Source organism: Paenibacillus ilasis, from assembly GCF_043195395.1.
In the GTDB taxonomy this organism is placed as follows: domain Bacteria; phylum Bacillota; class Bacilli; order Paenibacillales; family Paenibacillaceae; genus Paenibacillus_AQ; species Paenibacillus_AQ lautus.
Window position 1 is genome coordinate 634,387 of the sequence record NZ_JBHDJG010000002.1, and the last position, 57,671, is coordinate 692,057.

General features: G+C 49.8%; 52 protein-coding genes, 1 tRNA gene, 1 pseudogene and 1 riboswitch (3 of these 55 cut by a window edge). Of the genes and pseudogenes, 37 read left to right on the plus strand and 17 right to left on the minus strand.

The annotated features are described in order from the left end of the window. A protein-coding gene (locus ACETK5_RS22960; RefSeq protein ID WP_394058065.1) for a sigma-70 family RNA polymerase sigma factor crosses the window boundary here: on the plus strand, positions 1-4 show its 3' portion. Its footprint begins 524 nt before the window's first position; only the last 4 of its 528 coding nucleotides appear in the window; the start codon falls outside the window, past its left edge; the stop codon is at positions 2-4. Further along, positions 1-1,400, plus strand: the 3' portion of a protein-coding gene (locus tag ACETK5_RS22965; protein WP_394058067.1) for a DUF4179 domain-containing protein. It extends 4 nt beyond the left edge of the window; the window shows 1,400 of its 1,404 coding nt (coding positions 5-1,404); its start codon lies beyond the left edge, outside the window; its stop codon occupies positions 1,398-1,400. Before ACETK5_RS22960 ends, ACETK5_RS22965 begins: the two co-directional genes overlap by 8 nt. A 152-nt stretch (positions 1,401-1,552) precedes the next feature. On the opposite strand, the gene ACETK5_RS22970 is transcribed toward ACETK5_RS22965, so the two are convergent. From ACETK5_RS22970 to ACETK5_RS22980, 3 genes are all read right to left on the minus strand, one after another. Further along, positions 1,553-1,963 (minus strand): hypothetical protein, encoded by a 411-nt coding sequence (locus tag ACETK5_RS22970; protein ID WP_100540006.1) that lies wholly within the window; start codon positions 1,961-1,963, stop codon positions 1,553-1,555. 159 nt (positions 1,964-2,122) lie between these two features. Further along, complete coding sequence (locus ACETK5_RS22975; RefSeq protein ID WP_127593697.1) at positions 2,123-2,494, minus strand: cytochrome-c oxidase; 372 nt, start codon at positions 2,492-2,494, stop codon at positions 2,123-2,125. Between the two features lie 162 nt (positions 2,495-2,656). Continuing rightward, on the minus strand, positions 2,657-3,817 hold the full coding sequence (locus ACETK5_RS22980) for a stalk domain-containing protein (protein WP_394058070.1): 1,161 nt from the start codon (positions 3,815-3,817) through the stop codon (positions 2,657-2,659). 236 nt (positions 3,818-4,053) lie between these two features. Between ACETK5_RS22980 and ACETK5_RS22985 the strand changes: the two genes are divergently transcribed. Then, positions 4,054-5,127 carry a lactonase family protein gene (locus tag ACETK5_RS22985; protein WP_326119101.1) on the plus strand — a complete coding sequence of 358 codons (1,074 nt, stop codon included), beginning with the start codon at positions 4,054-4,056 and terminating at the stop codon, positions 5,125-5,127. A gap of 183 nt (positions 5,128-5,310) precedes the next feature. Here the strand turns inward: ACETK5_RS22985 and sleB are convergent, their stop codons facing one another. Continuing rightward, positions 5,311-5,970 carry a spore cortex-lytic enzyme gene (gene sleB / locus ACETK5_RS22990; RefSeq protein WP_394058072.1) on the minus strand — a complete coding sequence of 220 codons (660 nt, stop codon included), beginning with the start codon at positions 5,968-5,970 and terminating at the stop codon, positions 5,311-5,313. A gap of 359 nt (positions 5,971-6,329) precedes the next feature. Between sleB and ACETK5_RS22995 the strand changes: the two genes are divergently transcribed. From ACETK5_RS22995 to ACETK5_RS23010, 4 genes are all read left to right on the plus strand, one after another. Then, positions 6,330-7,406 (plus strand): sulfate ABC transporter substrate-binding protein, encoded by a 1,077-nt coding sequence (locus ACETK5_RS22995; protein ID WP_326111369.1) that lies wholly within the window; start codon positions 6,330-6,332, stop codon positions 7,404-7,406. A gap of 38 nt (positions 7,407-7,444) precedes the next feature. After that, positions 7,445-8,293, plus strand: a complete 849-nt coding sequence (gene cysT / locus ACETK5_RS23000) for a sulfate ABC transporter permease subunit CysT (RefSeq protein ID WP_326119103.1) — start codon at positions 7,445-7,447, stop codon at positions 8,291-8,293. Positions 8,294-8,305: 12 nt separating this feature from the next. Next, positions 8,306-9,172: a sulfate ABC transporter permease subunit CysW gene (cysW, locus tag ACETK5_RS23005; protein ID WP_394058075.1), complete on the plus strand. Its 867-nt coding sequence runs from the start codon at positions 8,306-8,308 to the stop codon at positions 9,170-9,172. A 146-nt stretch (positions 9,173-9,318) separates the two neighbouring features. Further along, positions 9,319-9,540: a YezD family protein gene (locus tag ACETK5_RS23010; protein ID WP_100540014.1), complete on the plus strand. Its 222-nt coding sequence runs from the start codon at positions 9,319-9,321 to the stop codon at positions 9,538-9,540. A 294-nt stretch (positions 9,541-9,834) separates the two neighbouring features. On the opposite strand, the gene ACETK5_RS23015 is transcribed toward ACETK5_RS23010, so the two are convergent. Then, on the minus strand, positions 9,835-10,746 hold the full coding sequence (locus tag ACETK5_RS23015) for a hypothetical protein (RefSeq protein WP_394058077.1): 912 nt from the start codon (positions 10,744-10,746) through the stop codon (positions 9,835-9,837). Positions 10,747-11,270: 524 nt separating this feature from the next. Further along, on the minus strand, positions 11,271-12,164 hold the full coding sequence (locus ACETK5_RS23020; RefSeq protein ID WP_394058079.1) for a hypothetical protein: 894 nt from the start codon (positions 12,162-12,164) through the stop codon (positions 11,271-11,273). Between the two features lie 361 nt (positions 12,165-12,525). Between ACETK5_RS23020 and ACETK5_RS23025 the strand changes: the two genes are divergently transcribed. Together ACETK5_RS23025 and ACETK5_RS23030 are read left to right on the plus strand one after the other, a co-directional pair. Then, positions 12,526-13,158, plus strand: a complete 633-nt coding sequence (locus ACETK5_RS23025) for an NAD(P)-dependent oxidoreductase (RefSeq protein WP_127595542.1) — start codon at positions 12,526-12,528, stop codon at positions 13,156-13,158. A 66-nt stretch (positions 13,159-13,224) separates the two neighbouring features. After that, the gene (locus ACETK5_RS23030) at positions 13,225-14,973 is read left to right on the plus strand and encodes an NAD(P)H-hydrate dehydratase (protein ID WP_394058081.1); all 1,749 of its coding nucleotides are present in this window, start codon (positions 13,225-13,227) and stop codon (positions 14,971-14,973) included. Between the two features lie 65 nt (positions 14,974-15,038). Here ACETK5_RS23030 and ACETK5_RS23035 read toward each other — a convergent pair whose 3' ends face one another. Further along, positions 15,039-15,494, minus strand: a complete 456-nt coding sequence (locus ACETK5_RS23035; protein WP_394058083.1) for a hypothetical protein — start codon at positions 15,492-15,494, stop codon at positions 15,039-15,041. 56 nt (positions 15,495-15,550) lie between these two features. Continuing rightward, complete coding sequence (locus tag ACETK5_RS23040) at positions 15,551-16,459, minus strand: SDR family oxidoreductase (RefSeq protein WP_394058084.1); 909 nt, start codon at positions 16,457-16,459, stop codon at positions 15,551-15,553. A 566-nt stretch (positions 16,460-17,025) separates the two neighbouring features. On the opposite strand from ACETK5_RS23040, the gene ssuE reads away from it, so the two are divergent. From ssuE to ACETK5_RS23080, 8 genes are all read left to right on the plus strand, one after another. Next, positions 17,026-17,571, plus strand: coding sequence for an NADPH-dependent FMN reductase (gene ssuE / locus ACETK5_RS23045; RefSeq protein ID WP_100540023.1), 546 nt, complete (start codon positions 17,026-17,028; stop codon positions 17,569-17,571). A gap of 61 nt (positions 17,572-17,632) precedes the next feature. Then, positions 17,633-18,223, plus strand: coding sequence for a P-loop nucleotide/nucleoside kinase family protein (locus ACETK5_RS23050; RefSeq protein ID WP_071222319.1), 591 nt, complete (start codon positions 17,633-17,635; stop codon positions 18,221-18,223). Positions 18,224-18,507: 284 nt separating this feature from the next. Beyond that, complete coding sequence (locus ACETK5_RS23055) at positions 18,508-19,251, plus strand: AAA family ATPase (protein WP_394058087.1); 744 nt, start codon at positions 18,508-18,510, stop codon at positions 19,249-19,251. 313 nt (positions 19,252-19,564) lie between these two features. Beyond that, positions 19,565-19,990 carry a MarR family winged helix-turn-helix transcriptional regulator gene (locus ACETK5_RS23060; protein WP_394058088.1) on the plus strand — a complete coding sequence of 142 codons (426 nt, stop codon included), beginning with the start codon at positions 19,565-19,567 and terminating at the stop codon, positions 19,988-19,990. Between the two features lie 82 nt (positions 19,991-20,072). Further along, positions 20,073-21,491 (plus strand): MDR family MFS transporter, encoded by a 1,419-nt coding sequence (locus tag ACETK5_RS23065; protein ID WP_100540029.1) that lies wholly within the window; start codon positions 20,073-20,075, stop codon positions 21,489-21,491. Positions 21,492-21,798: 307 nt separating this feature from the next. Next, complete coding sequence (locus ACETK5_RS23070; RefSeq protein WP_394058091.1) at positions 21,799-22,596, plus strand: DUF817 domain-containing protein; 798 nt, start codon at positions 21,799-21,801, stop codon at positions 22,594-22,596. A 158-nt stretch (positions 22,597-22,754) separates the two neighbouring features. Beyond that, the gene (locus ACETK5_RS23075) at positions 22,755-22,889 is read left to right on the plus strand and encodes a hypothetical protein (protein WP_326111352.1); all 135 of its coding nucleotides are present in this window, start codon (positions 22,755-22,757) and stop codon (positions 22,887-22,889) included. A gap of 133 nt (positions 22,890-23,022) precedes the next feature. Beyond that, on the plus strand, positions 23,023-23,964 hold the full coding sequence (locus ACETK5_RS23080; RefSeq protein ID WP_394058093.1) for a GNAT family N-acetyltransferase: 942 nt from the start codon (positions 23,023-23,025) through the stop codon (positions 23,962-23,964). Positions 23,965-24,081: 117 nt separating this feature from the next. Here ACETK5_RS23080 and ACETK5_RS23085 read toward each other — a convergent pair whose 3' ends face one another. Beyond that, positions 24,082-25,113: a ribonucleotide-diphosphate reductase subunit beta gene (locus ACETK5_RS23085; RefSeq protein WP_100540032.1), complete on the minus strand. Its 1,032-nt coding sequence runs from the start codon at positions 25,111-25,113 to the stop codon at positions 24,082-24,084. An 872-nt stretch (positions 25,114-25,985) separates the two neighbouring features. Further along, positions 25,986-28,319: a ribonucleoside-diphosphate reductase subunit alpha gene (locus tag ACETK5_RS23090; protein WP_394058094.1), complete on the minus strand. Its 2,334-nt coding sequence runs from the start codon at positions 28,317-28,319 to the stop codon at positions 25,986-25,988. Positions 28,320-28,514: 195 nt separating this feature from the next. Beyond that, positions 28,515-28,748: riboswitch (cobalamin riboswitch) on the minus strand. A gap of 360 nt (positions 28,749-29,108) precedes the next feature. Here ACETK5_RS23090 and ACETK5_RS23095 point away from each other — a divergent pair. The 4 genes from ACETK5_RS23095 (at position 29,109) to ACETK5_RS23110 (ending at position 31,976) form a co-directional block, all read left to right on the plus strand. Next, positions 29,109-29,414 (plus strand): MTH1187 family thiamine-binding protein, encoded by a 306-nt coding sequence (locus ACETK5_RS23095; protein WP_100540034.1) that lies wholly within the window; start codon positions 29,109-29,111, stop codon positions 29,412-29,414. 108 nt (positions 29,415-29,522) lie between these two features. Continuing rightward, positions 29,523-29,594 (plus strand) — tRNA-Thr (locus ACETK5_RS23100). A gap of 297 nt (positions 29,595-29,891) precedes the next feature. After that, entirely contained in the window at positions 29,892-31,676 is a 1,785-nt protein-coding gene (locus ACETK5_RS23105) for a GmrSD restriction endonuclease domain-containing protein (protein ID WP_394058096.1), read from the plus strand. A gap of 138 nt (positions 31,677-31,814) precedes the next feature. Next, the gene (locus ACETK5_RS23110) at positions 31,815-31,976 is read left to right on the plus strand and encodes a hypothetical protein (protein WP_394058098.1); all 162 of its coding nucleotides are present in this window, start codon (positions 31,815-31,817) and stop codon (positions 31,974-31,976) included. 1,759 nt (positions 31,977-33,735) lie between these two features. On the opposite strand, the gene ACETK5_RS23115 is transcribed toward ACETK5_RS23110, so the two are convergent. Further along, positions 33,736-35,544 (minus strand): laminin G domain-containing metallophosphoesterase family protein, encoded by a 1,809-nt coding sequence (locus ACETK5_RS23115; protein ID WP_394058100.1) that lies wholly within the window; start codon positions 35,542-35,544, stop codon positions 33,736-33,738. A gap of 901 nt (positions 35,545-36,445) precedes the next feature. Here ACETK5_RS23115 and ACETK5_RS23120 point away from each other — a divergent pair. Continuing rightward, on the plus strand, positions 36,446-37,174 hold the full coding sequence (locus tag ACETK5_RS23120) for an N-acetylmuramoyl-L-alanine amidase (protein WP_394058102.1): 729 nt from the start codon (positions 36,446-36,448) through the stop codon (positions 37,172-37,174). Positions 37,175-37,438: 264 nt separating this feature from the next. On the opposite strand, the gene ACETK5_RS23125 is transcribed toward ACETK5_RS23120, so the two are convergent. Next, complete coding sequence (locus tag ACETK5_RS23125; RefSeq protein ID WP_071222114.1) at positions 37,439-37,771, minus strand: hypothetical protein; 333 nt, start codon at positions 37,769-37,771, stop codon at positions 37,439-37,441. A gap of 246 nt (positions 37,772-38,017) precedes the next feature. Between ACETK5_RS23125 and ACETK5_RS23130 the strand changes: the two genes are divergently transcribed. The 7 genes from ACETK5_RS23130 to ACETK5_RS23160 all read left to right on the plus strand — a co-directional run bounded on the left by ACETK5_RS23130 (position 38,018) and on the right by ACETK5_RS23160 (position 44,624). After that, positions 38,018-38,680: a DUF4352 domain-containing protein gene (locus tag ACETK5_RS23130; protein ID WP_394058103.1), complete on the plus strand. Its 663-nt coding sequence runs from the start codon at positions 38,018-38,020 to the stop codon at positions 38,678-38,680. Between the two features lie 230 nt (positions 38,681-38,910). Continuing rightward, positions 38,911-40,656: an ABC transporter ATP-binding protein gene (locus ACETK5_RS23135; RefSeq protein ID WP_100540037.1), complete on the plus strand. Its 1,746-nt coding sequence runs from the start codon at positions 38,911-38,913 to the stop codon at positions 40,654-40,656. Beyond that, positions 40,653-42,458: an ABC transporter ATP-binding protein gene (locus ACETK5_RS23140; RefSeq protein ID WP_394058106.1), complete on the plus strand. Its 1,806-nt coding sequence runs from the start codon at positions 40,653-40,655 to the stop codon at positions 42,456-42,458. The genes ACETK5_RS23135 and ACETK5_RS23140 overlap by 4 nt, the downstream gene beginning before the upstream one ends. Positions 42,459-42,600: 142 nt before the next feature. Next, positions 42,601-43,158, plus strand: a complete 558-nt coding sequence (locus ACETK5_RS23145; protein WP_394058107.1) for a hypothetical protein — start codon at positions 42,601-42,603, stop codon at positions 43,156-43,158. Positions 43,159-43,369: 211 nt separating this feature from the next. Further along, the gene (locus ACETK5_RS23150; RefSeq protein WP_100540040.1) at positions 43,370-43,645 is read left to right on the plus strand and encodes a phage holin family protein; all 276 of its coding nucleotides are present in this window, start codon (positions 43,370-43,372) and stop codon (positions 43,643-43,645) included. A 113-nt stretch (positions 43,646-43,758) separates the two neighbouring features. After that, on the plus strand, positions 43,759-44,277 hold the full coding sequence (locus ACETK5_RS23155; RefSeq protein WP_394058109.1) for a DinB family protein: 519 nt from the start codon (positions 43,759-43,761) through the stop codon (positions 44,275-44,277). A gap of 191 nt (positions 44,278-44,468) precedes the next feature. Beyond that, the gene (locus ACETK5_RS23160) at positions 44,469-44,624 is read left to right on the plus strand and encodes a hypothetical protein (protein ID WP_006208027.1); all 156 of its coding nucleotides are present in this window, start codon (positions 44,469-44,471) and stop codon (positions 44,622-44,624) included. 51 nt (positions 44,625-44,675) lie between these two features. On the opposite strand, the gene ACETK5_RS23165 is transcribed toward ACETK5_RS23160, so the two are convergent. After that, positions 44,676-44,906 (minus strand): hypothetical protein, encoded by a 231-nt coding sequence (locus ACETK5_RS23165; protein WP_071222107.1) that lies wholly within the window; start codon positions 44,904-44,906, stop codon positions 44,676-44,678. Further along, positions 44,907-45,482, minus strand: a complete 576-nt coding sequence (locus ACETK5_RS23170; protein WP_071222106.1) for a 5' nucleotidase, NT5C type — start codon at positions 45,480-45,482, stop codon at positions 44,907-44,909. It abuts the gene before it with no gap. A gap of 290 nt (positions 45,483-45,772) precedes the next feature. Here ACETK5_RS23170 and ACETK5_RS23175 point away from each other — a divergent pair, with 290 nt between their 5' ends. The 3 genes and pseudogenes from ACETK5_RS23175 to ACETK5_RS23185 all read left to right on the plus strand — a co-directional run. Next, positions 45,773-48,025, plus strand: a complete 2,253-nt coding sequence (locus ACETK5_RS23175) for an ATP-binding cassette domain-containing protein (protein ID WP_394058112.1) — start codon at positions 45,773-45,775, stop codon at positions 48,023-48,025. A 291-nt stretch (positions 48,026-48,316) separates the two neighbouring features. After that, positions 48,317-49,993, plus strand: a complete 1,677-nt coding sequence (locus tag ACETK5_RS23180) for a glycoside hydrolase family 13 protein (RefSeq protein ID WP_100540043.1) — start codon at positions 48,317-48,319, stop codon at positions 49,991-49,993. Between the two features lie 29 nt (positions 49,994-50,022). Next, positions 50,023-50,562 (plus strand): annotated as a pseudogene (locus tag ACETK5_RS23185) (alcohol dehydrogenase catalytic domain-containing protein); the annotation flags it as partial. A gap of 129 nt (positions 50,563-50,691) precedes the next feature. Here the strand turns inward: ACETK5_RS23185 and ACETK5_RS23190 are convergent. Together ACETK5_RS23190 and ACETK5_RS23195 are read right to left on the minus strand one after the other, a co-directional pair. Beyond that, a complete protein-coding gene (locus ACETK5_RS23190) occupies positions 50,692-51,540 on the minus strand; it encodes a hypothetical protein (RefSeq protein ID WP_394058114.1) in 849 nt (282 codons plus the stop codon). Continuing rightward, a complete protein-coding gene (locus ACETK5_RS23195) occupies positions 51,537-52,055 on the minus strand; it encodes a sigma-70 family RNA polymerase sigma factor (RefSeq protein WP_394058116.1) in 519 nt (172 codons plus the stop codon). Before ACETK5_RS23195 ends, ACETK5_RS23190 begins: the two co-directional genes overlap by 4 nt. Positions 52,056-52,379: 324 nt before the next feature. Between ACETK5_RS23195 and ACETK5_RS23200 the strand changes: the two genes are divergently transcribed. From ACETK5_RS23200 to ACETK5_RS23220, 5 genes are all read left to right on the plus strand, one after another. After that, positions 52,380-53,633 (plus strand): MFS transporter, encoded by a 1,254-nt coding sequence (locus tag ACETK5_RS23200; RefSeq protein ID WP_100540047.1) that lies wholly within the window; start codon positions 52,380-52,382, stop codon positions 53,631-53,633. 380 nt (positions 53,634-54,013) lie between these two features. Further along, complete coding sequence (locus ACETK5_RS23205; RefSeq protein ID WP_071222099.1) at positions 54,014-54,334, plus strand: PadR family transcriptional regulator; 321 nt, start codon at positions 54,014-54,016, stop codon at positions 54,332-54,334. Positions 54,335-54,404: 70 nt separating this feature from the next. Further along, positions 54,405-54,746, plus strand: coding sequence for a DUF1048 domain-containing protein (locus ACETK5_RS23210; RefSeq protein ID WP_100540048.1), 342 nt, complete (start codon positions 54,405-54,407; stop codon positions 54,744-54,746). Positions 54,747-54,914: 168 nt separating this feature from the next. Further along, positions 54,915-55,676: an ABC transporter ATP-binding protein gene (locus ACETK5_RS23215; RefSeq protein ID WP_100540049.1), complete on the plus strand. Its 762-nt coding sequence runs from the start codon at positions 54,915-54,917 to the stop codon at positions 55,674-55,676. After that, positions 55,677-56,426: an ABC transporter permease gene (locus tag ACETK5_RS23220; protein ID WP_100540050.1), complete on the plus strand. Its 750-nt coding sequence runs from the start codon at positions 55,677-55,679 to the stop codon at positions 56,424-56,426. A 226-nt stretch (positions 56,427-56,652) separates the two neighbouring features. Here ACETK5_RS23220 and ACETK5_RS23225 read toward each other — a convergent pair whose 3' ends face one another. After that, positions 56,653-57,671, minus strand: partial view of a WIAG-tail domain gene (locus tag ACETK5_RS23225; protein WP_394058119.1) — the 3' end only. 4,543 nt of this gene lie beyond the right edge of the window; only the last 1,019 of its 5,562 coding nucleotides appear in the window; the start codon falls outside the window, past its right edge — the gene reads right to left on this strand; it ends in the stop codon at positions 56,653-56,655.

Below are 57,671 nucleotides of genomic sequence, written 5' to 3' on the forward strand. Positions count from 1 at the left end.
TTGAGAAGGAAGAGCGAATGCTGAACGAGAGGAATAAAGATACGGAGATCAGCGCAGCGGTTGTATCCGATGAAGCATTGGATGCGGCGGTTCGAAGCGGGATGCGAAGAGGTCGGCGCACGCAGCGGAGCCGGGCACGAATAGCCACCGTCTCTGCCGTGGTTGTAACCGTAGCGGCTGCGCTGCTGTTTGTAGTATGGGGCGGGAGCGAAGAGCTGGTGAATCCCAAAAAGCAAATGGCGGCTCAAGGACCGTATCCGCCATTGACCGGGTTTGATTTCGGAGAAGATATTACGCTGAATACAGCCAACAAATACGGCATGATTCAACCGGTGAATCAATCGGTAACCAAGGGGGATTATACGGTAACGGTGAACGGGATACTTGTAGGCTCCCAGCAGATGGAGGTGTTCTATACGGTCCAAAACCATGCGGAGAATCCCGCAGACTTAAAGAGAGTGGAGATGAAGCGCCGGGGATCCAGCGAACCGCTGCCTTACAGTATTGGGTCGTCGGGTGGAACCGAGATTAAGCCCGGCGCCGGCAAGCTGTTCCATTCCCGATCGTACATTCATATGGGCGAGAATCATCCTATACCTGAAGAGCTGACGTTATCTTTTAAGATTGCCCCCTATTCAACGAATACGGCTTATGAATCCTCTACAGAGAACGAGCAGGTGCTCGATCTTAACATATCCGTTGATATGGAGACAGTCCGGAAGTATATTAGCACGATTCCGCTCAACAAAATGCTGCAGATTGAGAGCCAGAGGTTCTATTTGCAAGAAGCCGTGTTGTCTCCTGCCGGAATCGTCTTGAAAGCAAACATCCCTTCCAGCAATACGATGAAGGTATCCGGTTTATGGGATGTGTATTTGGAAGCCGTGGTTAACGGAGAAAAGGTCAGATTGAACAGTGATTCCGCGTTTTTGCCCGGTGCAGGCGGTGGAGAGATGACCTACTTCTTCGACAGCAATATTTTGGAGAAGCCGGAATCCATCACGCTGAAAGCGAGTGGTTTCCAGGCCGTAGATCCCTCCAAGATGAAACTCGTGGTGGATACGGATAAAAAGGAGATCATCTATTCACCGGACGGCGACCTCCGGTTCGGAGAGTACTCGGGGCATACGCTGACATTTGAATACGAAGAGCAGGCTGACCGGCATATGGGCAGCGTATCGATTGAGCCGGAATTCGTGGACGGGGAGGGGAAAAAGCATAAAATTAATGAGGATGCGGGCGGGCTCAGTTCCTCGTCCCGTTCTTCATCGGATACCGAGGAAAGCCTCATCACGCAGTATATCCACCTTAAACCCGGGGATTACCCGCAGCCGCTTACGTTTACGTTGAGCAGCTACCCTGGTGTCATGGAGCAGGCATTCGAGGTGCCGATTCAATAAAGTTAGAGATGCTGAAGGCTCATCAGGATAACCACAACGCCGATTGCGATGGTTATTTTGCCGGCGCAAAAAAGGAATCGCCCCCGACCATGATGGCCGGAGGCGGCTCCTTTTTTTCATTTATGATATCTTGAATCATGGGCTTGATTACGCTATCCCTTATGTTCGGTAGGGGAGCTGCCTTCGGGTCCCTTGGCATCCAGGAGCTCAATTAGAGCTTTGGGCACCCCGTTGAGCATCAGCCACTCACGAAGCGTTTCGATGGCGCGGATATGTCCATTCCCCTCATCCCGCCAGGTCAGCAGCTCGACGACCTTAATGACGAGGAGCATGAGCTCCATTTTGTCATGCTCGGTTTGGTCCGCACGGATTTTTTGGAATACGGCTTCTTTCTCCCAATCCAGCAGGATCTCTTCACCAATGGTTGGTCTCATGAGTGAATAGCTGTAATCGCACTGCGGGCAGAGTACGGTGGTGAACTGTTCTGATTTGAACGTAACCCCGATATCCGCTTGACACTGACGGCAGTGAAATTGGACTTCAATTGCTGAGTTCGTTTCCATATCTATGGTGCCTCCTTCGAAGAGAAAGGTATCTACTAATACCCAATAGTCGGTAACTATGACCCATCATCCGATGAAAGAGGTGCAAGAAACCTGAAAAAAGAACCGCCTGTTAAGGGCGATTCTTTAAGGCTGGAGCATATGAGTCAATGTTAACGTCTACCGCGTGCTTTTAACATGGGTTAGCACATTATAGAGGAAAGCCAGAATGCCCAGCGTTACCAGAACGCCTCCAACGGCAATGACCGGCTCTACCGATTCCATGCCGCTTACCAGCAGTGCGAGACCAATCATCATGACAGGCAGTCCGATATTGTGCAACCAGAAATGCACTTTGCCTGCGGTGGATTCCCCGGCTGCGGGGAACTGAACATAAATAACACCTGCTAGAGCCAGGGATGCCCAGCCCAGAAGGTTGACGTGTGCATGAACTGAGGTGTAATCGTAGCTGTGGGATATCGACATGTACATGCCGAGTAAGATCCCGAGCACGAAGTAAACAGCGGCGATCTTAATTAATTTGACACCCATAAAACCCCTCCTTATGGATTACTACTATGATATATGTCTGCTATGGTGAAGTAGACCAAGAGGGAAGAAGATTTCATAAAGAACCATGCAAAAAAAGAAACCGTGAAATCCCTGGCCAGGGATTCACGGTTCATCGTTATAGACACTCATTGTGCCAATGACCTATTCAAGCTCCAGCACATCATAGATCAGCCATTTGCCTTCGGCTTTCTTGAGCCAATACAGAGAGGTCGAATGGATGATTTCACCGTCTGCATCATCGCTTTCTTCAGCATAGACGACGGCGTCTTCCCCTTGGAAAAAGACTGTCCGGAGCTCCTCTGACTTGAGGTTGAAATTCACCTCATCAAAGATGCCTTCCGCAATGCTGGTTTGGAACATTTCGTGGAAGTCCGATTCCGGATGAATAACCGACATGAGCAGCGGGCCATTCTCCTCGTTGAAGCCCTTGGACTGGGTGTCAAGGGTTGCCACTATGGCTTTTTGTTCCGCTTCCGGCACTTCCGGTCGAGCTTCGAGCAGTTCATCTCCGACCAGATATTCCGTCTCGTAATGGCCCAGATCATAGATTTTCCATGCTCCCGAAGCATCCTTCTTCAGGAGATTCTCGTAATGTAGTGTAACATCCCAAGCAAAAGGTCCACCGGTGCGGTCGAGGGTCACGCTGGTGTAGGCATGGATCGACGTTCCGGCTACCGTTACTTCCCATATGTCAGCGGATACCTGCTGATCGTTCTTGAATTGGCTCTGATAATGTTCTTGGATTTCCGCAAAAAAAGGAGATTTCGGATGGAAGGCACTCATGACAGCATCCAGTTTCTTGGCACTTCCAGCTTCTTCAATCGTATGGTAAAGCTTCTTCACCTCGTCGATGGCTTTATCGACTGCACCCTCGCGGTCGATCTTGATGGTACGTGCCTTGGAATCCCACTTCACGGGCAGTCCGGTGGCTTCAGCTACGAAACGAAGGGGAACCAGTGTGTTGCCGCCCTCGGTGAATGGGGCAATCTGAAGCGCGGTTTTTGCGCCATTGACATAAGCGGTCTTCTGTCCGATGGTCATCTGCAGCTTCTGATCGAGGTATGTACCCGTCACCTGTTTACTTCCGCTGTTCCAATTGACTTTATAATCCAATGCCTGGAACAGAGGGCGGAATTGCACGAAGGTAACCCCATTTTTCATAATAGGCGCTGCCTGAAATTTGATTTCCTGGTTATCGAGGTAGACTCGGATATTCCCTTGATTCTTTGCCGGGGCGGCTTGCGCCGCACTTGCAAACAGGAGCAGGAAAGCAAACGTGATTAGGCTGATTTTTTTCTTCAATTGGCTGTCAACTCCTTCAACGAATGATAGAATAGAGAGGTAATTGTGGTAATCGTACATGATAAAACCAATGCTAGCAATAGATTTCTTAGTGAGTAATAATTGGTAGGGCAACACGGGGACGGCTTGCCGGATCGAATTGAAAAAAAGCGGTAAGCACGAAGCCCTGATGGGTAATACATAATAAGAATCAGGCCGGGTCACCGGAGCATTCATTAGATAAAGGAGTGGATCACATGACAGCAGGACAGGAACTGATATTTTACATAGGAACCTATGGTTCGGAGGAAGAAAATCGAATTCATTGGGGGACGATGGATCGGGGTACGGGCGAGCTGCGTCTCTTAGGCGGTACGGCTGGTATAGAAAACCCTACCTATTTGGATTTCGATGATTCGATCTCCGTATTGTATGCAGCCAGCGAGAAGGGCGAAAGCGATGTGTCGGCGTATTCGGCCAATCTGGTAACCGGTGAATTAACGCTGTTGAATGTTCAGTCTACCGGCTCGTCCGGTGCATGTCATGTATCCCGTACATCGGACGGGAAGTATCTGCTTACGACAGGGTACAGCGATGGACATATATCGGTGCTGGCATTAGAACAAGATGGCCGGGTTGGAGAACTGACCTCCAAGATTAAGCACAGCGGACGCGGTCTTCGCGATGACCGTCAATCGGAAGCGCATCCGCATTCGATATTTGAAGACCCTGTCAACAAGTATATCGTGGTCAGTGACCTGGGCATGGATGATGTCAACCTGTATCGGCTGGAGGAAGGCAAGCTGGTGACCCACCGCGAGATCAGTCTGCCGCCAGGCTCGGGCCCGAGGCATGTGGCCTTTCATCCATCAGGCAAGTGGGTGTATGGCACGAACGAGCTGAACAGCACGGTAACGGCTTACGCAAACGATGGAACATTTGGGGATTTGAAAATATTGCAGCATATATCGACGCTGCCGGAGGACGTCGTGATGGATAACAACACATCCTCCCATCTGCTGGTATCTCCTTGCGGCCGTTATCTGTACGCTTCCAACCGGGGACATGACAGCATCGTTCAATATGTGATCGATCAGGAGACCGGTACGCTCCGCGCAGTCAACTGGGTGTCTTCCGGCGGTAAAACGCCGCGCCACTTCAATATCATGCCGGACGGCTTCCTGCTGACGGCGAATCAGGACAATGGTTTGATCGCAAGTTATCGGATCGATCCGGACACGGGCAACCTGGTCTCTACGGGTTATACACTAGAAGTCACGCGCCCGGTATGCATCTGTCCCGTAGAGAAGGCAAAGGCTAATCAACGTTAAACGTATATAAAGCAGAAGCAGCTCGAAGACCCGGAAATGGGACTCGAGCTGCTTCTTTTTGTTAAGGGGTCCCCCGCCCGTAGCAATGGACGAGGAACACTGTGTTCAACCTCCGCTATAGCGAGGAAGCGGGTTAACAAGGTCATAGGAATTCATTGGTTTAAAGATTCATTCGATGAATAATTAATGCGCAAAGATATGATTGCCAATCTGCAGCACTTGCGGTCTGGACCAGATCCATTGGCTGGTCGCTGTTTTGGGATTGAAATAATAAAGAGATTCATAAGTCGGATCCCAGCCGCGAACGGCATCCAATGCGGCAACATAGGCCGCCCGGTTCGGGGTCAGCCAGTATTGTCCATCATCTACGGCAGTAAAGGCCCCTTTTTGAAAAACGACGCCCCGAATATCATTCGGAAATTCGCTGGATTGAATGCGGTTCATGACAACAGCACCGACGGCAACTTGTCCTTTGTAAGGCTCACCGCGGGCTTCGCTGTAAATGACTCTGGCCATGACGTCCATTTCGGATTGATTTAACGTATATTTTTTCAGCTGTCTCCAGGTTTGCGCGCCGGTAACTCCATCGGCTGGCACACCGTATTCTTTTTGGAAACGGATAACGGCTGTTTTTGTGTTTGCGCCATATTTGCCATCCAGCGGCTGCGTGTAGAAGTCCAGCGTTTTCAGGCGGTATTGAAGCTCCCAGACATCCCCGTTTTCACTGCCCGGCTTTAACAGCGGAGCTGCCTCCGTTGTATGGGCGAATGCAGGCATGAACAGAAGAATACTCAGGAAAAGTGCAGAAATTATTTTCCGTGCGGGCTTTCTTATGATGATCATCTCCTTTGGAGTTGAATTATAAGGATGGAAGCGGGTTCATACAACCCACAGTAAATGGTAAACCGCGCTGTGACTGCGTTCGCCGTATCAAAAATGGTTCTATGGACCGAGTGGTCCCAAACTTGTAATTATTTGAAAAAAAGGTTTGACAGGAGGAGATGGGCTTATTACAATAGCAACATAACATACTAAACAGGTAGGAATTATAATGTTTTGTTCTCACCGTATCGACGGAGGAACGCTCAAGGATCAAGAGCAGGCACGGCAGCAAACCGGCTTGACTCTGTTCTGATGAGCCTTCCTCCGTCTTTTTTTGCCATACGGCCTGTTTAGTAGAGAATCTAGGGGGAGTGATCCATATGAAAAAGGTGTTGAAGCAAGGGGTTCTCATCGGATTAACCGTGATGCTGACGGCGGCGCTTACGGCTTGCGGTACAGAGAAAACAGAGACAGTCGCAACCGCCAATGGAGAAGCGCCTGCTTCGGGATCGAGCAAGCAAAGCGTGGAACTTCTCAATGTTTCTTACGATCCGACCCGGGAGTTATATGACCAGTACAACAAAGCATTCGCGGCACATTGGGAAAAGGAAGAAGGCCAGAAGGTAACGTTTAAGCAATCGCACGGGGGTTCAGGCAAGCAAAGCCGTTCGGTTATCGACGGTTTGGAGGCAGATGTGGTGACACTGGCCCTCGGATACGATATCGATGCGATCCGCCAGGCGGGATTGATCCATGAAGGTTGGGAGAGCAAGTTTGAGCATAACAGTGCGCCTTACACCTCAACGATCGTTTTCCTCGTTCGTAAAGGCAACCCGAAAGGCATCAAGGATTGGCCGGACCTGATCAAGGAGGGCGTGGAGGTTATCACGCCGAATCCTCAGACCTCCGGCGGTGCACGGTGGAACTACTTGGCGGCATGGGGCTACGCGCTTAAAGTTAACAATAATGATGAAGCGAAGGCACAGGAGTTCGTGAAAGAGCTGTTCACTCACGTACCGGTGCTGGACAGCGGTGCACGCGGCGCAACAACCACTTTTGTTGAACGTGGAATCGGGGACGTGCTGCTGGCTTGGGAGAATGAAGCTTATCTCTCGATTAACGAGCTGGGTCCTGACAAATTTGAAATCGTGAACCCGTCCGTCAGCATTTTGGCGGAACCGCCGGTTGCCGTCGTGGATAAGAACGTTGACAAGCGGGGGACCCGCGAGGTAGCGGAAGCCTATCTGTTATATCTATACAGTGAAGAGGGGCAGACGATTGCGGCGGAGAATTACTACCGTCCGACGCTTGCCAGCGTGGCTGACAAGTACAAGGAGAAGTTCCCGGCTATCGAATTGTTTACGCTCAAGGATGTGTTTGGAACATGGGAAGAGACGCAAACGAAGCATTTCAACGACGGCGGCATTTTTAATCAGATTTACGTGCCAGGCAGCTGATCGGCAGAACCGCCGAAGGCAGGAAAGGATGAGAGGATATGGCAGTACTCCCCGTACAGAAGCAACGCAGAAATCATCGCAGCGTGCTCCCGGGATTTGGAATCGGCATGGGACTGACCGTCCTTTATATGAGTTTAGTTGTGATCGTGCCGCTGTCGGCGCTGCTTCTCAATCAAACCGGACTAACCTGGGAGAAGTTCTGGTCGGTTGCAACCGATCCGAGGGTGCTGGCCTCCTACCGGGTTAGTCTGACAACAGCGGCGCTGGCCGCATTCGCGGATACGATACTGGGGCTGCTGCTGGCTTGGGTGCTGGTGCGGTATGATTTCCCCGGCAAAAAGTTGTGGGATGCCCTGATCGATCTGCCCTTCGCGCTGCCAACGGCCGTGGCGGGGGTGGCTTTAACCGCGATTTATTCCGCTAATGGCTGGATCGGGTCGCTGCTGGAGCCGCTGGGGATTAAGGCGGCGTTCTCTCCCTTAGGCATCACGCTGGCCCTCATGTTCATCGGCATACCGTTCGTCGTGCGGACGGTACAGCCGGTGCTGGAGGACGCGGAGCGGGATACGGAAGAGGCGGCTGCCACGCTAGGGGCAGGCCGATGGCGAACGTTTTGCACCATCATTCTGCCGACCCTGATTCCGCCGCTGTTGACCGGATTTGCGCTCGCTTTTGCCCGGGGGATCGGAGAATACGGCTCCGTCGTCTTCATATCGGGGAATATGCCGATGAAGACGGAGATTGCGCCGCTGCTGATCATGACGAAGCTGGAGCAGTTTGATTATGCCGGCGCGACGGCGGTTGCCCTGATCCTGCTGCTCATCTCTTTCGGACTGCTGCTCGGCATCAATATTTTACAACATTGGACGCGGAAAACCGCGCGTTAAGGAGGGGATACCATGGCTGGAACTGTACCCGCTGCCGTCCCTGCAGCGAAACGAAACACGCCGTCCTCTCCGGCTGCAGCGGAGAAGCCGTGGGTGAAATGGACATTCATTAGTTTGGCTGGGCTTGTGCTGCTGTGGCTTATAGTGCTGCCTCTGGTTACGGTGATGTCCGAAGCGCTTAAGAAGGGATGGGACGTCTATCTAGCAGCCTTATCCGATCCTGATGCTCTATCTGCGCTTCAGCTGACTTTACTGGTGGCGGCCATTGCGGTACCGCTGAATTCGATATTCGGCGTCATCGCGGCATGGACCATAACGAAGTTCCGCTTCAAAGGCAAAAATCTGCTGATTACGCTGCTGGATTTACCGTTCGCGGTATCGCCGGTCATCGGAGGTTTAATCTTCGTGCTGATCTTCGGTCGGCAGGGATGGTTTGGCCCTTGGCTTGAAAGCCATGATATCAAGATCATATTTGCCGTGCCCGGCATTGTTCTGGCTACGTTATTCGTCACGTTTCCCTTTGTGGTCAAGGAATTGATCCCACTGATGGAAGACCAAGGGACGAAGGAAGAGGAGGCGGCAGTAACACTGGGCGCCAAGGGCTGGCAAATCTTCTGGAGGGTCACCCTGCCCAATATCAAGTGGGGGCTATTGTACGGCATCATTCTGTGCAACGCCAGAGCCATGGGCGAGTTTGGGGCGGTGTCCGTCGTATCCGGCCATATCCGCGGCGAGACCAATACGCTGCCCCTTCATGTCGAAATTTTGTACAATGAATATCAGTTTTCGGCTTCGTTCGCGGTGGCCTCGTTATTGCTGTTATTAGCCGTCGTAACACTGCTTCTGAAACATTGGTTTACGCGAAAAAATGCCCATTGACAGTCGTTTCCAACCCATGCTAATGTTAATTCATACTATAAAGGTTGGAAAAGAATGAATAATGATCGTTTACCATTAGAATGTCACTTCGGCTTATGATGATGGAGTGAATATATTTGGGCTTTGCCCGGTGAGGAGGCGTATCCATGGCTAAACCATTAAAAGTGGATGAAATGTGGCTCGAACGCATAGCAAGCCTGCTGAACGACATGGAATTCGGTTCGCTGCAAATCGTAGTGCATGAGGGTCAGATCGTTCAGATGGAACGAACGGAGCGCAAGCGTTTCGAGAATACGGCCTCCGGAGCGGTCAAGACGTCAGGACCGCCCCGGGCATCCGGCCAACAGCGAAGAACGAATGCAAGATGATTCCATATGGTTATCGAGTACCGAGATAAGACTTCCGTCGATGCCATGAAGTGCACCTTATCCAGTAGACTTCGGAAAAACACCCTGGAGTGTGAACCGATGTAGACTGAGGGAGTGCGCTTCAGCATTCATGCGGGAGTTCTTTTCTTTTTGTATAAACACAGGGATACGGCATTTAAGAGCGTAATATCGGATAATGACGACCTCCCGCACAAGGATTGCGATCATAAAAAAACAGCCCGGCCGTTCAAGTCGGCACGGGCTGTATCTCGTAATATTCATGTCGCTGCTATCTTATCTGGACCGCAGAGGGCTGTTGCCGATCTCCGGCTCGCCTGTGCCTGTTGTTTCGCATAGAGGATCGTGGTCTCCCGTAGGATGAAGGAATTGTTCCATTAGCTCCGGGTGACCGGCATAGGGCCGCTCACGCCGTTGGCGGGTGGCCGTCACCCGGAAACCCGCCAGATACAACAAGCATTGGGTAGCCAAAACGTAAGGCGAGGCTTCGTTCCAAATCAGATTAAACAGGGCCGAAGCCACAATCAGCAGATGCAGCACGGTATAGATAACGCCATGCGTTCTTCTTCTGGAATCCATCAACAGTCGGTAGAAAGAGATCGTGGCAATCATGTTGGAGAGCCATAGACACCATACTTCAGGGCTTGTCCAGGTAGAGGGTTGCCTTAGTTCTTGGACGAGAAGCGTCGTCCATAGGATCGCGGCACCCAGTGAAAGGGCAGGTACGGCAGGTTTCAAGAGCAGCCACAATCCCATACCCCAACCGGGTTTCTCGAGCCGCCCGACCAGTTCGTCGCGCTCCTTCATAAGTCTGTGGATCTCGCGGTCCAGCAGCTTGTGGAGTGTTGTGAGTCTGGATTCATCGCGATCGCTTAGAAAGGTATCAATCTGTTCGTGGAGCTCCCGAGTCAACAGATCAGCGGATTTGCATTCCTGCAGAAGCCGGATCAGCAGATCCTCAGGGACAGCCGTTCGGGTCGGTCGATTGATAAGGGTTCCCAGAGGCCCAGCCAGTCTGGTGTAAATCGTCAAGGACTGACGAATGCGAGCAAGTGAATCCTTGCGTGCACCCAATAGCCGGGATGCACTGTATATGTACAGGCCCGAAAATACTGCAGTGGCAAGAAGCACGGCCACGGGCGTGTCCAGTGAGCCAAAGATATCAACCATCCATTCCGTAAGGGACAAGCGGATCCCTCCTTCAATATTCTACCTTTCACTATTGCACAACAAGGGAGGGATTTCAAGGGAATGAATGACAAGGGAGAGAGAATTGATCAAGTTTCAATCTTTCATTTGCATAACGGAAACATTTTTGTGTTTGGATAACATTTTGAAGGGAAGTACATATCCTATACAAACAAGATCATGCATTCCAGATGAAAGGGGAGAAGCCGCATGACGGAAGTACAGATAAGCAAGGCGCCATTCCGGCGGGTAAAAATTACACTCGGATATGTACTGCTCCTCGTCTTAACGGCTTGATCATATACACATGATGGACGACGGACAACCAAGGTGCTCTTGGTCGTGAATGTACCGAGTATACAGGAAACATGAGCGTAAGAAGAAACTATTCCCCCGGCAAACATAAAATCGTGAAGGGAGGCAGGGATTAAGGTTGGCACCTTTCTATAGGAAAGCAGATACAAAAAAACCAAGGCTGCCCCAGGCAGCCTTGGTTGGTAAGGAAACGAGGCTCAAAAGTTGACTCAACGCTTAGAGTCATATAATGCCTTCCAGTATCTGTAGTCATGAATGGCAAACCCGGAGAACGAAGGGTGCTTCTCCGCTTTAGTACATACCTTGGACAGTTGTTCTTCCATATAGGACGTGCCTTCCTCAAAAAAGGTAATGTAAGCTCCCTCATTGCTCGATTTGGTCTCTACGGCAATCAGAGCTTCCTTGCCAAGTTCATCGGCTTCCTTAAGCTCGGCAGCAGCAACGTTATAAATGTTATCTGCTTGATCGCGATAGGCCATAATGACGACCTGGTCGAACTGCTGGATCATCCACCGGCTGATTGACATCGACTGGTCCGGCAGCTGGTAGCCGTGCAGCCAGAATGTCATGTCGGAACCGATGGGCAGATTCAGTGTGTGCGCTTCATGGACCAGATAGCGGACGCTCGCTTGCCATTGTTTGACCAAGGAGGCCTGGTTTGTTTTCCACTCGCTCAGCACATGCGGCTCGATATCGACATGAATGCCGGTGAAGCGCTCATTCGGTGCAGCGGAAGCCTGATATTCAGCGGTCCATTGAATGAAAGTCTCCAATCGGTGACGCTCCGTTTCCAGCGCCCAGTTAGGCGCGCCGCCAAGGATATGAACCTCAATCCCCTGTTTGCCTGCTTGGCGGATAAAGCTGCGGTAATATTCGGGCCGAACATCGCGGTTCATCTGCAGATAGAGTACATTGACGCCTTGATTGGCGGCAAAATCAAGAATGTTGTCAGCCGAATCTTGAATCTGCGGCGTATCCCAGAACCAGGTTGCCTTCTGGCGGGATTCGGCTGTAGCCGCATCAGGCTGAAGGGAGAGGCTGCTTAGCAGCAGCAGACTGCCTGCGAGACAAAGGGCCAGCCAGCGGACGTATTTTTTTTTCATTGTATGGATAATCTCCTTTACATTACGATTACGTCATAGAAAAACGACAAATTCCAGCAAACACACAACCTTAGTAATGCGAATTAAGTCATTATGCAAGATATATATTCGTAAAAATGCATCTATGTATTCTATCGGTGAAAATAATTTGGTGATACATAGGTCTAAAGATCTATTATTTTGAGGAAAAATGAACGAGTGGAGTTTGAAGAGGTCTGCATGGGGATAAGTAAATAGGAGGTGCGACAGCCCGAACGGCTATAGACGGCACCAGGTGTTTATAATACTACTTAAGATTCAAGAAGAGCCATTCATCACCAGGGGTGATGTAGTATAATTTTTAAGCGAAGGAGCGATGAACATGAAGGTAGCATTAATTGGAGCAAGCGGAACGATCGGGAGACGAATTACGGAGGAAGCCCTGCGCCGGGGCCACGAAGTCACGGCGGTATTGCGAAATCCGGATCGATTGGATTCAGAGCATGAGCGTTTAAACAAAGTCAAAGCGGATGTCATGGATCCTTCATCATTAGAAGAGGCGATTCAAGGGCATGATGCCGTCATAAGCGCTTTCGGTCCAAAGTTCGGCCGGGAAGAGGAACTCGTTGCAGCCGCACGGACGATTGTAGAGGGAACGAGACGCGGCGGCGTAACCCGTCTGTTGATCGTTGGCGGCGCTGGCAGCTTGATCGCCGACAGCGGCGTACCGCTTATGGATACCCCGGAGTTTCCGGAGGAGATCAGGCCGCTTGCCCGTGCGCATGCGGATGCTTACGATCTGTACAAGGAAAGCGATCTGGATTGGACGTATGTCAGTCCGGCGGCCATCATCGAGCCAGGGAAACGTACCGGACAGTTCCGGATCGGCATGGATCGCCTGGTGACCGACGAGAGCGGAAGCAGCCGAATTTCGGTTGAGGATTTCGCGGTAGCTGTGATTGATGAGCTGGATGATCCGCAGTTTATTCAGTCCCGTTTTACCGTTGCTTATTAATCGACAGGCATCCTGAGTCGCCAGAGTGTTTGCGTAGGATATATCGAAGCAAAGGGGAGAGCTTGGATGTATGTTGTGACGTCTGAACAGATGAGGGCACTCGACAACCATACGATTCATCAAATCGGCATCCCGGCGATTGCGCTGATGGAAAATGCGGGTAAAGCGATTGCCGAGGAAGTCCTGAAGTTATGCCTTGAGCGTGATAGAACGAGCCGTTCCCTTTGCGCAGCAGCTGCTGGTACAGCAGGAAAGGCTCCGTCCTTCATGCCGGAGGACGAGCGGGGGGAACAGCGGCTATCCTTACCGGAGGATTCGGCCGCGGCGGAGGCTCGTACCTCCGGGAATGACCGTGCTCTGGAGATGAGCCGCCCGTTGCCTGTCATCGACGGAGAGGCTCGGCTGCCCACCGCGCTGGCGGCGCGTGAGCACTGGCTCATTCTGGTGGGCAAGGGCAATAACGGCGGCGACGGGGTGGTCACCGCCCGGCATTTGCGTGACGCCGGTATACGCGTCACGCTGCTCTATGCCGCTGAGCCGTCGGCGTTAGCCGGCGAGGCGGCGGTGCAGCGGGATGCCGCGGCAGCGCTCGGCATCCCGGCTCTGGTCCACGGCCGTGACGCCGTGGACTACGGCGCGTACACCGGCATCGTGGACGCGCTGCTCGGCACGGGCGCGACGGGCGCGCCCCGCGGCGCTTACGCCGCGCTGATCCAGGCCGCCAATGACAGCGGCCTGCCGATTGTGTCCGCGGATATTCCGAGCGGACTGGACGCCGATACCGGCGCGCGGCATGAGCCGTGCATCTTGGCCGCGGTGACGGTATGCCTCGCCTTCCTGAAGCGAGGCCTGGTGCAGTACCCCGGCGCCGAGGCGGCTGGCCGGGTCGTGGTCCGCTCCATCGGCATCCCGGCATCGCTGTGCCGGGAGCAGGGCGTCCGCACGCATCTGCTCACCCCGCATGTCCTTCGGACCGAGCTGGGTGCGGACGTATCGCGCCACCGCTCGCCGGACGGACATAAGGGCACCTACGGTCACGTGCTGACCGTAGGGGGCAGCCGCACGATGAGCGGCGCAGGCCTGCTCGCTTCCCGGGCAGCGCTTCGCGCCGGCTGCGGCTTGGTGACCTGGGCGCTCCCTGCGAGCCTGGTGCTGCCGCTGAGCGGAGCCGCACCCGAGGTGATGCTCGCCCCCGCCACAGGCGAAGAGAGCGGCGGCTACTGGGATGAGGCCTCTGCGGAGCAGGTGCTGGAACTCGCCAAAACCCGCGATGTGCTGGCCGTAGGTCCGGGACTAGGCCGTTTTGAAGGAGATGCCAGATGGCTCCGCCGGTTGTGGGAAGAATGGGAAGGGCCGCTGGTGGTGGATGCCGATGCGCTGAATATGCTGTCCGCCTCCGGTGATTTCGGCACCTGGAAGCCGCGCGGTGCGGCAACGGTCCTGACCCCGCATCCGGGGGAGATGTCCCGGCTGTTGGGTATTCCGACCGCCGAGCTGCAGCGGGACCGGATCGGTGCCGCCGCAGGATTCGCGACCGAGCACGGAGTTACCCTCGTGCTCAAGGGGGCGCATACCGTCGTGGCTTCGCCGGACGGACAAGCCTACATCAACACCACCGGTACCTCCGGCATGGCGACCGGAGGCACCGGGGACGTGCTGACCGGCATCATTGCCAGCCTGCTGGCGCAAGGATATGCCGGTCCGTCTGCAGCCGCGCTTGGCGTGTGGCTGCACGGCCGTGCCGGCGAGCGGGCCGCGCGGCACCGGGGACATCCCGCCTCGGTCATCGCCGGGGATGTCATCGAAGCGCTTTGAAGCAAAGAGCAAGGGCCCTCATCGGAGGGCCCTTTTTTCATGGAAGGAAGCTATAGGCTCTTGCATCAGATCACCCAGCACAACAGGGGAACGGCCAAGGCAAAGAACGGGGTGGCCAGAGAATTGCTGGAGAACGTATGCTTCCCCCACAAGAAGATCAGCAGTGTTAAGGCTCCCGCTGCTGCGCGAAGCCAGAGCTGCTCCGGATTCCCGCCTGTAAATAAGGCAAAGAACAGAAAACCGACCGCTCCGTACACGGCGGCTTGTTTACCCTTATGCAGGGAAGGCAAAAACGAGAGAATGGCATCTGCCGCAAGAGACGCGGTCAGTGCGTAACCGTATACCCAATGCTCTTGCGGCAGATAGAGGCCTAACCATTCCGAAGCTCGATCAGCGCCGGGAAGCCACACCCAATCGAGCAGGCTCAGCAGCAGCACAACGACGCCGGCGCTGGCCAGCTTGTTTAATGCATAAAATCCCATGTCCATCCGGCCGGACCGTTTGGGAAATCCCGTGTTCATGGTACACATCCTCTGCTTGTTATTCGTAGCTTTTAAGAACGCTTGTGGCACCGCTCTTAACTGGTTACCATCTGTCCCCCGTTGACGTGAATAGCCTGACCCGTGACAAAAGAGGAACAGATGGACGACGCCAAGTAAACATAGGCGGGTGCCAGCTCATAGGGTTGTGCGGCCCGTTTCATGGGTGAATCGGTTCCGAATACGGCTACCTCTTCGGCAGGGAAGCTGGATGGGATGAGCGGCGTCCAGACCGAGCCGGGAGCGACGGAGTTGACGCGGATGCCTTGATCGACGAGCGAAAGGGCCAGGGACCGGGTAAGGGAAACGATGGCGCCTTTGGTTGAAGAATAGTCGATGAGCTCCTTAAATCCCTCATAGGCGGTAATGGAGGCCGTGTTAATGATCGACGCCCCGGATTTCATGTGGGGCAGCGCAGCCTGGATCATGAAGAAGAAGGGAAAGATATTCGTTTGATAGGTGTGATGCAGCTGTTCCTCCGTGATGTCCAAGATGCTGCGCTGTACATATTGGACGGCATGGTTGTTCACGAGAACATCCAGCTTGCCGAAGCGGGCGATCGTCTCGTTCACCACGGCTTCGCAGTTCTTTTTGTATCGCAGGTCGATCTTCATTAAGAGGCAGCGTCTGCCGAGCGACTCAATCCGTTGCTTCGTCACTTCCGCATCCGAAGTCTCATATAAGTATGGGATGACCAGATCGGCACCTTCCTTGGCAAAAGCAATGGCCGCCGCTTTGCCGATGCCGCTGTCCCCTCCGGTGACAATGGCGATTTCGCCATCCAGTTTACCGCTGCCCCGGTAGGCGGGATCCTCGCTGATCGGACGCGGCGACATCAGGCTTTCAAGACCGGGCTGGCAGTTTTGATGCTGGGGAGGGAAAGCGATGGGCTGTTCCTTGCATTCGGTTTTGGAGCCTACGTATGGAATGGGCTGCTGGGGATTCATTTCATTCCTCCTTTGGTGTACAGGGTGTTTTCGTTAAACGCCGATGCTTTATCTCTATGCATTCGCCCAGTCGGGGGTGCCGTTTATGATCAGAATAGGAGAAAGGTCGTGCGTAAACGCGCGGGTTACAGATTTTCCACGCTCTTTTTGAGTGAATGTGGTAAAATACTTCCAATTGCAGCGCATGACCAAGGGATGACGGTCACCGGACAAAACCCGTCAAACGTTCGAATTCCGCCTGTGGGCAGGCCGTATTAGGGGTTATTGGGAATGGATGAGGAAGAGGGGCGGTAATAGCGCCAGTACGCGAAGCCCTGAGCCGCTGCGAAATCCAGTATTCGGACACTCAACCCGGTTGAGGCGCTAAGTGTAATGGTTCGCGAATCGCCAAGGTTCAATTGCCGGAGTTGCTGCATTGACAAAAGCGCGGACACATTGATACGATGATACTAATTCTGACAAGTTTGCTCTGATTTATATTGGTTGACGTTCGAGAGGACCTTACATAGCGATCTTATGGAATGGATGAGATGGCAACACTATAAGATAAGCCGAGGTGAATGATTATGGCGAAAGCTGTTATTATTAACGGGAGTCCCACAGCCGGATCCCGATTGAATGCGGTTATGGATTTTGCGGAGCAAGCATTGACGGCTGCGAATTTCGAGGTTAGCCGGATCGATGTGGCCGGACTCCCGCCTGAGGATTTGATTCATACCAAGTTTGAGAGTGAGCATATTGTCAAAGCGAACGGGCTTGTGGCCGAGGCCGATGCCGTGATTGTGGCAAGTCCGGTTTATAAAGCTTCGTTTACCGGTGTTCTGAAAACATTTTTAGACTTGATTCCGCAAAAAGGATTGGCCGGCAAAATCGTGCTTCCGATGTTCATCGGCGGCAGTCTCGCACATCTGCTGGCGATTGATTATTCGCTCAAGCCCGTGCTTTCTTCGATTGGGGCCCGTCATATTCTGGGCGGTGTGTACGCGGTGGATGCGCAAGTGGCCCGTACCGAGGATGGCGGATTTGATGTAGCGGAAGTGCTTCAGGAACGCTTGACCTCCGCGATGGAGGAATTAATTGAAGAAACCCGTTACCGAACAGAACGTGTTTAAGGATGGCAAGAGTGAACGGCAGGGATATGGAAGCGATAGAGATCATATGGAGGGATACCATTTGCAAAAGCTAGTGTTTTTTGTCGGCGTGGCCGGTACAGGCAAGACTACCGTAGCCAAGAAGCTTGCAGTCCGCATACCGGCTGCATTTCTCGACCGTGATACGGTGGGGGGACGCTTTGTTGAGAAGTTCCTGGAAAGTAACGGACTGGATCCGAACGATCGCGACTCTTCCTTCTATAAAGAGAACCTGCGCGATCTGGAATATGATACGACCAAGGATATTTGCATCGAGAACCTGGGTGCGGGACAAAATGTTTTTATGATTTCTCCGTTTACCGCAGAGCTCAAGAATCGCGAATGGATTGAAGAAGTCATTGCATCTGCAGGGCTAACGAAGAGCGACGTTGACGTGAAGGTCATCGTGGTTGCGCTCAAAGACATGGATTTGCAGAAGGAGCGCATCATTGACAGACAGACCGAGCGGGATCAGTGGAAGCTGGATCATTGGGACGACTTTAAGAAGCGCGTCGATTTCGTGCCGGAAGTGAACTGGGACATTCCGCAGACGTCCATTAAGGTATTCGATAACAGCGGCGATTTGACGGAAGAGAAGGTTGAGGAGCTCTATCAGTTTATCGTAAGCGAATAGCATATCAGAATAACAGCATTCGATATCGTATAAAAAAGTGCGTCATACCAGGTGCCGGCGAGCCCTGGGATGGCGCATTTTTATTGAGTATCGACGAGGCATCAACAGCTCAAGGCAATGCCCTCCTGTTATGGCGTAAAAAAGGATGTTCGTATTCACCCTTCAGGGAAATGTCCATGCTTATGCTCAGAAAAATCGAGCGATGGTCTTGAATTGGAACCATTGCTTGAATGATATATAGTAGAGTAGTAATTATAGGCTTCACAATCAAGGAGGGAAAGCGCTTGGATAACGCTGCTATGCTTGCCTATCTACGAAGCGTTGTGTTAATGAGGGATCGTATCCCTTCATTTCAGGAATACCCCTTTAATTTGCCGGCCGTAGCAGCTATGGACGGCCTTCATTTTCACCCGAAAGTTACTTATATTGTAGGCGAGAATGGCATGGGCAAATCCACACTGCTGGAGGGGATTGCCGCGGCCCTCGGCTTTAATCCGGAAGGAGGCACCATCAATTTCTCTTTTTCTACGGCGGAGACGCATTCTGTGCTGTATCAATATATCCGTACGGTTCGAGGAGTCCGGAAGCCGCGGGACGGCTTCTTTTTCAGGGCGGAAAGCTATTATAATGTGGCCTCCGAGGTCGATTCGCTGGGGCTTTGGCAGTCCTATGGCGGAAAGTCGCTGCATCATCAATCCCATGGGGAATCCTTCTTTGCGACGTTTCTGCACCGCTTCGGCGGCAAGGGGCTTTATATCATGGACGAGCCGGAAGCGGCGTTGTCCCCGTTTCGCCAAATGGCGCTGCTCAGACGCATCCATGACCTGGTCCAGGAAGACTCGCAGTTTATTATTTCCACGCATTCGCCGATTGTCATGGCCTATCCGGATTCCGTCATCTACAAGCTGACTTCCGAAGGGGTGGAAGAGTCGAGCTTGGAGGAAACGGATCATTATATGATCACGAAGGAATTTGTGAATCGCCGGGAAGCGATGCTTCATGAATTGTTTGCAGACGATGAGGATTAGCCATAATATAAGGGTTCCGAAGGCATAAGCTGCTTACCGGGGCCCTTTTTTGTATAGCGGAGGATTTAGATTAGGTGAATCCTTTTAGAGGACATACCTTGAGGGGATGTTTCTGAAAGGTGTTTTCTTAATGGATTAAAGCAGCTGGATTCCCTGTCATAAACTTTGAATCATCTAAGTAATTCGACGATAAATCATGAATTAAGCAGGGGATCCGGAAATGAAAACGTGAAAATGGTGTTTACAAGTTAGAATCATTGAACTAAAATAGAAGCCGAGGTGAAATGCCCTGGAGAACGGAAGCGAAGCAAGCGTGGAGAGACTCATGGATATGTATCGTGAGTTATCGGATAAAATGACGAGGCATCGGGTCGTATCTTTTTTGAGTCACTTGAGAAAGAACGATTTAACGATGAATCAGTATAAAATCTTAAGTTTGATCGAGCAGCAGGGTCCGCTGCTTCCCAACCGGTTGGCTGAGCTTATGGAGCTTAAGGCTGCAACGATCACGTATTTGGTGGACGCTCTGGGACAGCGGGGATTGGTGGTTCGAACGCCAAATCCCAGTGATGGACGCAGCCACTATGTCAATCTTACGGCAGAAGGCCGGCAGCTTGTGCTCGATGCGCGCAGCGAGGGGGATTATGCCGTCATGGAATCCTTCAAGCAGTTGGATGATGACGAGGCGGATAACCTATATATTTTACTGCGATTGCTTGGCAAAAAATTATTTCCATAACCTAAGACCATGCTCTTTCGAATCCCGCCTCCAGCTCTGTTAACCAGATCCGGGCGGGATTACTTTGTTTAGGAGGCTTCATGTGAATACACAAGATAAATCTTCATTTTGGCTTATTATGAGCGCTATCTTTTTCGGTAATTTTCTGGCGGTGCTCAGCATCACTACCATTAACGTGGCCTTTCCGGTGGTAATGGAGCAGTTCGATGCCACGCTGAGCACCACCCAATGGCTGATGGCCGGGTATCTGCTGGCAACGGGGATTGTGGCTCCTATCGTAGGTTACATGGGGGACCAGCTCAGTTATAAGAGGCTGTTTGTCCTCGCATTAATGGGTTTTACGCTCTCGTCGTTATTATGCGTCGTTGCTTGGAATATCGAGACCTTGATTGCGTTCCGGATTACGCAAGGCGTGTTCGGCGGGATGATTATCCCGATTACGATGACCATCATCTACCAGGTATTCCCCCGGGAGCGGCAAGCCTATGCCATGGGTCTATGGAGCCTGGCCTCCATGCTGGCACCGGTAATCGGACCGACACTTGGCGGATGGCTGGTGCAATATTTTGGATGGAAATCGATTTTCATTCTAAATATTCCGATCGGCCTGATCTCGATGGTCATCGTTAGCAAATTCATTCCATTTTACCGACTGACCGGGAAGAAGACATTCGATTTCCTCGGATTCTTGACGGTGGTGGCCGGCAGTACTCTTTTGCTGCTCTCCTTCAGCCATGGTAACGACTGGGGCTGGGGATCCTGGAAGACGCTGTCCCTGCTCCTCTCCGGTATCTTACTGCTGCTGTTCTTCATTAATTGGGAACTGCGGATTTCATCCCCGTTATTGCAGCTTAAAGTGTTTAAATTCCCCCGATTTCGGTACAGCTTAATCCTGAACTGCATCGTGACGATATCCCTGTATACGGGAACCTTGCTGGTGCCGCTCTATTTGCAGACCGTGCTGAAGCTGTCTCCGATGGATACCGGATTGATCATGCTGCCGGGCGCGATTGTCATGGCAGCTGCGTCGCCGATTATCGGAAAATTTTATGATCGGATCGGTCCGTTCCGGCTGGTGATCACGGGAGTTCTCATCATTGTGGCAGCCACGCTCGCTTTCAGCGGAATCGGCACCAACACGTCGGTTATGTACATTTCCTTGCTGCAGCTGGTTCGCTGCCTTGGCATAGCATTATGCAATATGCCGTTAACGAACGCAGCGATGAGCGCGGTGTCCAGCGAATATTCAGGTCACGCATCGTCCATCACGAACTGGGCCCGCCAAGGGCTCGCTTCGTTATCCATCGGCATATTCAGCGCGCTGGTGGTATCCAGAACGTCCTATTACATGGGCGCGGGGGCTTCGACCCAGCGTGCCGCGACAACGATGGGCATTGATGACGTGTTTATGATCGGAACGATGGTGGCGGTTATTGCCATACCTCTTACATTTTTGTTACGGGTCAAAAAGAAAAAATCGGCTCACCCTGTCGCGCTCTGACCCGGCGTTCGTCGGCCATGTGGAGAAGAGGATCCTTCGAGCTGTTGAAGCCTAGCGCAAGACAGGGTAACCCGAAAGGGATCAAGCGATTGGACGGGGTTGGTTGAACTCATCATTGGCGTTATGCGAAAACCCCAAGCATGGTCAAAAAGGACGTAAACCGATAAGAGAGCGGCTGAAGGGCTGCTCTCTTTTTTTGCTTTACGCCCGTCAATGGCTGGGACTAATTATGACAACGCTGTTCTTTTATTCCATTCGCGGTCTGTGGTAGGGTGAAGTATACGAATGCAGGTGGTAGGAGGAGCTTATGGAATTTATACGGAAGCTGTGGATTTTCGGTTATCATCAGGCCTTGTCCTGCATATTTCCGGTTATGATCTTCGGCGCGCTGGGACTGACCAAGGTGGTTGAGATTCCGGGTTTGCCGCGGTATGACCTCATCCTTCTCATATGCGTCTTGGCCCAAATCGGGATGCTGGTGAGCAAGCTGGAGACATGGGATGAGCTGAAGGTCATCTGCGTCTTTCACGTCATCGGTTTGATGCTGGAGCTGTATAAAGTGCATATGGGCTCGTGGTCTTACCCGGAGGAGGGCTGGAGCAAAATTGGCGGGGTCCCGCTGTACAGCGGCTTCATGTACGCCAGTGTAGCCAGTTATATATGCCAGGCTTGGCGTCGAATGAATTTGCGCATTACCGGCTGGCCGCTGCCTGTGCTGACCGTGTTGATCAGCGCAGCGATCTATGCCAATTTCTTTACCCATCACTACGTGTGGGATGCACGCTGGCTTCTCACGGCACTGTTATTCGTGATTTTCGGCAGAACCATGGTGTATTTTGACGTGGACGGGAAAACCTTGCGGATGCCGCTGGTGCTGTCGTTTCTGCTGATTGGCTTTTTCATCTGGATTGCTGAGAATATTTCCACATTTCTCGGAGCCTGGACTTATCCGGGTCAGGAGCGGACATGGAGTCTGGTGCATATCGGCAAAATCAGCTCGTGGTTTCTGCTGGTGGTGATCAGTGTCATCATTGTTGCCCAACTGAAGCATCTGAAGCAGGGCAGAGGACCGGCCAAAAACAATCCGAAGGGAACGGTCATGTGAATCCAGTTGGATTTGATCATTCATGCCAAATCATGTATCCTATGTTTAATTAGATTATGTAAAGCTAACGTTGCGACTCGAGCTGTAAAGCGAGCGATTTTTGCATGAACATGATGTTTAGCATAGATGAACCGCGCGAAGCAGAAGGGGGTATTCACATGAAAAAAAGATCATTGGCGTCTTTGGCAAAAGGCATGGGATACTCCACCGCTGTTTTCTTTGATCCGTCCGATTATGGGAGAAGTGTGTCCAAAATCGGATATTTAGCGATCAAGGATCCTTCCATTCGGTGACCGAATGAGGATGCAGTGGAATTGAACACCACAGGTCGCTTGCTTGTGGTTGCATAGATCGGCATGTACACCACAGGTGCGCTGTGGTGTTTTTTTGCGTTTCTAAATGATTCGAACAAAGGAGAGGTGTACCATGTTCATGCAAGGGAAACAGATTTATGTCAGGTCGGTAGAGGAATCGGATGTAGAGGCACTGCTGAAGCTTGAGCTGGATAACCGGGATTTTTTCCAACGGTTCACGGGCTTAAGAGGAGACGAATTCTACACCAGTGAAGGACAACTCGAACGGATTCGAAAGGCCCGGGAATCTAGCAAGGCGGATCAGGGGTATCTCTATGTGATTGGACTGCGGGACACCGGAGTGTTGATCGGCGAGATTATGCTGACCGAAGTGGTGCGGGGGAATCTGCAGAGCTGCTGGATCGGTTATTTTCTGGACCAAGACCATAACGGAAAGGGCTATATGACCGAGGCGGTTCAATTGGTAGTGAAGTTTGCCTTTCAGGAATTGAAGTTTCACCGGATTGAGGCCGGCGTGATGCCGCACAACCTGGGCTCGATCCAAGTGCTTTTGAAAGCCGGATTCCATAAGGAGGGCATTGCCAGGAAAAACGTAAAGATTAACGGAAAGTGGGAGGACCATCAGACGCTGGCTATTTTGAATGAAGCCGATGAGGAGCAGCGGTCTCCAATTCAGCGGTATAATCCGCCTGTTATCGCCCCGCCGATCGGGCCTTATACCCATGTAACCCAGGTTCCGAGAGGGGCCGGGCTGGTGGTCTTCTCCGGTCAGGTGGGAACCGATAGGGAGGGGAACTTGCCGGAAGATATGAAGCAGCAGGTGGAGAATACCTTGGCGAACATTGAGAGGTTATTGGCTGCGGAAGCGATGTCGGCGGATCATATCGTCAAAATCAACATTTGGGCAGCTCAGGAGGTCGACTGGGATCACTTCCACCAGGTATGGGAGAAATTCCACGGGGGGAAGGCGCCGGCCATGACGATGGCCTACGTGCCGGCACTGGCGATGCCGTCCATTCAGGTAGAGATCGAGGTATGGGCAGCCAAGGGGTAGCACTTATAAACCGTAAGTAAGAGAAATAGACTGTGGCCGATCATATGTAGTAATAAAAAAACCTCCGTGGATTCCTGTTAAGGGATCACGGAGGTTTGTGTGTTTATGGAGAGGAGCTTATAGATCGTCAAAACCGTTGTCGTCGCCAACTTTGCCGTAGTTACGGGATTTAGCTTCGAAGAAGTCGGTCTTCGTTGCGTTGAGGGCTTCATCGGAGAAAGGCTTGATCCACGGCATGCAGTTAACGTCCACGCCTTCGTAGGCTTTTTCCAGACCCATCATGGTGATGCGACGGTTTGCGATGTACTTGATGTAATCGCCCAATTCGTTCAGATCGATGCCGCGCACATTGCTGAGCGTGTAGTGGGCCCAGTTGGTTTCGAGCTCGACGGCACGGTCGATGGTGCGGTACAGGTAGTCGATGTTCTCTTTGGAGTTCAGCTCAGGGAAATCCTTGAGCAGCTGCTTGAACACTTCGGCGAAGAAGTAGCAGTGCTGGTTCTCATCACGCTGAATATAGGAGATCATCTGGCTGGTTGCCATCATCTTCTGGTCACGAGCCAAGTTGTAGAAGAAGGCAAACGTGCTGTAGAAGAAGATGCCTTCCAGGATCAGGTCCGCTACCATCGCTTCGAAGAAGGATTGCGGCGACGGATTGTCACGGAAGTTCTGGTAAATGTTCGAGATGAACTGGTTGCGCTCCAGAAGTACCGGATCATGCTTCCAGTATTCAAAGATTTCCTTCTGCTCTTGCTCCGACACGATGGAGGAAAGCACATAGGAATAGGATTGGTTGTGAACCACCTCTTGCTGACCGATGATGGCTGAGATGGCTTCGAGCGACGAATCGGTGAAATAACGCTTCACGTCACTTACAAACATCGTCTGCATGGAATCCAGAACAGCGAGCAGGGAGATATTGATCTTGAAGGTGCGCTGCTCTTCAGGGTCCAGGCGGGGGAATTGCTGCGCATCCTTGGACATCGGAATCTCGTCTGCGATCCAGTGGTTCAACAGCAGGACCTTATACAGCTTATACATATGAGGCATCCGAATGTCGTTCCAGTTCAAGATCCCGGAGCATTCACCTTCAATGACGCGAGTGGAACGGTTGGGTGCTTCGGTGTTAAATATCTTTTGCATTTGCATGCCGATTTTCTCTCCTTGTATATCATGATAGGGCGGCGAATAGGCAAAGCTGAGGGACAATTCCCAGCATATTCACGGGACGGGTATCCATCTCCAGCCGCTTGTTGTCCGCCCTTTGCCTGAATGTATTTTTAAGGTTGCAAAGGACTCCCAAATGCGGACGTAAACTCTTCCGATTGGATACCCTTACCCTTGTAGTCTTCTATTTAGAAAGCTTATCCACTCCTGCTATGCGGGGAACACCCGGATGCAGCCGTTTGATGCTTGTTTGCACCGCATGAGAGGCGATTCCCGAAGGGAGAGCGATCCACGCAGGCAGTAACTTAACAAAACGCACGAAGTAGCTCAGTAGTCCCGCACCGCATGAGAAGCGATTCCCAAGGGGAGAGCGATCCCAGCAGGCAGCAGCTCAATTAAACGCACGAAGTAACACATGGTCCCTGCACCGCATGAGAAGCGATTCCCAAGGGGAGAGCGATCCCAGCAGGCAGAAGCTCAACCAAACGCACGAAGTAACACATGGTCCCTGCACCGCATGAGAAGCGATTCCCAAGGGGAGAGCGATCCCAGCAGACAGCAGCTCAATTAAACGCACGAAGTAACTGGTGGTCCTTGCACCGCATGAGGAGCGACTCCCAAGGGGAGAGCGATCCCAGCAGGCAGCAGCTCAATCAATCGCACGAAGTAACTCATTAGCCTCCGCACTACATTCCAGCGTTCCCGAAGGGAGAAAGCGCTCCTAGCCACCAGAGTAACGTAGAAGCGCCTCATTCACACCATGCACACCTTGCGGGTGTCCAGAGGGCAGAGCCCTTGGGGCCCTCCCTTGGAAGGGAGGGTTTGGGTGGGTTCGAAATTAGGTCTATCGAAAGTTAGCTAGCACAGCTTTCGCACTCTTCAATCGTCAGCGCACGGCTGCGTACATAGTACGTGGACTTGATGCCGGCTTTCCAGGCATGCAGGTGCAGCTCCAGGAATTCCGAAGCCCGGATATCAGGGCGGACATACAGGTTAAAGCTTTGCGCCTGGTCAACGTGACGCTGACGGGCGGCAGCCATTTTGATGGACCAATGCTGGTCGATCAAGAAAGCCGTTTTATAGTACCAGATCGTTTTTTCGGACAGATCCGGAGCCGGGTTAGCCACTTTATAGGTGGTTTTTTCTTCATAAGAAAGAAGTTCGTACAATGGATCGATGCTCGCCGTGGAACCTGCGATGATCGATGTGGAGCCGTTCGGTGCGATGGCAAACAGCCATGCGTTACGGACGCCGTTCGCTTGTACTTCTTGCTGCAATTCGCGCCACTGTTCGGTGGTTACGAACTTGCCCTCATGCTCGCCGTCGGTGTAACCGCGGAACGTGAAGTACTCGCCACTCTCCCAGTCGGAGCCTTTGAATTTCGGATAATAGCCTTTTTCCTTAGCCAGCTCCATGCTGGATTTAACGAGCAGGTAGTTGATGTGCTCATACAGGTTGTCATTATAGGCAACGGCTTCGTCGGATTCCCAGCGGATGCCTTCCAGCGCCAGCAAGTGGTGCAGACCGAAGGTGCCGAGACCGACCGCACGATATTGACTGTTGGTATATTGAGCTTGCAGAACTTCAATATTGTTAATGTCGATGACGTTATCCAGCATGCGAACCTGGATTGGAACGAGACGCTCCAGCACACCGGCAGGTACAGCACGAGCCAAGTGGATGGAGTTCAGGTTGCAGACAACGAAATCGCCAGGGATTTTGGAAATGACGATCCGGGTTTGGCCGTCTTTCGTAACCAGCTCCTCTTGTTCAACGACTGTCGGAGATTGGTTCTGCATGATCTCCGTGCACAGGTTGGAAGAGTAGATCATGCCATGCGCAGAGTTCGGGTTTGCACGGTTGACCGTGTCGCGGTAAAACATGTACGGTGTACCCGTTTCAAGCTGGGATTTCATGATGCGCTTCATAATGTCGATGGCTTGTACCGTAATGCGCGGCAGCAGCGGGTTCGCCACGGCTTCAGCATACTTTTGACGGAATTCGCCTTCGCCTTGACCTTGATCATAGAAGTCTTCCAAGCCCAGCGGACGGCCGTTCTCGTCTTTCCAGCCCATGATTTTCTTCACTTCATGCGGACAGAACAGGCTCCACTCTTCACGTGCTTCTACAGCCTCCATGAACAGGTCAGGCAGACATACGCCGTGGAACACGTCATGTGCTCTCATGCGCTCGTCACCGTTGTTCAACTTCAGATCGAGGAAGGACAGGATGTCTTTGTGGAACACATCCAGGTAAACGGCGATGGCGCCTTTACGAGTTCCCAATTGGTCAACGCTAACAGCGGTGTTGTTCAACTGGCGAATCCAAGGGATAACGCCGGAGCTGGTGTTCTTGTGACCGCGGATGTCAGAGCCGCGTGCACGGACTTTACCGAGGTAGACCCCGATGCCGCCGCCCATTTTGCTGAGACGGGCAATATCCGTGTTGGAATCGAAGATTCCTTCCAGGGAGTCGTCCACGGTATCGATGAAGCAGCTGGAAAGCTGGCCGGCTACTTTTTTGCCTGCATTAGACATGGTCGGCGTAGCAGCCGTCATGTACAGGTTGCTCATGGCCCAGTAGGCTTCTTTGACAAGGTCAAGACGCTTGTCGGCAGGCTCGTTGTGCATGAGGAACATCGCGATGACCATATAGCGTTCTTGCGGAAGTTCCATGACGCGACCGTCAAAGTCGTTTGCCAGGTAACGCTCAGCCAGCGTCAACAGACCGATGTAATCAAACAGCAGATCGCGGCTTGGATCGATGCATTCGCCGAGCTCTTCGATTTGTTCTTTGGTGTAGCTGGTCAGAAGATCCTCGCGATAGATGCCTTTCTGTACAAGCTCCGTAATGAGCGGGTAGAAGGCACCGTACGGTTCCTCCGGATAGGCTTTGTATCGGCGGTTGGTGGCCGCTTTTTTATATAAAGAGGTCAGAAACGAACGCGCAGCTGCAAACTTCCAATTCGGTTCTTCCTTGGTTACAAGCTCAAGGGCGGACATCGTGAAGGCGCTGCTGATTTCTTCGCCGGTAACTTGCTCACCGCGCAATTTGGCATTGACGCCGCGAAGCAGACGCTCCTTATCGAGCATGTCCAATCCTTTTAGAGTCCGGTCGGCATAGACGGAGAGACGAATTTCATCAAAGGCGAGCTGACGGTTGTTCGGTTTAACTACGAGCTGGGGCATGAATAAATTCCTCGCTTTCTTCGGGGGAAATATGAAAAAGGACATCAAAAAAACATTTTCTAAAACCCGCGGGCAGGCTTGAAAATGTCCGTGCGCTGTGATTCGAAAATGACGTTTGCCATAAGCTCGTGAACGGGCAAGATGTTATGTACAGACGCAAGTTTAACGAACACTTACCTAAAACCCCGTAGGTTGGTGTCTATCTGTATATAGGCAGGTCTCCTGACTTGGGCTTTTTCCCTCGACATTCCCTTCCCCGGGACCTTGCTCCGGTTCCTCGGTGGCATATGTCGTATGGGGATGGCTGATGGTTCATAAACAGCCTAAGAGCCCTTACAGTGGCGGGACCGTGATGGATTTACACCATGCTTCCCTATTAAGCCGGACTGCCTTATAGGTTGATCCGGCACCTACATACACTATATTTGGTTGTTGTTAATCTAATTTAACCCAATATATTGTGTTTGTAAACCATATTCTTAAAATTGAACGCAAAAAGAATTATAGCAAACGAGCGGTCATTGTGCCAGTTAAGAAACTGCCAAAAGGCCATAACATTTCCTGAATTGTGACCAAATGCGACCTTTTCTGCGCTGATACCACGTATATTATCGTTTTGACAAAATAAGATGTATTCGTATGGACGAGACGAGGAAGGAACACCATATCTTGTGTGAAGTTAAGACTGACGGACTTTGATATGAAGGGCTAGAATTGATATGATAACTGTATCCGGAAGTTTAAAGCATTCCATAACAGATGAGATGGGAACGAGGGAGGTTTTAAAAGATGGCTATAGCGGAGGTAACGGTGATTCCGATCGGAACCGCAACAACGAGTTTGAGCTCTTATGTTGCCGAGATGCAGCGTATATTGAAACAGCAGGATGGAATATCCTATGAGCTGACTTCGATGAGTACTATCATCGAGGGAGAGCTCAGCATGATCTGGCGGGCAATTGAGGCTTTGCATGAAGCGCCTTTTCTGTCCGGTGCCCAGCGCGTATCGACTTCCGTGAAGATCGACGACCGCAGGGACCAAGTTTCCTCGAGCAAACAGAAGATCCAGTCCGTGCAGGAGAAGTTAGGCGGGTAATGCCGCCATTTTCGGAGGATATTTCCGTAAGAATAGGGCTTGCATTTTGTTGCTGAAGTATTATAATAATTTTTGTTGTTTCGTGAGGAATAACATCGAACCACATTTGCTGGTGTAGCTCAGGGGTAGAGCAACGCACTCGTAATGCGTAGGTCGGGGGTTCAATTCCCTTCACCAGCATCTTCATAAAGTCAATCATGGCGCGGCTTTCCGAGTTTTCGGAATCGCGCCATTTTTGTTATTTATTCCGTTCTTCTACCATTTTTCTACCCTTTAGTCTGATGAAGTGTTGTTTTCACCGTCGGTAGGATCACTTTTGTTCTCGATCAAAGCGTCAAATTCCTTGCCGAGTATAGAATCGCCGATATTTTCAGTACTGCTTCCCGTAAGACTTAACTTTAACCACACTCATGTACAATAATGATTTGATATATTATCATTACCATTATAATACTCCTAAGTAAAGGAATGAGACTGGTGGAAAAAAAGAATCTCCCCTCTACGCAACGTGAATTATCCATTCGAAGTGAGACTATTCAACGGCTCTACAACTTTTATCAAAATGAGCTATTTATAGTTAATAGAAGATATCAACGAAAACTAATATGGACCATTGATGAAAAAAGAAAGTTTATTGATTCTATAATAAAAGGGTATCCAGTTCCTTTGTTACTCCTTGCTGATTCGGTTTATGATCAAATTTCAGTTTTTGAAATTATTGATGGAATGCAAAGGTTAAATGCAATTATGTCCTTCATTGAGGGGGAATTCGATTACGAAAATAAGTACTTTGATCTTGAGACAATGGTTGAATCGAAATCTCTTCTTGATAAAGGCATGTTGAAGCAAAAGGAACCAATACTTGAAAGAGATGTATGTGAAGCATTAGCAAGTTATGTTTTGCCGTTATCAGTATATTCATTTAACGATGAGAGTAAAGTGGACGAAATCTTTATACGAATAAATAGTTATGGGAAACATTTGTCCAGACAAGAATTGAGATCAGCAGGTACTCTTGGTATTTTCAATGATCTAGTACGCAGGATAGCGGCTGAAATAAGAACGGATGTTTCATCAGGAAACATACTTAATTTAAATAAAATGAAAGAAATAAGTATCACTAGCACTGGCTTGGATTACGGAATACCAGTAGAGGATATCTTTTGGGTAAATAACAACGTTCTAACTAAAGAGATGGTAAGGGAAGCACGTGATGAGGAACTGATCTCTGATATTTTAGCTGCAATGGCCTTTCCCGATGTTCCACCGTCTAGTTCGGTAATTTCTGATCAATACTACGGGTTAAAGGAGGGGGAAAGATCTTTTGAATTGGAATTGCAGTTGAGAAAATTTGGAACTGATAAGTTGGAAGAACAATTTATTAATATTTATGATGAGATAAGAGCCGTTCTTCGCATAAGTTCTACTACATTTAGGGAATTAGTTTTTGGTGATCCCGCACAAAGATTACCAAGATATTTCCAAGTGATTTTTTTAGCTTTTCATAAATTATTAATAAAAGAGAACAAACAAATAGTAAGTTATACTGAATTAGAACGGAAACTAGATGGCATTGCATCGCATATATCAATACCAGAGGGTGGAAACTGGAGTGCTTCAAACAAAAATGACAATATAAATGCAATTGCTGGTATTTTACAAAGTTGTTTTAAAGATCGTGACACAACTAATCCAACTAGTCATAAGTGGATTACTGAATTTGAGTCCTTGTTAATGCAATCCAAGACAGAACAGACTCTTTATGATTTTAAACAGGGTTTTACAATATTAGATGGTTCTAATATATTTGATGAAGTTAGTTTCTCGAAAATAATGAAAACACTAACTGCAATGGCTAATAACGGTCGTCGTGTTACGGGATATGTTTGTGTAGGTGTCTCTGATAAAATTTCTGACGGTCAGAGAGTAAAGGAAATTTATGGTGTTGAGCCTATGAATTATAGGGGCTTCAGCATTACTGGTATTGGACATGAAGCGAAACTTCTAAGAAAAGATCTTGACTCTTTTTTTAGATGGATCACTCAAGAAATAAAAAAACAGCCCATTACTGAAGAAGCTAAGGATATTATAATGCGTAATGTTCGGGTGATAAATTATTTTGATAAAGATATCATTATTTTTACCGTGCATTCAGGCCAAACAGCAATGATTTATGGCGGTAAGTATTACTCCCGTCATGGGGCCAATGTGGCCGAAGTTCAAGCTATCGATTATCCTAAATTTTTTAATAGATTTAATTAGTTTGGAATATGACCTATATGTGACCGATTTTTGGCCGTACTGTGACCGATCATTGGACATTCCTTGATTTTAATAAACGATGGATTGCTTTAAATCCATCGTTTTGTTATATCAAATTTAGATAAGGTGTTGATCTATATGGCTAACAATAATGATGATATTTTACGACTTATAAATGACCAAAAAGATCAAATTGTAAAGCTAGCAGATAGAGTTCAAAGACTTGAGATGCTTGTGAACAAATTGGGGCTTTTAGCAAAATTTCCAACCCAGTATATTCCTATTATGACTTCATCGTAATGGGTTAACTCCTCGTCCGCAGTTGAAAAAATTTCACTGCTATTTTCCTTGCTATCTCAGAAATTTAAAAATCAAGAGATTGATCCTAAATTCAAAAAATGTAATGATTACCCCACCGAATTCTTATTTGTGGATGAAGAAATCAAGTTTATCGACGTCAGCAGGGCAATAAGAGGTATCATTTTTTCGGATACCGTTAATGAAGTTGGTGACGATGATTTATACTCATTTGAATTAATCAAAGTTATGTTTGGGCAGCGACTACACGTGGAAGTTTGCGCTTACCTGATGTCCAAAACTGGAATAAAAAATGAATGGAATTAGGAATAGTATACTAAGAAGTCGAAAAAAGTGAGCAAAAACAAGATTTGTCTGGCTGAGACTGTCAAATTGCCACTAAAATCAAAAATGATCCTTTTGACATTAAATTACGGGTCTCAGTAAAATGGTCTTGTTCTTCCTCTCTAGTTACTAAGTACAAATGCTTTTAAAGCAAAGAGCGCAGCGTTTTGCAGCGGCCGGCACGGTCTCCATTCTTTCAAAAGCGTAATGTGAATGTCAAAAATCGTAATAAAATCACAGAAATGCGTACATAAATCGAAAGCAGTCGTTCCTTTCTGGAACGGCTTTTTTATTCCTCGAAGGAGTGTGATGATATATGAAATGGATTGAATGGTTGGTTGAAGTGACAGCGGGTACCTCACCACGAAATCGGGAGGAACGACGACATGGCCGGAAACGTAATAGGCTGAAGCGACCACAATATAAGCCGAGAGAGCCGAGTAAATGTAAAGGTGTCTTTGGGATGAGTGGACCGGTACAAAGCAGTTCTGCAGTAGACGCCCATGCGTAAAGAAGGGGAATCCTTCCTAATGTCGAAATTTGTTTTATTGAAGATATAGGAAAGGTGGTGGGGTCGATTTACACTTTAGACGCTGTACATATAAAATAGATCTTGATGATGTAAGTCCTTTCGCGTTCGGTCTTACATTTGGATCACTCACATTGTTGAACTTAATACTGAGTCTTTTAATAAAGTTTTTGCCAAAGAAGCAAAGCGATAAAGTAGTAGACAGTATGCCTTTTTTAATTATTGGTACAATAATTGTAATTGTTATTATAGGTGTTATCTTTGATAGATAGATCGTAATTGGTTTATACAATCGATGTAGAATTGAATTTAGAGAATGTTTGCTCTCAAACGACAAAATCAGAGCCGATTTAAGGCATCCGACATCGATTACGGGTGAATGGAGGAACAGGTCAGGAAAACAGCAGAGAAGGGGCATAGCGTTGGCGTATGCTTCTATTTGTCTTTTGACTACATTCCAAAACCAATTCAACACAAGCAGAGGCTCATTTGATTATATTATTGTTATAAACCCTCAGGGGAAGCAGTCCCCTTTGGGTGAAATCAATCTGATTTTTCAGAGTTGAGCCACACGACAATCATTACACTCATTACAAAAATTCGAGGTGAAAGAATTGGTTATACATGAAGGGGGAGCAGGGCATTAAAGCGGCTCCTTTCTAACGTCGACGGCGCGGCTTCCCGTTTTTTCGGGGCCGCGCTGTTTTTGTGATCATTGCTAAAGATAGTTTTAAATTCGCCTCCAAGAATGAATTTCCCGTAGCTTTTATATATTGATCAACCTTAGCAGTAGCAACTCAAAAATCTCTGGCAGAAAAACTCAGAATAAAAGCGAGCAGGAGCACTGCAAGCGCCGGGAATCATCCCGGCGCTTGCGCATGCGTCTAGCTAGGGTAAGAAATCTTTTTTCTCCAGTGCATGGTCGACGATACGAATTTCGCTGATCCATCCGTTAAATACGCCGTCCAGCTTATTGGCATACTGGCTCGCGCCGATAATCCACGGTTTGCCGATCGTGGCAATGCCCCGCGGCTTCGTGTCGGGATTGCGCAATACTTCCACGCCGTCGATATACATCTTCGTTGATTGCCCGTCGTTGACCAGCGCGATATGGTGCCAGCTGTCGTCCATTTCCCAGGACCAACTCGTTTGCTCGCTTCCATAATTGAGCGGGAAGGACGCCCATTGAATTTCACGTAAGCTTGAGACAGCCAACGTTGCTAGCGGAGCCTCGGCGTCGCCTTCTTTCTTGCCAACGTCCTGTCCGGTGCCGTACCGGCCCAGAATGCCCATCCAGGAATGCTTGTCGGCGTCAAAATCAGGCCCGATCTTCACGACCGCTTCAATCGTATATCCGTTCGGGAATGTCAATGCATTGATAGGTGCTTGATCGGACGTTTGCAAATACGAGCCTTTCTCTTCCGATTTGTTGTTGAAGAAGCGAATGCCCGAATTGCTTTGCGGATTTTGCGCATTTCCTTTGTACCAGACCAAATCGCCTGGCTTGGCGTCGCCTTCGTCGATACGGTACAAATCGTTGCCTTTTCCGGAAAGATCTTTGACCGCTGCTCCCTTGCCTGCCACAGCTTGCCCTTCAGCGGCCGAACGGTTGTCCATTTGCCAGTAAGCGACTGTACCTTCTACTTTCGGTACTTCTTTATTGACAGAAATGATGGGCTGAAATCCGGAGAACCGTTCTTCAAAATCCATCGCGACTGTAAAATCGTTAAAATCGTCTACTAATCTCTCCTCATCGAACGGGGTTCTTTGTTTCTCCGGCATTCCCATAACCCATGGGGAGAAGGAGGATGTATGAATGCGGTTTTTCTCCATATCGAATTCAAATGTTCGTAACATTCCGTTGCCGCCATGGAAGGCGCTCTGATAATCAACGACCATCATAACGACGTCGTGACCTTTGTTATTTTTCTTGATCGTGTGAGCATAACCATGATGATGACCGTTCACGGTGAGGAAGATTTGATCGTTCTTCGCGATCAGCTTGTCCCATAGAAATTGCCCGTGATCTGTCATGACGGCTGATTTTTTGTCGTTGGAAATGTTCAGCAGTTGGTGAGTGAACACCGTGACCGGGTACGTTGGATGTTTGTCGATTGCTTTTTGAGCCCACTTCAACGTCTCTTCGGACGCTCTCCAATCCAGGAAGAGTGCCATGTACTTTTTCCCGGCACCATCAAAAATATAGTAGGAATTAAATCCATTCTCAGAATGGCCGGTAAAACCCGGAATGTTCTTCATCCGGTCTGTCGAAAAATAGTTCAAAAACGGTTCCTTGGCCAAATCCCGCTCGTTGTCGTATTGCTGCGAGTTGAGCACGTCATGGTTTCCTGCCAAAAAACCGTACGAAAGCTTGGCTTTATCAAGTACTTTCATCGCTTCGTCGGCGTTGCGCCATTCGTAATCTTCATCAGCACGATCGACCAAATCTCCTAAATGTGCGGTGAAAACAATATTTTGTTTTTGCGCGTTCTTTGCAATCCAATTCGTTTGCGACAGCCAAAGCTCGTTTTTGTAGCGCGCATACTTTTGCGTATCCGGCAGTATGGCCATCTTGAAGCTATTGTCGATATCTGGGGAAGCGGCCGGACTTGCGGACGCTTCGAAACCGGACAGCAGTGCCGCAATCATCGTGACCGGCAACAGCAGCGCGAGTATTTTCTTGAATTTCTTCTTCATTTTGTCATATCCCTTCATCGATGTAATGGGTTGCGATAGGGACATTGTACGGAATGTGTGTTACCAGGATGTTAGGAGAGAAACCACTTTGTGTAAAGTGTGAATCATGGTCTGTGCTGATTGAATTTTCATTGGCAGTCAGCTGTCTGTCGCTTCCGGTGCGGACCCATCGGCAGTATATCGATCTCGGGAAACGGCGAGGATCTGGACAAACCGCCATATAAAAGATGCTCAAAGAACTATAACTAGAATTCCAGCCACGAATAAAATGGATCCCAGAATCAGCAGAGGAAGTCCGCTGGATTTGATATATTGAATGTAGTCCGAACCTGGTTCAGACTCGTACTTTATTCTCCAGATTCTATATAAGGAACCCCATGTGGGTTTGCGTATTCGCAATAAACCACGTATAAGAAACACGACAGCAAACACGATAAGTACAAAACCAGACATATAATCCGCCCCTCACCAAAGGCTCAATGAAAATAAAGTGGTATTCATCCCGATTCATTCGGATTGCCATTTCTTCGGAATATCTGAATATGAATAGACCAAGCCAGGTATGAATGGCACCGACGAACATGGTAAACCGTAGAATCAATCCCTTACACGACAATACGCAAATTTCAATTTCGGGGTTCTATTAAATGTAAAACAAGAGGCTTGTGCCTATGCTCAAAAGGTGACTTGAAACTGTATCTAGGCCCTTCAATATAGGCTCAAGCAAACACCGAATGCACCAGAGTGGAGTATCTTATATATTATACTCGTCCTTGCAGTAGGACTTACAGTTGCTTGCCTAATATAAGCGTGGAAGCATTAGTGGAAGGAATTGCTGCAGTTGCCTTCGCTGTAATGGATCACCTGGCTATTCAACAACCTACAAAGGCGGTGAATGATCGTGAAAAAGGTTTGGATTGACGCAGGACATGGCGGGAAGGATTCCGGAGCAACCGGAAACGGCCTACAGGAGAAGGAAATCGTGTTAGCCGTATCTCTTGCTGTGAAGAAACGATTGGAAGCTGAATATGGCGATGTCCAAGTACTACTCTCCCGGTCTTCAGATGTGTTCCTTGAATTAGCCGAGCGGACTCGTAAGGCAAACGCCGCTGATGCCGATATCCTAGTTAGCATCCATTGTAACGCGGGTGGCGGTGCCGGGGGCTTTGAGTCATATCGATATACCTCGGCAAACTCGGGTTCGGTAAAATTGCAGAATGTTATTCATACGGAGGTCATGAGTGCCATTAAACCCTTTGGAGTCATCGATCGGGGAGAGAAGGCCGCTAACTTGCATATGGTCCGTGAATCTAAGATGCCTGCTGTCTTAACCGAAAGCTTGTTTATCGATGTGGCGGCTGATGCAGCCAAGCTTAAACGGCAGGACGTTATGGATTCTATTGTGCTCGGACATGTGAATGGCATTGCTAAGTATTTGGGGCTTCAGAAGAAAGAGGGGGCTGTTACGGTGGAGGAAAAAGTAAATGTCATCGTAAACGGGAAGCAGATCGCGGATGGCAAGCTTGAGCATGGCGTGACCTATGTGCCGCTTCGGGCCATCGGTGAGGCATTAGGTGTCAAGGTGGTCTGGGATAACAAGACCAAGACGGCAACAGTTACAACCGAATAAACACACCCGATTATTTTGAGATAGGAAGGAATAGTTCTCCTCCAGGTACATGCAAACCATCCTTTGGTGGGGGGAGTATATTTTGTGCCCCATCGAACAATTTATGTCCCTTTAATCATAATTTAAGCTCCCATTAATATTCGGAGTTTATGATAAAAGCACCCCTTAAAAAATATATCAGAAGCCCCTCTAACATTCGGTTAGAGGGGCTTCTTTGGTTATCTTCCCTCGCCTGTGCAAAAAGGCGGATCTTGGTTTGAATATTTAGAGTCCCAGCCATTTCGTGATATAAGCGGATACGGCTAGCTCCTGAAAATCCTGCCAGCTGCGAAATGGGGTATGTTCAACGATAAATGGATTAATCGTATGTCCTTGTATGAATTCGTCAAACTCTTCATCTGTGCTTCCCTCATAACCTGCAGCTTTCAGCAAGTGACCGATCGAAGAAAACTTGGTATGTCTTTGAATAAATGATTCCGAGAACAGTTCTTCCACGGGCACTTCTTGTTTCATGTCCGAGAGCCTTGCGGCATTTTCGCGAATTTCTGATAGCTTCTCTTCATCCAGTCCGTCTAATCCACTGATCCCAGTATTCATTATGCCCACCTCCAAAAAGTTGCACGTCACTCTATTATACATATACGAGTATGCTGAATTATCGGATTCGCTTTTTTTTGAAGCAGGTATTGACTTGCTAGATTTATATAGGAAGAAAAGATGGAAATTCCCTAAAAAATGCTTTAAATCTTGCATAAGACAAAATGTCGAAATGTTAAGAAAATAATAGAAAAATCATATATGGTATGGTAATGTGGTATATATTACCTACACGGAGGTCAGTAAATGAGAACAAAGTTTGGTTTTATTTTGATGATTTGTGCATTTTTAGTTATTTCGGCATGCGGAAATAATCCTAGTAGCAGCGACTCGGCCAAGCAGAACGAAAGTGCAAATGCAGCTGGGGAGACTGTTAAGGATGAGCCGAGCAAAGAAGCAACAACAGAGCCAGCCAAAGAGGAGCCAAAAGAGGAACCAAAAGAGGAACCAAAAGAGGAACCAAAAGAGGAACCAAAAGAGGAACCAAAAGAGGAACCAAAAGAGGTTTCTAACAAACCTGGAGAAAAATTCACCTTAGGTGATTGGGAAGTTGTGCTAGATTCGTTTGAGTTTGATCAAAAAGTAAGCGCAGATATGTTTTCGTCAAGTGCTGATGAAGGCAACAAGTTCCTTATTCTAAATTACACGGTCACCAATAATGGTAAAGAGGCAAAGGATTTCACATCCATAATTGGTGGCGTAAGTATGAAAGCCATATTCAAAGAGGAATATGAGTATAACTATACGGTAACCATGATCGATGGGGATCTGGGAACAGGCAGCATCAAGCCTTTGGCTAAGAAATCCGGATTTGTTGTCATAGAAGTACCCGATAGCGTAGCTGATTCTAAAGAAAGCTTGGTAATCAAGCTTGAAGATCAGGACAAGGCACAAATCACATTACGATAACAACGAGAGAATGACCAACGCTATATTCTAGCACAATAAACGAACGCCAGCTCTGCATAGATGCAGAAGTTAGGCGTTCGTTTGCTTTTTTTACTTGCATATTATAATTATTCTTTACCTAGGAATGACTGTGGATTTCATGTAGACTGGTAATGATTTACTGCCGCCACGCCTTGCTAAATGGGGAATGGAGGTCCGTATATACTTGCTTGCATATGGGGGTGGGCACTGTGCCCAAACAAGAAAAGGTTTCAATGTCATGGCTGCTGCGGTATTTGAAACCGGTTAAAGGGCGGCTGATACTGCTACTCGTGATGCTGCTGACGTCGACAGGCTTGCAGCTTCTGAATCCGCAGATTGTCAAACGGTTTATTGACACGGCAGCCGAAGGCGGCGTTATAGCCACGCTGATTCAGCTGGCGGGTTTGTTTCTGGTCGTGGCTGTCTTTAACCAGCTGATTACCGTAGCTGTCAGCTATATGGGGAACGATATTTCATGGCGCGCGACCAACCGGCTTCGCGGCGATCTCTTGAAGCATTGCTTGCGGCTGGATATGCGATTTCATAATGTGAAAACGCCAGGCGAGATGATTGAACGGGTTGACGGCGACGTGACGAATATTTCGAATTTTTTCGCGATGTTCATCGTGCAGGTCATCGGAAGTTTTGTGCTGCTTGCCGGCATACTAGGATTTATGTTCACGGTGAATCTGCCGATTGCGATCGTCATGACGGTGTTTACACTGCTGTCCATTTTGTTCATGGTGTTCATCCGGAATATGGGTGTCAATTCTTCGAAGAATGAACGGGAAGCCAGCGCTTCGCTGTTTGGCTTAATTGAGGAACGCATCGCCGGCATTGAGGATGTACAGGCGAACGGCAATGTGCCGTATGTGATGAATCGGTTTCACCGCATGATGCGCAGCGTTTTCCTGAAAGGCAGAAAAGCCTGGATGCTCCGCGTCGTCCCTTGGAACACCACGGTGATTCTGTTTGCTCTTGCGGTTACGGCTGTCCTGTTACTAGGAGTTCGCTATTATTTGATCGGTGAAATTACGCTGGGGACCCTGTTCTTAATCTATCAATATACGCAGATGCTGAATGACCCGATCGAGATGCTGGGTGACCAGGTGCAGGAGTTCCAAAAAGCAAAATCCGGCATGCTGCGCTCCAGAGAGCTGCTGTCCAATAAGAGCGAGATTGTGGACGGAGAACAAGAAGAGCTCCCGGAAGGAGCGCTCGGTTTGGAATTTGAGGGCGTCAACTTCAGTTATAACGAAGATAAACCGGTGTTAAAAGACATCAACTTTGAAGTCAAACCAGGCGAACGCCTGGGCATTATCGGACGTACCGGCAGCGGAAAGTCGAGTCTCAGCCGTATTCTGCTTCGATTGTATAACATCGACAGCGGTGTGATTCGCGTTGGGGGGACGGATATTACGAAGCTGAAGCTGCCTGCGCTTTACCGCCGGGTGGGAATGGTCACGCAGGATGTGCAGCTGTTTGATGGCTCGCTGCGTGACAACCTGACGCTGTTCGATCATGGCGTGTCGGATGCGTTCATTCTGGAAACGACGGAGCGCTTGGGGCTTCGGCAATGGATCGATGCGCAGCCGGAAGGTCTGGATACGCATTTGACCACAGGCGGAGCATCGCTATCCGCGGGGGAAGCGCAGCTATTCGCTTTAACCCGGGTATTTTTGACGCAGCCGAGCCTGGTGATTCTGGATGAACCGTCTTCACGCCTAGACGCCGCAACGGAAGCGATGCTGCAGTTAGCCGTGGATCAGCTGATGAGCCGCTGTACAGGCATCATCATCGCGCACCGGCTGGCTACGCTGGAGCAGGTGGATAAAATTATGGTGCTGGGTGACGGGCGAATGTTGGAATTCGGCGCACGGGAAGCACTTGCACAAGATCCGGCATCTCATTATGCCAGGCTGCTGAGCACGGGCAGAGAGGAGGAACTGGCATGACCATCACGGGTTTTATAGGGCGCCTCTTTCGATTCAGGCCTTCATTATTTTTAATCAACGGTCTGTTGTGGTGCGTATTTCATTCCTTGCCGCTATTGATCGGGCTTGGAATGCAGTGGTTTTTTGACCGGGCCACAGCAAGCTCCACGGATTATGTGTGGCTGGCCGTACCCTTGATTTTTATTGCCGTTGTAAGGGTTGCGCGGGTAGGGACATTCTTTGCGGCCTTCTATCAATGGGTAACGTATATTTACCACATTCAGGCCATTCTGCGCACGAACATGCTGGCCGGGATCATGCGCTGGCCGGGGCGGAATTTGCCGGCTTCTCCAGGGGAGGCGATGAGCCGCTTCCGCGATGACGTGGATGAAGTTGTGGAATACGTGGAATCCTGGGTGGATTTCTGGGGACGCCTCGTCTTTGCGCTTGTGTCCGTTGCCATTATGGCGAGCATTAACTGGAAGATCATGCTGGTGGCTGTGCTGCCGCTCGTGGTGGTCACGCTCCTGAACAATTTGTCCGGCAACCGCGCGCGTCGTTACGGGCTAAAGAACCGGGAAGCTACGGGGCGCATTACCAGCTTTATCGCGGAAACCTTCGGTGCGGTTCAAGCCTTGAAGCTCGGGCAGGCCGAGGATCATGTTCATGAGCGCTTCATGAAGCTGAACGAAGACCGTCGGCAGGCGGCGCTGAAGGATAATCTGTTCAAACAATGGATGCGATCCTTGAATCAGCATGTGCTCAGCATCTGTACGGGACTGATTCTGTTGATGTGCGCTGCTGAAATGCAGGCCGGGCATTTTACCGTCGGCGATTTCGCTTTGTTTACGTCTTATCTGGCCAATATCGGCTTCAGCATTTCCTTATTCGGTTATATGGTATTCCAGCACAAGCGGCTGAAGGTTTCCTTTGACCGGATGCGCTCGCTGTTTCGCCCTGGCGAGGAAGACCGGATTATTGAGGCACGGGAAACGTATCTGAACGAAGAGCCGCCGGAACTGCCCGTCATGCACAGAGAACCGGGGGAGAAGCTGAAGGAGCTGGAGGTCAAGCATTTATCGTACCATTATCCGAATTCGGATAATGGTATATCGGATATTAACTTCCGCTTGGAACGCGGCAAGTTTCTGGTGGTGACCGGACGAATCGGGGCGGGGAAATCAACGCTTGTCCGGACGTTGCTGGGACTGCTGCCGAAACAGGGAGGGACGATCCGCTGGAACGGGGAAGAGGTGGATCCGGCAACCTTCCTTATGCCTCCAAGGGCGGCATATACCCCGCAGGTTCCGCGACTGTTTAGCGATCCATTGCGAGAGAACATCGTGCAAGGGAAGAAAGAGCGGACCGAGGAAGCACTGGACCGGGCTGTTCGTCTGGCCGTCATGGAGAAGGATATCGAGCATCTGGATCAGGGACTGGAGACGTTTGTCGGTCCGAGGGGCGTCATGCTGTCGGGCGGACAAATCCAGCGGGCGGCTACGGCACGCATGCTGATCACGGGTGCGGATTTATTCATTTTTGATGATCTGTCCAGCGCGCTGGACGTGGAGACGGAGCAGCTGGTATGGGATGGGTTGTTCAAGGAGCGGGACGTCACTTGCATCGCGGTATCGCATCGCAGGGCAGCCCTTTCGAAGGCCGATCATATCATCGTCATGAAGGATGGCCGGATCGAAGCGGAGGGCAGCTTGTCTGAGCTGCTCGCCACGAGCGAAGAGATGCAGCTGTTATGGCAGGGCGAGCAGTCCGCTGTCGAGGCTCAGGCCGTCGTAGAGGACGGAGCTGAGGTTAGCAAGGTATAACATCAAGTTTGGTTTGGAATTGGGGATGTTAGAACAGGTTTCGAGCAAGGCAGCTTCCGTTGGTGTGGAGGCTGTCTTTTTTTGTATAATATACATGGAAAATAATGGGTCAATCATTCTGATGTACTGGGGGGAGTTCTATGTGAAGAATCGCAAGTTCTTGGTAACCTACGGTTATAACCTGGACCATAGCAATATCGATCACCTGGTGTCAGATCGCCTGTCCCGCCATAAGGGCTGGATTCAGAAGGATTACTTCGATCCGGTGCTGCACCAAGGGGCTGCGTTTATTCTAAACTACCAGATCATCGACACGAATGTTGCCAGAGTCTCGCAGCGGTATTACTTGGATGATTTCCACGTCACGGAAGCCCAACTGCAAGGCTTTCTTTACTCGCTAAACAAGCTGAAGGGCACGCATGTGTTGTGCAATCCCACGAAGCAGGGACATCACTGGACCGTGATCGACGAAATCGAGTACAGTTGTTATGCCTATCAGACATTGGATGGAAGGGATCTCCGTTTTATAGAATACAATAACGATACCAGGGCGGATGCCAACATGAAGAAGGGGATACCCCGGATTCCCGAGCATCAGCGTTACCTAACCTTTCCCTCAGACTGCAGTCAAGAAGAGAAGGATCGGCGGTTGACCGATTGGTTCAAAGGGACAATAGAAGCGGGGAGGCAGCAGCCTTAAGAGCCACCGCCATTCATATTGGATACTCACTGCGTATTTCCTCCACCCGGGAATACGCAGATTTGTGCTGCGTCTGCTCATCGTCAAACCTATCGCAAATTCCATTTCGCAGATTCTATTATTTTGCTTGCGAGAATAAGGATATAAATACAAGCCGATCGATAGGCTCGAGGAATAGGATGTAGAAGATGAATGGAAAGGTGGGTTTACCATGGAATGGAGCGTCATTTTTCAATTGATTGACCCGCGGCTCTTCATGGTCGTTGCTGCCTGTTGGGTAATCGGATATGTGCTGAAGCAAACGCCCAAGGTTCCGAATTGGAGCATTGTATATCTGGTTATGGTCGTATCGATTCTGCTCACAACCGGCTTGATCGGGTGGAGTGTGGAAAATATCATTCAAGGCATACTCGCAGGGGCGTTCGCGGTATTCGGGCATCAGGCCGTTAAACAAACGGCGGAGGCGATTGCGATTAGAAAGAAGTAAGAATGACTGAAGGGCCCAGGATCATTTTTGTTTAAACCGAACTTTACCTGGCACACTTACGCTTGAGCCTGTTACTCTTAGATTCATGAGATAATTTAAGGGAGCGTGAAGATTTGCAGAGGAAAACGTTGACGGTTGAGGCACTGCCTGGGTTTGAGCCGGAGATCGGCCGCTGGATATGGGGGCTGGAGGACGTACGCCGAACGATATTGAAACGGCTGGAAGGGGTCCGCCATGAACATTTGAATCATAGGGCAGACGGCCGACAGTCCATCGGCTCGCTGTTGTACCATATTGCTCTCATTGAAGCGGACTGGCTGTACGTCGAGGTGCTTGAATCCGATTGGGACCCGAAAATAAAGGCATGTTTTCCCTGGGATCACCGTACCGAGGATAACCATCTTTCTGAAGTGCCGGATCAGTCACTGGATGAACATCTTCACCGCATGCAGAGGGTACGTCATGAATTGCTTGCCCATTTCAAAGGCATGGACCTCTCGGACTGGAGGAGAGTCAGACAACTGGAACCGTACGATGTGACGCCGGAATGGGTCATCTATCATCTGATTGAGCATGAGTCCCATCATCGGGGACAGATATTTCAGCTGTTAAGAGAATTGGAGCAAGTTTAAGGATCGATGGTCCACTCAGAAGAGACTTGGGCCTCTGCAGCTAAAGCCGGAGCCCTTTGAGGCCACTGCTATAAGCGTTATAATTGCCCGGGGCAGGGAGCATTCCTTGCTCTTTTTTGTATATCCTGCAACGATTCAGCTTGTCAAAACGTAATAAGCAGATAAAGAGTACGGTATCGGAGGAGATAGGAATGAATAATGAATTCTACGTGGGATGGGGAACGCTGGCGTTAATTAATGCCGGATTGGCTCAAGGAAAAAACAGAACGGGATTAAACTGGTTTCTGTTATCCCTGTTGCTGGGTCCGCTCGCAACCCTGTTTCTTGTCCTGTCAGCTAAAAGGTAATTTGAGCAATAAAAGAGCCGCCTCCCAGCAAGGGAAGCGGCCTTTATCGGATTACATCCGTTGAAACATAGCGGTGTCACGGCTGTAGTGTGTCAGGTAACCTGTCTCTTCGTTGCGGATGCGGACGACATCCGGTGTGTAGCATTCAATGTAACCTCGCTCGATCTCCACGTATACGCTTGCGGGATCCTCTTCCCATACGGAAACCACCGTTTCCGATAATGCGGCCGCGAAAAAATGGATATCTTGCGATAGGTACCGGCTATTGCGGTCTGTGTTCATTTATTTCATATCCCCTTGATGGTTAGAATCGGATAAAATGCGGTCTACTAACTCGTTCATTCCCTTCCAGGAATCCTTCAGAATAAATTCATGCTGAATATGCGCGTTCCACGGACGCGGAATCAGAATGGTTTGTTTTCCGGCTTTTCTGGCGGCAATCGCATTATGGGGACCATCGTCAATCAGAAGATCAAATTCCACTAAATCCTTGCGCTTGGCCACGAAAAAATTCTCGAACGGAATAAAGGGCATATGCCGCTGCAGCCATCTCCACTTCTCGGGCACCGAGGAGGGACGGGCTGCGGTAACAACAATGACGTCATAATCATGCGTCATTCTGTGGACTTCGTCAATCGTATATTCATCAAATAGTTCAAGTTCTTCATATAAGCCCGGCTTTCCGAAGAAAAACTCTTCCGAGCATTCAGGATGCCAGATTTGATGCAGGTTATAATCGGTAATCTGATCCAGCGTCAGCTGAGGATCTTTGTACTGCAGATTGTGATAGTGAATGGCCTTGGGTATGAGATGGCAGATGGTATCATCCATATCGATGGCGACTATTTTTTTGCTCATATCGTCATTACTCTCCTGTAATCATGAATTCTAAGAAACGATGATGTTCCGTAATTGTAAGGGACAGGATGCTTATTGGCAAACTGAAATCAAAAATGGGAGGATGTAACATTTTCTTTCCCCTGACTCATTATAAACTAAGTATAGCATTAATAGGGCTAACAACCTTCCTGATATTTCCCACTTACGGGAATATCCTAAAAGACAGATGCCTTCATCCATTATGACAGTACATGTCATGATTGCCCTTTTATAATAAGAACACTACAGGGCATAAGGGAGGAAAGGCCATGGTTCAAGAATATATCAACATCCGTGGAGCCAGGGAGAATAATCTGAAGAATGTTTCGCTGCAAATTCCAAAACGAAAAATCACGGTCTTTACCGGCGTATCCGGCTCGGGTAAATCGTCCATCGTGTTCGATACCATCAGTTCCGAAGCCCAGCGATTACTGAATGAGACGTTTACCGCATTTGTTCGTAACCGACTTCCACGGCATAGCCAACCGGACGTCGATTCGATCGAGAACTTGTCGACGGCTATCGTCATCGACCAGAAGCGTCTGGGGGGCCATTCGCGGTCCACGCTAGGCACGATCACCGATCTGTACGCCATACTCCGTCTGTTGTTTTCCAGGGTGGGACAGCCATTTGTGGGATACTCCAACGTCTTTTCTTTTAACGATCCTCAAGGCATGTGTCCGGAATGTCAGGGAATCGGCAGGAAGGTCGAGCTGGATCTAAATAAACTGCTGGATACGAGCAAATCATTGAATGAGGGAGCGGTCCGATTTCCTATTTTCTCCGTAGATAGCTGGTATATGAAAAATTACACCATGTCCGGGTTCTTTGATAATGACAAGAAGCTGGCCGACTATTCGGAAGCCGAATGGGATCTCTTCCTATACGGCAAGGATGGAAAAGTGACGTTCCCGTCCAAGGGAGGACCGGTACAGTCCGACTTCGAGGGCCTCGCGCTGAAGTTCAACCGGCTGTATATTCAGAGAGACAGCAGTGAATTGTCCGAACGCACTCTAAATCACGTCAAAAATTTTATTACGCATGGCACATGCCCGTTATGCGAGGGAACACGGCTCAGTCAAGCGGCATTAAGCTGCAGGATCAACGGATATAATATCGCCGAGTACGCGGCTATGGAGATTGGGGAGTTAAGAGAGGTCATCCTGAACATCAAGGAGCCGGTGGCTGCCAGTATGGTGGCCAGCTTGGCGGAGCGGCTGCAGCACTTGATGGATATGGGGCTGGATTACTTAACGCTGAATCGGGAGACGACCACGCTCTCCGGGGGTGAATCGCAGCGGGTGAAGATGGTGAGGCATTTGGGCAGCAGTCTGACGGACATGATGTATGTTTTTGATGAGCCTAGCGTTGGTTTGCATCCACGGGATGTTCACCGCCTGAACGACATGCTCAGGAAGCTTCGGGACAAGGGCAACACGGTGCTGGTCGTAGAGCATGACCGGGACGTGATTGAAATTGCCGACCATGTGGTGGATGTGGGGCCGAATGCCGGTACCCGGGGAGGAGAAATTGTCTTCGAGGGCACGGTTGAGCAGCTGTGCAGCCAAACATCTACGTTAACCGGGCAGTATATGAAGCGCTGCATGCCGATGAAAGAACAGTTCCGCGTACCCACAGGGCTAATGCGCATTGCCAATGCCAATCATCATAACCTGAACAATGTGACGGTGGATATCCCGGAAGGCGTATTGACTGTGGTCACGGGCGTAGCGGGGTCAGGGAAGAGCTCGCTCATTCACCATGCCTTCCTGTCCCAGCATCCCGAGGCTGTTGTCATCGACCAGTCCGCCGTCAGCACCTCGATCCGTTCCAATCCTGCTACCTACACGGGGATTATGGATGACATCCGGAGCATGTTTGCCAAAGCTAATGATCAGAGTCCATCCCTGTTCAGCTTCAATTCCAAAGGGGCTTGTCCCGACTGCCACGGTCTCGGGTTCATCTATACGGACCTGGCGTTTATGGAAGGCGTTAAGTCTCTGTGCGACACCTGCGACGGCAGGCGCTTTAAGGATGATGTGCTGCAGTATAAGCTCCATGGAAAAATGATTACCGATGTGCTGGATATGACCGTGCTGCAGGCGCTTGATTTTTTCGAGAAAAAAGAAATCAGGCGGCGGCTGGAAGCCCTGCACGATGTGGGCTTGCACTATCTAACGCTCGGACAGCCGCTAAGCACCCTGTCCGGGGGCGAAAGCCAGCGCATCAAGCTGGCCAGCGAGCTGCACAAGCAGGGGAAGATTTATGTCATGGACGAGCCGACGACCGGGCTGCATATGTCAGATGTCGGGCATTTACTGAACATGATGAATCGGCTCGTCGATAACGGCAGCTCGGTGATTGTCATCGAGCACAATCTGGACGTGATTCGTCAGGCGGATTGGATCATTGACCTCGGACCCGAGGGCGGCAGCAGGGGAGGCCGGGTCATGTTCGAAGGAACGCCTGCTGAACTGATCATGGCAGAACACTCCTTGACCGGGAAGTATGTACGGGGGTAATGGGGGAATTACGGGAGTGAGCGGCCGATCCTTACCGGAGCGCGACCAAGCCCATGCTGTATGCTGCATGGGAGCTGGGACGAATTCGTTTTCGTAGTTTCATGGTAGACTTGCAATGGCCGTGCCGCATATCCCCGCGGTACGGCCATTCTATGGTTGTTAGGCTTATAAGATCGCTTTAACGGCAATACTGTATGCTGCGACAGACGAAGTTGGTTAATGAAGTACGTGTAATGACTCGGTCTGCATTCTTAATAAGCAGCATTCTTATTGTAAACGGGGGATACGACAATGCAGAAAGTATGGTGGAAAGAAGCCGTTGCTTACGAGATCTATCCGCGCAGTTTTATGGATTCGAATGAAGACGGCATCGGGGATCTGCAAGGGGTTATATCCCGTCTGGATTATTTGAAGGATCTTGGGATTGATGTTATATGGGTATGTCCCGTCTATCGATCATCCAATAACGATAACGGTTACGATATCAGCGATTATCAGGATATTATGACGGAGTTCGGTTCCATGGCCGACTTCGATCAGCTGCTGGCCGAAATCCATAACCGCGGCATGCGGCTTATTATGGACCTGGTGCTCAATCATACCTCGGATGAACATCCGTGGTTTATGGAATCCCGTTCCTCCCGAACCAATCCGAAGCGGGATTACTACATCTGGCGGGATGCGAGGGATGGGGCTGAGCCGAACAATTGGGAATCCGTCTTCACCGGCTCCGCTTGGGAATATGACGAGTTAACGGATCAATATTATCTCCACCTCTATTCCAAGAAGCAGCCTGACTTAAATATGGAGAATCCGGCGGTCAGAGATGATCTGGTCAGGATGATCCGTTGGTGGCTGGATAAAGGAATTGACGGTTTTCGCGTGGATGCGATTACCCATATAAAGAAGCTGCCTGGTTTGCCGGATATGCCGAATCCGAATCACCTTCGATATGTTGACTCGAATCCAGGACATCGGAATATAGCGGGAATCCATGATTTTCTTCAACAATTCAAACGTGAAGCGTTCGCTCATTATGACATTATGACGGTTGGCGAAGCGAGCGGCATTCCGATCAGCGAAGCAGACCGATGGATCGGGGAAGAGAACGGGGCCTTGAACATGATTTTTCAATTTGAGCACGTCAATCTTGATTTCGGACTCGAGGGACGCTGGGATTATGCGATCTGGGACTTGGCCGAATTGAAGCAGATTATGCATAAATGGCAGACGGGTCTTGAAGGCGTGGGCTGGAATGCCCTTTACATGGAGAATCACGATCAGCCGCGCTCCGTATCCCGTTTTGGCGATCCGGTCCACTATCATAAGGAATCGTCCAAGATGCTGGCTACTTTTTTTATGCTGATGCAGGGGACGCCGTTTATTTACCAGGGGCAGGAAATCGGAATGACGAATGTCGAGTTTGCGGAGCTGAGTGATTATCGGGATGTGGAGATCTACAATTATTACCGCGAGCGGCTTCTGGATGGGAAAGACGTGTCGGAGACGATGCGCAGAATCGCGTACCGGGCTAGGGACAATGCAAGAACGCCGATGCAGTGGGATGACACGCTCTATGGCGGCTTCTCAACGGTTGTGCCGTGGATCCGCTGCAATCCGAATTACCATGAAATCAACGTAGAGCAGCAGCTAACCGATCCCGATTCCATTCTGAATTACTATAAAGCCTTGATCCGACTGCGCAAATCCAGTGAGGCTCTGATCTACGGAAAATATGAAGCCGTGCTTCAGGAGCATCCGGAAATTTTCGCTTATTCCAGGTCATTAGAGAATGAGACGTACTTGGTCGTACTCAACTTCTATGGCGGAACGCCGGATTTTCAATTCCCGGCAGAATGGCGTGAGCATCATCCTGAAGTTATACTCTCGAATTACGAACGCTCGGACCGAAGTTTCGGCGAATTCGCTCTACACCCTTATGAAGCGATAGTTTATCGTGTAAACTAAGTTGGTAAGCGATTTCTTGAGATGAGAGGTGCGGTTCGGATGTGCACTACTATGAGCATGGACGTATTGGCAGGTATGAGGTGAAGGAACCGTTGATTCTGGTGCATGAGCTTGCCGGCGTTGTCGTAAGGACGGGGGAGAAGGTAAGAAATGTCTCCGCCCGTGACCGCGTGGCCGTGGAAGCGGGTGTTACGTGCGGGCGCTGCTCTTATTGTAAAAGCGGACGTTACAACCTGTGTCCGGATGTTGTATTTATGGCGACCCCGCCGGTTGACGGAGCTTGGGCCGAATACGTCGCGGTGCGAAGCGACTTCCTGTTCCGGCTGCCGGATGAAATGTCCTTTGAGGAAGGCGCTTTGGTTGACGCCGAGCTGGATATATACGGCGTGTTCCGCTACGCGAACACGTACCCGGCGGCTATTCAGATGCTGCAAAACAAGGGCAGCCGCATACGCGATATCATCACCCACCAGTTTTCCTTGGATCAGATCGAGGAAGCCATAGAGCTTGCCCGCACGCAAAGGGACACCAGTGTAAAAGTCATGATCTATCCTCATCAAAACGCATAACATTCTTCGCTGCCGGGAGAGTCGCTTCCGAAAGCTTGCGGTACAATCGCACCAAAACAACGTCATGGATCTTCATAAAAAAGCACCGCTCCAACACTTGTCGGAGCGGTGCTTTCTTTGTGTTACGGGTTAGTCCGGGCGCTCATTGCTCATCCAGCTGTCGATGCGAAGATCATCGCCGTAGGTCTCGCGCGACGAAATTTCGCTGAGCTTCTGCTTGGCAGCCTCGCGGGTATCGAACCCGCCGATGACCGCGATGAAGTCGCCGCTGGCCGTCTTAATGAAAGTCACGTCGTCTTCCATATAAATCTCTTCCAGAATGGCAAGGGATTCCCCTTGCGGCATGGCTTCACTGCGGATATAGAAGACCTCGCGCGGGGTTGCCGACTCACCGGTCGAGGTGAGCTTCAGCTCAATATAGCCGGGATCTCTATATTCGGATACGGTATGCTTCACGCCGTCCTTCAGTTCAACGACAAAACGCATGGCCGAGTCGTCCAGAATCACATTTTCATAGACATCCTTTACCAGCGGGAGAGCCAGCATGTCTTTCTTGAGGGTTTCATAATCAAAGTTTCGTACGCCGTTAAACGTGAAGATCAGACGGTTTGGCGCATCCCGATGATCCACGGTGTAGGCCGGGACGCTGGAAACGGAATGGCCTTCCTGATCAAATTGAATCTTAAATACGTCCTCAGAAGCTTCCGTGCCTACGGTAACGCCGTCGGTCCGTTCGCCTCCGCCCCCGAACTGCAGAACCTGAACGATGCTGCCCACCACGGGGACTTTGGATAAGGCGTTTGCCACCGTCGGGATATTGACCACGAATAACAGGGCAACGGCCGCCGCAACAATGGAGGAGTATCTCATCAAGCGCATGGATCGTTTACGGGCAGCCGCCTTTTTCATTGCTGCGTCCATAACGCCGGTTAGCTGGGCAGGGATCTCAATGTGTTCATAGCGTTCTTTTCCTGTCATAGACGATCGACCTCTCCCTCGATTAAATATGATTTTAATTTTCCGATAATGCGATAGAACCTGGTCTTGACCGTGTTTTCGGACAATGCCAGCATATCCGCCATTTCTCTAAAGCGCAGGTCCTCAAAAAACTTCAAAATAATGTAGGTTTTCTCTTCTGGCATCAGTCTGTCCAAAGCATCATATAAATCCATTTTCTCTTCCAGAGGTACGGCATGCTCTGCGGCCGCATAGTCTTGCGTTTGGTCTTCCATATAAGTTACCCGCTTCTTGCGACCGAGATGGTCGATAGCCGCGTTAATGACAATCCGGGTCATCCAGGACTCAAAATACTGCGGCGTGTTCATCCGCTCGTAAGCAAGATATCCCTTATAGGTTGCCTCGGAAACGATATCCAGTGCCTCCTGCTCATTCTTGACATAGCAATAGGCTACCCGGTATAACTTGTTTTTGCATTTCTCCATATTTTCGCTGAACTGTGTTTGCTTCGAGTCTTTCGCTCCCAGTTCACTCACCCCTAACTACTAGCGCTAGTATTTTATGTCATGGCACGAATTCGTTTTGATCTATTCCTGGTTTAATGGGTTGGATCATGCTCAAGTACTTGAGTGCGCTTGACTGATCATTAGACCGTGGAGCAGGCCAAATAGTTTTAGCCAGGGATAAAAAAGTAACAAATTGGTGAGATATACCATCTGAATCACTTGAAAATAATCCATAATCTTAACAGAAGTCCTTAACGGTGTTACTATATTAACCATATAAAATGTACGGAGGCCAGAACATGTAGGTTTTTCTACCCTAACCAATACAACTAAATACAGAATTGGGGTAGAAAGATGAAGAGGAATTCTTTTCGGTATCTCTGGATAGGTCAGGCGCTCGCCAATAGCGGCGATTTGTTTTACATTGTCGGCTTGATGGCAATAATCCATGGGATGACGGGCTCCGCCATGTTGATGGCCATGATACCATTTGTCACGACGATGGCACGGTTTATAAGCGGGAGCTTTGCGCCCGTGTTGATGGATAAATACAGCCTCAAATCGCTGCTTGCTTCGTCGCAAATCGGGAAAACAGCCGTGTTGTTCCTGTTGTTAGTGACCTACTATGTGCTGGGAGAGCAGGAGGTGACGGTCTATGCGATTCTCGGATTCGTATTCCTCATTTCTTTGCTCGATGGTTGGGCCGCGCCCGCAAGCCATGCCATGCTGCCTCGGCTGGTGGATGCCGCGGAGTTAACGAAAGCCAACAGCTTCGTAGCTCTCGTCGATCAGTTAATCCAGCTGGGAGGATGGGCCGTTGGGGGACTGCTGGTTGTAGCTATGGGTGGCAGCAACGTGATATGGCTAACCTTTTCCCTGGCCCTGGCAGCTGCTGTCTTCATGAAGATGATTGAGGATCGGCATGAAGCTGCCCGGGAACAGAAAGGGAAAGCGGACATTTCAAATTGGAACTCCATTCAAGAAGGGTGGACACTCATTTGGAGACAGCCCTCACTCCGGGCGATACATATCATGTATGTACTGGAGACCATTGCGGGCGTGATCTGGATTGCAGCGATCATCTACGTCTACGTAGCTGATGCGCTGAATAAGGAAGAGGCTTGGTGGGGGTATATCAACGCAAGCTTTTTCCTGGGACTTATGCTGGGCGGACTGTTTGGAATGAGGGGCGCGGGGCTGATCGACCGCAACATCCGTAAATTCGTCATCTGCTCTTCCTTCGGCATCAGTCTTATGACGTTTGGTTTTGGATTGACCTCGGTACCTTGGCTGGCCCTTGTTTTCTCCGCGGGTTTCGGTATTTTTGAACAGCTCAAGTCGGTTTCTCTACAGACCACCTTGCAGCGTAGCGTATCGATTCATCTATTGCCGAAAGTGTACGCGGCTCAGAGCGCGCTGGTTTCGCTGGTATTTGGACTGTCCACACTGCTGTTCGGGTACATTACGGATGAATTCGGCGTCCGGGCCACGTATTTCATCGCAGCCATAGTGTTGTTTATCTCAGGATGTTACGCATTACGGATACGAACGAGATTGCCGGCGTTAGGGGAGGGGCCCGAACAACAAGTACGAATCGGCATCGAATAAAATAATGAATGAACAAAAGGCGAGCTTAACGCTCGTCTTTTTTACATGCATAATTGATCCGGACGCAAGTAACTGCAAGCATCGCAAGACGGTTCATGTCGACTTAAAAATCCAGTTGACAATCCATCTACTATGTATTACGATATACCCGTAGTAGGTCACACTTATTACCACGACAACGGAAAAGTGAGGTTGCGAAAATATTTTCAGGAGAAATGATTGACACTCCCTGCTACTCGGTGATACAATGTACACGTAGTAAGTAATACTTAATAGCATATTTTCAAATGCTTTTAAGTAAAAATTTCCCTTAGTACTAAGTTATACTGAATATGAGTTATACTAATTAGGGGAGGGACGAAATAGAGGAGGTACTGAATATGGAAAATTTAACTGAAATGCTGAAGGGTTCGCTGGAAGGCTGCGTGCTGGAAATCATCAGCCGCCGTGAAACCTATGGCTACGAGATTACCCGCCGCCTGAACGAGCTGGGGTTTACCGAAGTCGTGGAAGGAACGGTCTACACCATACTCGTGCGGCTAGAAAAGAAAAAACTGGTGAACATTGAAAAGAAACCGTCAGATATGGGACCGCCGCGCAAGTTTTACTCACTTAATGAGGCTGGCCGCCAGGAACTTGAATTGTTTTGGGAAAAGTGGGATTTTTTATCGTCGAAAATTAACGTCTTGAAGTCAAACTAGCTTCATAAGATATTCCGTCCGATATTTTGGGGTGTCTTGTTCAGCTTTAAATAAAAGGAGGAAACATAATATGTTGGAAATGTTCAAAAAAATGATTGGTGATAAAAAAGAGTACAAGATGATGATGGCACGGGTCGAAGCCCTGCCAGAGGACTACCAGTTTGTATTTAAGAAAATTCAAAACTACATGTGGAATTTCTCAGCGGGCAACGGAATGGATATGCTGCACATGCAGTATGAATTAATTGATTTGTTCGAAGCCGGTGCGGCGGAAGGCAGACAAGTGCTGGAAATCACCGGGGACGACGTGGCGTCCTTTGCCGACGAACTTGTGGCAAACGCTAAAACCTATGTAGCCAAGTATCGGGAAGATTTGAATCAGAGTATCATGAACCGATTGGGGAAAAAATAAATTCTATAGATCATACCGACTGATTAGCTGGTTACAAATGTGAATTGCCGCCTTCGCTATTCAGTTCATTTTTAGCCCGGTAGTAAGTTATACAGATTATCAGTCAGACTAAATAGTGAAGTGTAGGCAATCTAGCTTCCAAGGCACTTATTATAAGGAGGAAAAAATATGAGGAATGAAGCGATTTCTGTAAAAGGGTTAAAAAAATCCTTTAAAGACAAGGAAGTTTTAAAGGGGGTGGATTTTGAGGTGCGGCGTGGCGAAATTTTCGCGCTGCTGGGCTCAAATGGAGCGGGCAAGACGACGACAGTCAACATCCTCTCGACGCTGATGAAGCCCGATGGCGGCGAAGCAGGTATTTGCGGCTTTGACGTCCAGCGTCAACCGGATCATGTTCGCCAGAGCATCAGCCTGACAGGGCAGTTCGCAGCTTTAGACGGTATGCTCACCGGGCGGGAAAACCTGATGATGATTGCCAAGATGCGGGGAGTTTCCAATCCAGCACAAGTCGCCGATAATCTGCTTGCAAGATTCAGCCTGACCGATGCGGGGGGCCGCCGGGCAGACAAATATTCGGGCGGGATGAAGCGCCGGCTTGACATTGCCATGAGTCTGATCGGGACACCGGCAGTCATTTTTCTCGACGAACCGACGACGGGGCTTGACCCTGAAGCGCGGATTGAAGTCTGGAATACCGTCAAGGAGCTCGCCGGCGGCGGCACGACCATCTTGCTGACGACCCAGTACCTGGAGGAAGCAGAACAACTGGCGGACCGTATCGCCATCCTGCACGGCGGAAAAATCATCACGACCGGTACCCTTACCGAACTCAAAGAGATGTTCCCGCCAGCGAAAGTGGAGTATATCGAGAAGCAGCCGACATTGGAGGAAATTTTCCTCGCGATCATCGGCAAAAAGGAGGAGATGTAAATGAAAAGCAAAACAGGGGTATTACTGGGGCGTTTAATGCGCAACATCATGCGCAGTCCGGATACGATTATCACGGTGGCGATTACACCGATTATGATGATGCTGCTGTTTGTCTACGTATTTGGCGGCGCCATAGAGACAGGCACGAACAACTACGTCAATTATTTATTACCGGGAATCTTGCTAATGGCTATCGCATCCGGCGTCGCTTACACTTCCTTGCGGCTGTTTACGGATGTAAAGAGTGGGCTGATGGCGCGTTTCATTACGATGCCCATCAAGCGCTCGTCGGTATTGTGGGCTCACGTGTTGACCTCGCTTTTTTCCAATGCGCTTACTGTCGTGGTTGTTATTCTTGTCGCGCTCTTGATGGGCTTCCGTTCCAGCGCTAATATCCTGGATTGGCTCGCGGTCGCTGGGATACTCGGGCTGTTTACGCTGGCGCTGACCTGGCTGGCGGTCATTCCCGGATTGACAGCAAAGTCTATGGAAGGGGCGACAGCCTACTCGTACCCGCTGATTTTCCTGCCGTTTATCAGTTCAGCCTTTGTCCCCACCGAAACCATGCCAAAGATTGTTCGTGCGTTCGCTGAGAACCAGCCTGTGACTTCAATCGTGAATGCGGTTCGAGCCCTCTTGTATGAAGGGTCTGTCGGCAACGCAATCTGGATCGCGCTTGCCTGGTGCGTCGGCATCATGGTCATCGCTTACTTCTTCGCCAGTAAAACATTTAAACGCCAGTTAGGATAAGTACACCAGGATGGGCTTAACCATATCAATATCAGTCAGCCGCTGCGATGAATGTATTGGCTATCATATGGAAGGCTGCAATGCCGGGGCAACCATCAGCGGAGTCATGGAGACCCATCAAATGTGGACTGTATCATGATTAGGAAAGAAGATATTGACGTGAAAGAGGCCCTCCCGTGTCACGCAGGGGAGAGCCTCTTTTTGGATTGCTATGTTGTTACCGGTGTTACCGTGAAGGACCGATTGCAATCCAGGACATGAAACCATAGGCGAGATTGCAGTTAGGCTGGCGGCTTACTTCAAGGACGGCGGCATCCTCGCGCTGGGATTTCAGGGAGATCTGGAAGCCCGGATTGTTGCTCATCCCTACAATGATATAGTTTATTCCGCCAAAAGGCTCCTCAAATTGGACGGTAACCTCAGTCAGCACCTCAGCACCAAATACAAATGGAGTCATTCCGAATTGCTGCAGCTTCGGCTGGCCGGCTGCGCTCCGTATAGGAGTAAAGCCCAAATGTTCCGCCGTTACCGCGCCCTGTGCCAATTGTTGTCCGGTAACCGCTCCTTCGGCCAGGTGGGCGCTGGTGACTGTGCCATCGGCAAGTTTGCTGCCATCGATGGAGCCTTCGGCTAACGTGAAGTTATCGAAGGCATCCGGTCCGAGGTGCTTGCTGTCGATGGCTCCGTCGGCAATCTGTGCGCCCGTTAGGGAGCCGTTTGCAACGTGAGCGCCGGTGATGGAAGCCTCAGCAATCTTGCTGGCTGTAACTGATCCGTCGGCTAACGTGAAGTTATTGAAGGCATCCGGTCCGAGATGCTTGCTGCTGATGGCTCCGTCGGCAATTTGCGCTCCAGTAAGTGAACCCTCAGCTACATGCGCGCCAGTGATGGAAGCCTCAGCAATCTTGCTGCTGTCTATGGAGCCGTCGGCTAACGTGAAGTTATTGAAGGCATCCGGTCCGAGGTGCTTGCTGCCGATGGCTCCGTCGGCAATCTGTGCGCCTGTAAGCGAACCATCCGCAACGTGAGCGCCGGTGATGGAAGCCTCAGCAATCTTGCTGGCTGTAACTGATCCGTCGGCTAACGTGAAGTTATTGAAGGCATCCGGTCCGAGGTGTCTACTGCCGATGGCTTCGTCGGCAATCTGGTTACCAGTGAGGGAGCCTTCAGCAACGTGAGCGCCGGTGATGGAAGCCTCAGCAATCTTGCTGCTGTCTATGGAGCCTTCGGCTAACGTAAAGTTAT

Coding starts and splice junctions, on each gene's coding strand:
- ACETK5_RS23080 (WP_394058093.1), top strand. CDS start 23,023: ATGTTCATGCAAGGGAAACAGATTTATGTCAGGTCGGTAGAGGAATCG.
- ACETK5_RS23200 (WP_100540047.1), top strand. CDS start 52,380: ATGAAGAGGAATTCTTTTCGGTATCTCTGGATAGGTCAGGCGCTCGCC.
- ACETK5_RS22995 (WP_326111369.1), top strand. CDS start 6,330: ATGAAAAAGGTGTTGAAGCAAGGGGTTCTCATCGGATTAACCGTGATG.
- ACETK5_RS23070 (WP_394058091.1), top strand. CDS start 21,799: ATGGAATTTATACGGAAGCTGTGGATTTTCGGTTATCATCAGGCCTTG.
- ACETK5_RS23040 (WP_394058084.1), bottom strand. CDS start 16,459: ATGAATCCCCAGCAGCCCATTCCATACGTAGGCTCCAAAACCGAATGC.
- ACETK5_RS23090 (WP_394058094.1), bottom strand. CDS start 28,319: ATGCCCCAGCTCGTAGTTAAACCGAACAACCGTCAGCTCGCCTTTGAT.
- ACETK5_RS23220 (WP_100540050.1), top strand. CDS start 55,677: ATGAAAAGCAAAACAGGGGTATTACTGGGGCGTTTAATGCGCAACATC.
- ACETK5_RS22975 (WP_127593697.1), bottom strand. CDS start 2,494: ATGGGTGTCAAATTAATTAAGATCGCCGCTGTTTACTTCGTGCTCGGG.
- ACETK5_RS23085 (WP_100540032.1), bottom strand. CDS start 25,113: ATGCAAATGCAAAAGATATTTAACACCGAAGCACCCAACCGTTCCACT.
- ACETK5_RS22985 (WP_326119101.1), top strand. CDS start 4,054: ATGACAGCAGGACAGGAACTGATATTTTACATAGGAACCTATGGTTCG.
- ACETK5_RS23010 (WP_100540014.1), top strand. CDS start 9,319: ATGGCTAAACCATTAAAAGTGGATGAAATGTGGCTCGAACGCATAGCA.
- ACETK5_RS23210 (WP_100540048.1), top strand. CDS start 54,405: ATGTTGGAAATGTTCAAAAAAATGATTGGTGATAAAAAAGAGTACAAG.
- ACETK5_RS23030 (WP_394058081.1), top strand. CDS start 13,225: ATGTATGTTGTGACGTCTGAACAGATGAGGGCACTCGACAACCATACG.
- ACETK5_RS22970 (WP_100540006.1), bottom strand. CDS start 1,963: ATGGAAACGAACTCAGCAATTGAAGTCCAATTTCACTGCCGTCAGTGT.
- ACETK5_RS23035 (WP_394058083.1), bottom strand. CDS start 15,494: ATGAACACGGGATTTCCCAAACGGTCCGGCCGGATGGACATGGGATTT.
- ACETK5_RS23140 (WP_394058106.1), top strand. CDS start 40,653: ATGACCATCACGGGTTTTATAGGGCGCCTCTTTCGATTCAGGCCTTCA.
- ACETK5_RS23020 (WP_394058079.1), bottom strand. CDS start 12,164: ATGAAAAAAAAATACGTCCGCTGGCTGGCCCTTTGTCTCGCAGGCAGT.
- ssuE (WP_100540023.1), top strand. CDS start 17,026: ATGGCGAAAGCTGTTATTATTAACGGGAGTCCCACAGCCGGATCCCGA.
- ACETK5_RS23110 (WP_394058098.1), top strand. CDS start 31,815: ATGGCTAACAATAATGATGATATTTTACGACTTATAAATGACCAAAAA.
- ACETK5_RS23205 (WP_071222099.1), top strand. CDS start 54,014: ATGGAAAATTTAACTGAAATGCTGAAGGGTTCGCTGGAAGGCTGCGTG.
- ACETK5_RS23165 (WP_071222107.1), bottom strand. CDS start 44,906: ATGAACACAGACCGCAATAGCCGGTACCTATCGCAAGATATCCATTTT.
- ACETK5_RS23215 (WP_100540049.1), top strand. CDS start 54,915: ATGAGGAATGAAGCGATTTCTGTAAAAGGGTTAAAAAAATCCTTTAAA.
- ACETK5_RS23025 (WP_127595542.1), top strand. CDS start 12,526: ATGAAGGTAGCATTAATTGGAGCAAGCGGAACGATCGGGAGACGAATT.
- ACETK5_RS23075 (WP_326111352.1), top strand. CDS start 22,755: ATGAAAAAAAGATCATTGGCGTCTTTGGCAAAAGGCATGGGATACTCC.
- ACETK5_RS23150 (WP_100540040.1), top strand. CDS start 43,370: ATGGAATGGAGCGTCATTTTTCAATTGATTGACCCGCGGCTCTTCATG.
- ACETK5_RS23125 (WP_071222114.1), bottom strand. CDS start 37,771: ATGAATACTGGGATCAGTGGATTAGACGGACTGGATGAAGAGAAGCTA.
- ACETK5_RS23160 (WP_006208027.1), top strand. CDS start 44,469: ATGAATAATGAATTCTACGTGGGATGGGGAACGCTGGCGTTAATTAAT.
- ACETK5_RS23170 (WP_071222106.1), bottom strand. CDS start 45,482: ATGAGCAAAAAAATAGTCGCCATCGATATGGATGATACCATCTGCCAT.
- ACETK5_RS23095 (WP_100540034.1), top strand. CDS start 29,109: ATGGCTATAGCGGAGGTAACGGTGATTCCGATCGGAACCGCAACAACG.
- cysT (WP_326119103.1), top strand. CDS start 7,445: ATGGCAGTACTCCCCGTACAGAAGCAACGCAGAAATCATCGCAGCGTG.
- cysW (WP_394058075.1), top strand. CDS start 8,306: ATGGCTGGAACTGTACCCGCTGCCGTCCCTGCAGCGAAACGAAACACG.
- ACETK5_RS23180 (WP_100540043.1), top strand. CDS start 48,317: ATGCAGAAAGTATGGTGGAAAGAAGCCGTTGCTTACGAGATCTATCCG.
- sleB (WP_394058072.1), bottom strand. CDS start 5,970: ATGATCATCATAAGAAAGCCCGCACGGAAAATAATTTCTGCACTTTTC.
- ACETK5_RS23130 (WP_394058103.1), top strand. CDS start 38,018: ATGAGAACAAAGTTTGGTTTTATTTTGATGATTTGTGCATTTTTAGTT.
- ACETK5_RS23175 (WP_394058112.1), top strand. CDS start 45,773: ATGGTTCAAGAATATATCAACATCCGTGGAGCCAGGGAGAATAATCTG.
- ACETK5_RS23115 (WP_394058100.1), bottom strand. CDS start 35,544: ATGAAGAAGAAATTCAAGAAAATACTCGCGCTGCTGTTGCCGGTCACG.
- ACETK5_RS23190 (WP_394058114.1), bottom strand. CDS start 51,540: ATGACAGGAAAAGAACGCTATGAACACATTGAGATCCCTGCCCAGCTA.